Raw genomic sequence first — 57,069 nt, forward strand, 5'->3', positions numbered from 1 at the left:
AAGTTCTGACCGATGCCCTCGACCGTATAGCTGCCGTCCGGCCCCGGCACGCCCTCATTGACGATGCCGGCCAGGGTCGATCCGACCGGATCGGCCAGGACGATCTGAGCCTTGGAGCCGACGCTCTTCAGATAGCGCGCCACGCCGGTGATGGTGCCGCCCGAGCCGATGCCGGCGACGAAGGCGTCCATGTCGCCGCCCGTCTGCTCCCAGATCTCCGGTCCCGTCGTCTTCACATGGGCGTCGGCGTTCGACTGGTTGGCGAACTGGTTGACGTAATAGGCGCCGGGAATGGCCTGCGACAGGCGCTCGGCCATGTCGGTGTAATATTCCGGATGCCCGTGCGGCACGTCCGAACGGGTCAGGCGAACATCGGCGCCCATGGCCCGCAGATGCTGGATCTTTTCCTTCGACATCTTGTCCGGGATGACCAGCAGCACCTTATATCCACGCGCCCGCCCGACCAGAGTCAGGGCCAGGCCCGTATTGCCCGCCGTCGCCTCGACGATCGTGCCCCCTTCCTTCAACCAGCCTTCCTTCTCAGCCGCATCCAGCATCTCGACCGCGATCCGATCCTTGATCGAACCGCCGGGGTTCTGGGACTCCAGTTTCAGCAGCAGCCGGCACTTGCCGGTGTCGATCTTCGTCACCTCCACCATCGGCGTCTTGCCGATCAGATCCAGCGGCGACTTCACGGTCGCGCTCAGGGCGGGGGCGTTCAGGGACATCGAAGACTCCGGTTCAGGACGCAGAGAGGCTGAGGCCTCACATTCACATGGTCAACTCACGCAAGATTTGACCCAAGGGCGCGGTTCCGCGCTACGAAAGACGCAATGACCAATTCATCCAAAAGGCCGCCCGCCGGCCTTCCCGACAAAGACACCCTCCTCGCCTTCCTGCGCGAGGCCGGATCGGCCGAGAAGACCGATATCGCCCGCCACTTCGGCCTGAAGGGCGGCGACCGCCGCGCCCTGCGCGAAATGATCCGCGAACTCGAAGAAGAAGGAAAACTGGGCAAGCGCGGCCGCAAGGGCTTCTCCGAAGCCGGCGCCCTGCCCCCTGTCGGCGTCGCCGACGTGATCGAACGCGACGGCGACGGCGAACTTTACGTCCGTCTGGTCGAGGCCGGCGCCGACGCTCCGCGCGCCATACTGATGCCCGACAAGGGCAAGCCCGGCCCCGCGCCCGGACTGGGCGACCGCCTGCTGGTCAAGTTCCAGCGCGGCGGCGACGGCTGGGAAGCCCGGCTGATCAAGAAGCTGGACGTCGGCACGAACCGCGTCCTGGGCGTGATCCGCAAGTCGGCGCGCGAGACCCGCGTCGAGCCGGTCGACCGCCGCTCCAAGGACGTGCTGCTGGTGCCCCAGGCCCAGTCGGGTGATTTGCGCGACGGCGACCTGGTCCTGGCCGCCATCGAAAAGGGCGAGCAGAGGTTCGGTCCCAAGCGCGGCAAGATCCTGGAGCATATCGGCAAGGAGGACGATCCCCGCGCCGCCTCCCTGATCGCCATCTACGCCCATGGCGTCCCGACCGGCTTCTCCGAGGCCGTCGAGCGTGAGGCCGAGGATCAGGCCCTGCCGACGCTGAAGGGCCGCGAGGACCTGCGCGAGGTCCCCTTCATCACCATCGACCCCGCCGATGCGCGTGACCACGACGACGCCGTCTACGCCGCCCGCGACGAGGATCCCAAGAACCCGAACGGCTGGATCGTCTGGGTCGCTATCGCCGACGTCGCCGCCTATGTGCGGCCCGGAACCCATCTGGACCGCGAGGCGCGGGACAAGGGCAACTCGACCTATTTCCCCGACCGCGTCGAGCCGATGCTGCCCGAGGTGCTGTCGAACGGCCTGTGCAGCCTGAAGGAAGGCGAAAACCGCGCCTGCCTGGCGGTACGGATGGTGTTCGACAAGGACGGCCGAAAGACCGGCCACAAGTTCGTGCGCGGCCTGATGCGGTCGCACGCCAAACTGTCCTACGAACAGGCCCAGGCGGCCATCGACGGGCAACCGGACGACGCCACCGGCCCGATCATGGAGGCCATCCTCTATCCGCTGTGGAACGCCTATCACGCCATGCTCAAGGGCCGGCTGAAGCGCAGCCCGCTGCAGATCGAATCGGCCGAGCGCCGCATCCGCATGGCTCCAGACGGCGGCATCGCCTCAATCGAAAAGCGCGCCTCTCTCGAGGCGCACCGGCTGATCGAGGAGATGATGATCCAGGCCAATGTCTGCGCCGCCGAGACGTTGGAGCAGAAGAAGACGCCCCTGATCTACCGCGTCCACGACGCGCCCAGCCAGGAGAAGATCTTCAACCTGGCCGACTTCCTCTCGACCATCGGCAAGCCGTGGAACAAGGGCGAGCCGGGCACCACCAAACGGTTCAACAAGCTGCTGGACGAGACCCGCGACGGCGAATACGCCGATGTGGTCAACGAAGTGGTTCTGCGCACCCAGATGCAGGCCATCTATTCGCCCGACAACGTCGGCCACTTCGGCCTGAACCTGGATCGCTACGCCCACTTCACCTCGCCGATCCGGCGCTATTCCGACCTGATCGTCCACCGCGGCCTGATCCGGGCGCTGGGCTTCGGCAAGGACGGGCTGACGGATCGCGAGATCGCCGAACTGCCCGCCATAGCCGAGGGCGTGACCATGACCGAGCGCCGGTCGATGGCCGCCGAACGCGACGCCATGGACCGCTATATCGCCGCCTTCCTGGAGGACCGCGTCGGGGCCACCTTCACCGGGCGGATCACCGGCGTCACCCGCTTCGGCCTGTTCATCCGCCTGGACGAGACGGGCGCCGACGGCCTGGTCCCCGTCTCGACCCTGGGCAGCGAATATTTCGCCCACGACGACCGCGCCCACGCCCTGGTCGGCGAACGCACCGGCAAGCGGTTCACCCTGGGCCGCAAGGTCGAGGTCAAGCTGATGGAAGCCACCCCCGTCACCGGCGGCCTGGTGTTCGAGATGCTCAGCGAGCCGGAACCCCGCGACCCCAATGCTCCCGCCCCGCGCTACGGCATCCGAGGACGGGGCGGCGACGGCCCACCGATGCGCGGAAAGGGCCGGCCGGGCGGTCCCAAACCTCGCAACGGCTCCAAGCCGGCGGGCGGACTGAAGGGCGTCAGGAAGGGCAAGCGGAGGTGACCCCCTTCGACGCCGCACAGGACCTGACCGACGCCCCGCGCATCGGCGGCGCCCAGCGGCCCAAGGACGCGGCGACCCTGATCCTGACGCGGGGCGGGTCGCGGCCCGAGGTGCTGATGGGAAGACGGGCGCCAGGGCATGTCTTCATGGCGTCGAAGTGGGTGTTTCCCGGCGGGCGGATCGACCGGGCGGATTTCACCGCCGCCGCAACGGGCGATCTGACCTCCGACGTCGCCCGCAGGCTGGAGGCCGAGGTTCCCGCCCGCCGCGCGCGCGCCCTGGCCCTGACGGCGGTGCGCGAGACATTCGAGGAGACCGGCTTGATCCTGGGCCGCCCCGCGCCGCCCGCCAACACAGCGGGGCCGTGGCGCGAATATCGACAGGCGGGCGCCCTGCCCGACCTGTCGGTCCTGTCCTACATCGCGCGGGCCGTCACACCGCCCGGCCGCACACGCCGGTTCGACGCCCGTTTCTTCATGGCGCCGTCCGAGGCGCTTATGACGCCGGAACCCACCGCCGGATCGGGCGAACTGGACGAGATCGCCTGGCTGCCGCTGGAAGACGCCCGCGCCCTGGACCTGCCCGCCATCACCCGCTTCGTGCTGGGCGAACTGGCCGAGCGCCTGGCCCAGGACCGCGCCAATCCTGACCGCCCCCTGCCCTTCGTCCGCATGGTGCGCGGCCGCCACGTCGTCGATCACAGGGACTGACCATGCCCAGCGCCATAACCCTGCGCCTGACCACAGCCGACCCGGTCCCAGGCGTCGCCTACAGCCTGCAGGACAAGGCCAACGCGCCGGTCGATCCCCGTATCGCTGACGATGGTCCGATCAGTTTCGACGTCCCCGTCACCCTGTCCGACGACGGGCGGCTGACGGGCCCCTTCGTGCGACGCGAAGGACCGTCGCGACGCTTCGTCTATATCGCCATCGGCACATCGGCGGGACAGCACGGCGAATGGAGCCGGCGCGCCAAGATCGACGTCCACGACATTCCCGCCGACCTTCTGGCCCTGGCGCGCGACGGGCGCGTGCTGGAAGTCATCCTGCCCGGCCGGGCCCGCGACCGCGGCCCGGCTTGCGCCACCGTGCGGCGGCTCCAGCCCTGGCGCGCCGTCTGACCTATTCGGCGACCGGCTTCGTCAGGTCGAACTCGACGCGGAAATGCCGGTTCGGACGCCGCAGCTCATAGGCGAACATCCGGTCCGGATGGACCTCCATCGCCCAGACATTGGTGGTCGAGACCGCCGCGTCGTTGGCGTTGAACAGGGCGATCGATTCGGCGTCGACGGGGAATTCCTGCCGCTCGGCCGTGCCCGCCTCCGTCGTATCCCCGCCGTACCAGTGCAGCACGTCGGCCGCGCCGTCCTCATGCCGGTGATCGTGTTTCAGCCGCAGGCCCGTGTCCGTCTTCGTCACCACCCAGGTCCGCGGCCGATCCTCGCCCACGGCGAAGGGAATACGCACCTCTTCCGCCGAACAGTCGCGGACATGCATGATCAACCGTTGGCTGGCGAAGGCGGCGTCGGCTGCGTCGGTCGTGACGACCCGTCCTTCGAATCTCTGGCCGCACAGGGCGTTGAACCGCGCCAGGAAGGCGTCCTGCTCTGGCGTGGAAAAGGCGGACGCCGCGCCTGCGAAAGGCGCGGAAACAACAGCCAGGGCGGCGATGAAGGATGCGATTTTCATGCGACGACATTATATGTGCGCCGCGTCGCATCAACGTGGCATCGCGCCCGTTGACTTTGGGGCGCGGCTGAGTATGTTCCGCGCCTCTTATTTTAAGCGGCTTTCGCCGTCGCAGAGGTAATTCCGATGGCCAAACCGGCTTCCATCAAGATCCGCCTGAACTCCACGGCCGACACCGGCTTCTTCTACGTCACCAAGAAGAACGCCCGCACCATGACCGAAAAAATGGTCGTCAAGAAGTACGACCCGGTCGTGCGCAAGCACGTCGACTTCAAGGAAGGCAAGATCAAGTAAGGGCTCAAGGCCCGGCGACCCTCGCACGATCCGAGGGCGCCTTGATCTGAGACTGAAAATGAAACGCCCGGCGGGTCATCCGCCGGGCGTTTTCAGTTGCTTGTCGTTCTTCTCGACATCGTCTGACAACGGAGACAAGCGACGTCAGGCCGCCTTGGCGATGACCTTGTTCCGGCCGCCCGCCTTGGCCTCATACACCCCTTCGTCGGCGCGTTTCAGCAGGGCTTCGGGCGTATCGCCGGCGCCGGTCGTGGCGGCGACCCCGATCGAGATGGTGATAGTCAGCAGTTCCTTGCCGCCCATGACCCGGAAGGGCGCGGAGGCGATGTCCCGGCGAATCCGTTCCGCAACGATCCGCGCGTCTTCCAGACTGGCGCCCGGCATGACCACCACGAATTCTTCGCCGCCCATCCGGCACGGCACGTCCACGGCGCGGACATTGGTGGCCAGTCGCACGGCGAACTCGGCCAGAACCTCGTCGCCGGCGTCATGACCGAAGCCGTCGTTGACGGATTTGAAGTGGTCGATGTCCAGCACCAGCACCGCCACCGTCGCGCCCCCATGCGCGGCCCGCCCGACCAGGGCCCGCAACTGCCCGGTCATGTAGCGACGGTTATGCAGACCGGTCAGGGCGTCGGTGACGGCCATCTCCAGGCTGCTGTCCAGTTTCTGACGCAGGAAATCGGTGTAGCGTTTGCGGCGGATCTGGGTTCGCGCACGCGCCGAAAGCTCCTCGGGATCGATCGGGCGCGGCAGGATGTCGGTGGCGCCCAGTTCCAGCGCCTTGACCATGCGCGGCCGTTCCTTCGGCTCGACAATGGCCAGGATCGGAGCGCGACGCGCATCGCCCGACTTGGCCAGGGCCACGACCCGCAGCCCGTCGAAGCTTTCGGCGGAGACATTGACGATGATCAGGTCCAGCGGACCCTTGGCGGTCGCCAAGGCGGCCTCCGGATCGGACTCTATGGAGACGCGGTGCTCGCGTCCCAGTTCGGCGGCGATCGTCTGGGCCTGGCTCGCATCGTCGTCGATGATCAGGACCCGGCCGCCCTCGCTGCGCAACCGCGCGGCCCCCTCGCCGTCCACGCCCATGCGCCGGCTGCTTTCCTCGCGCTCGCGCAGTTCGTCCATCACCTGCTTCAGCCGCGTCAGCGACTTGACGCGCGCGAACAGGACCACGTCGTCGATCGGCTTGGTCAGGAAGTCGTCGGCCCCCGCCTCAAGCCCTCGGATACGATCCTCGCGTCCGTCCAGCGCGGTCACCAGCACCACCGGTATGTGCCGCGTCTCGGCCCGCGCCTTCAGCCGCCGACAGGTCTCGAACCCGTCCATGCCGGGCATCATCACATCCAGCAGGATCATGTCCGGCTGATGCTCCGTCGCCAGATCCAGCGCGGTCGCCCCGTCGTTGCAGGTCAGGACGTCGTAATATTCGATGGTGAGCTTGGCCTCGAGCAGACGGACGTTCACGTCCACGTCGTCGACCACCAGAATCCGCGCGCTCATCCCAGATGCTGCCGGATGGTTTCGAGGAAATGCATGACGGAGATCGGCTTGGAGATATAGGCCTCGCACCCGCCCTGGCGGATGCGTTCCTCGTCGCCCTTCATGGCGAAGGCCGTAACGGCGATCACCGGGATATGGTTCAACTCCTCGTCGTCCTTCAGCCATTTGGTGACTTCGAGACCGGAGATTTCAGGCAGCTGAATATCCATCAGGATCAGGTCCGGATGATGCGCGCGCGCGAGAGCCAGAGCCTGCAGTCCCTCACGGGTCTGCAGGGTCTCGTAGCCCTGGGAATCGAGCAGATCATGAAAAAGCTTCATGTTCAGCTCGTTATCCTCGACGATGAGGACTTTCTTGGACATCATCACCTGACCTGCGGGGCCCCTCACAACGGGGCGCCTCGTGCGGTGGAATAGTGGGCGCCCAGTCTTAAGTTGGGGTGAAGCCAAGGTTACGGAGACCTTAAGCGTGGCCATGAAGGCCGTCTGCCGCGACTGCCTGTGGACCGGCGCCGACCCCGCCGGACCGCCGGACCGACGCTGCCCGTCGTGCGGCTCCCGTCGCCTCGTCGCCGATCCGGAACTGAACCAGTTGTCCATCGCCCACATGGACTGCGACGCCTTCTACGCCTCGGTGGAGAAGCGTGATCGGCCCGAACTGCGCGACAAGCCGGTCATCGTCGGCGGGGGCAAGCGCGGCGTGGTGTCCACCGCCTGCTATGTCGCGCGCCAGTACGGCGTCGGCAGCGCCATGCCGATGTTCAAGGCGCTGAAGGCCTGTCCAGAGGCCGTGGTGATCAAGCCGAACTTCGCCAAATACGTCTTCGAATCGGAACGCATCCTCGGCGCCCTGGGCCGGCTGACGCCCCTGATCCAGCCGCTGTCGCTGGACGAGGCCTGGGTGGACCTTTCGGGGACCGAGCGGCTGAACGGCGGTCCGCCCGCCTTCCAGCTGATTCGCTTCCAGAAACAGATCGAGGAAGAAACCGGCCTGACGGTCTCCATCGGCTTGGCCCCCAACCGCTTCCTGGCGAAGATGGCGTCGGAGATGGACAAGCCGCGGGGCTTCTCCGTCGTCGGCGCCGCCAACGCCCAGGCTCTTCTGGCGCCGCGCCCCGTCACCGCCCTGCCCGGCGTCGGCCCGGTGTTCGGCAAGGCGCTGCGCAGCGACGGCTACGCCACCATCGGCGACCTGGCGAAGGCGGACCTCCGTGACCTGGTCAAGCGCTACGGCGAATCGGGCCTACGCCTGCATGATCTGGCCCACGCCCGCGACGCCCGCGCCGTGAACCCCGAGCGCGACCGCAAGGGCATGAGCGCCGAAACGACCTTCAACGAAGACCTGAGCTCTCAGGAGGCGCTGGAGGCCGAGCTCTGGCCCCTGTGCGAGAAACTGGCGTCCAAGGCCCGGCGCGACGGCGTCGCCAGCCGCGTTCTGGTGCTGAAACTGCGGCGCAGCGATTTCAAGATCATCACCCGCCGCGTCAGCCTGGCCGACCCGATCCAGACCGCCCGCGCCCTGTTCGCCGCCGGCCGCGACCTGCTGAAGCCGGAACTGGGTCCGCCCTACCGGCTGATCGGCATCGGCATGGCCGACATCCAGGACGCCGACGACGCCCCCGCCGGCCTGTTCCAGACCCCCGAGACCCGCGCCCTGAAAACGGAACGCGCCATCGACGCCCTGCGCGAAAAATTCGGCAAGGACGCCGTGGTGGCGGGGCGGGCGTTGAAGCCCTAGGAAGCGGCATGGATCTCGCCAAACGCGCCTACGACCACGGCTTCCGCCTGGACCCCATCGTCCGCAGCCTGCTGGACACCGACTTCTACAAGCTGCTGATGCTGCAGATGATCTGGCGCGAGCATCGCGACACGCCGGTCGTCTTCCAGGTCATAAACCGCACCCGGTCCGTCCGCCTGGCCGACGAAATCGACATTGGCGCCCTGCGCGAACAACTGGATCACGCCCGCACCCTGGGCTTCACCAACAAGGAACTGGTCTGGCTGGCGGGCAACAGCTTCTATGGCGTGAAGCAAATCTTCTCGCCCGACTTCATCGGCTGGCTGACCGACTATCGCCTGCCCGACTACGACCTGTCGGTTCAGGACGGCCAGTATGTCCTGACCTTCGCGGGCGCTTGGGCCGAGGTGACGCTGTGGGAGATTCCGGCCCTGGCGATCCTGAACGAACTGCGCTGCCGCGTTGGTCTGCGGCGGCTGGGCCGGTTCGAGATGGACGTCCTCTACTCCCGCGCCAAGACCCGGCTCTGGTCCAAGGTCGAGCGGTTGCGGCGCTTGCCCGATCTGGCCCTGTCCGACTTCGGCACCCGCCGTCGCCACGGTTTCCTGTGGCAGCGCTGGTGCATACAGGCGCTCAAGGAGGGGCTGGGCCAGGCCTTCATCGGCACCTCCAATGTGCTTCACGCCATGGAGAACGATCTTGAGGCCATCGGCACGAACGGCCACGAACTGCCGATGGTCCTGGCCGCCCTGGCGCCCGACGACGCGGCCCTGGCCCGGACCCCCTATGCGGTGCTGGACGAGTGGCGCAGACATTACGGCGGCAATCTGCTGGTCGTCCTGCCCGACGCCTTCGGCACCGAGGCCTTTCTGGACCAGGCGCCCGACTGGGTCGCCGACTGGACCGGCTTCCGTCCCGATTCAGCCCCGCCCATCGCCGCGGGCGAACGGCTGATCGACTGGTGGCGCGCCCACGGCCGCGATCCGAAGGAGAAGCTGCTGATCTTCTCGGACGGCATGGACATCGACGGCATCGAAGCCGCCCACGCCCATTTCCACGGCCGCGTCCGCCTCAGCTTCGGCTGGGGCACCAATCTGACCAATGACTTCCGCGACTGTTCGCCGGCCTTCGCGCCCGAGCTGGAGCCCATCTCCCTGGTCTGCAAGGTGGCGGAGGCCGGCGGCCGGCCGGCGGTCAAACTGTCGGACAACCCGGAAAAGGCCGTCGGCGATCCGGCCGAGATCGAACGCTATCGCCGCGTCTTCGGCGTGCGCGGCCTGACGGCCCAGCCCGTCGTCGTCTGAAACCCGGCCTTAAGCCCCTTTCGGCCATAAGGGCGGGATGAACGCCTTCATCGACAAGATGCGCCGCCGCGCCGGCCGTTACCTCGACGTCCGCGCGGAGATGATCCAGCCCGCGCGCGGCGTCCTCAGCCTGTCGTTCGACGACATCCCCGCCTCGGCCTGGCTCGAGGCCGGGCCGATCCTGGCCGAGCATGGCGTCAAGGCCACCTATTATGTCTGCGGCGGCCTGTCGGGCGGTCGCAATCTGGACCTGCCGCAGTTCGAGACCGAACACCTCCAGGCCCTGCACGAGGCCGGGCACGAGGTCGGCTGCCATACCTATGAACACGTCTCGACCCTGACCCTGTCGCCCGCCGAACTGGACGCCAGCCTGGCCCGAAACGCCGCCTGGGTGTCGGAACGTCTGGACGACTATCAGATGCTCAGCTTCGCCTATCCGTTCGGCGATTGCGCCCTTGGGGCCAAGCCGGTGATCGACCGCCGCTTCCTTTGCGGCCGCGGCGTGCGCGACGGGATCAACGCCGGCCGCGTGGACCGCAATCTGTTGCAGGCTGTCGGGCTGGAGAGCCGCCGCCTGCCCGGCTATGATCTGGAACAGATGGTCGCAGACACGGCGGCGTCTAGGGGCTGGCTGATCGCCTACGGCCATGACGTCAGCGACGCTCCCACCCCCTACGGCTGCCGCCCTGAGGATATCGACCGGTTGATCCGCCTGGCCAAAGCGGCCGGTCTGGACATACAGCCGGTCGCGGCGGCGTGGGCGATGGCGGCCTATTAGCCACCGCCGTCACTTGCGCCTACGCTTGATGAGAAGCGGCCTCTTCCATCTTCCGCCGATCCGCCCAGGCGATCAGCTCCTTCCTCGGCCAGACCATCAGCCACGACCGCGCGGTGTATTCACCGCTGTCGATCAAGGCCTTACGCGACGCCGAGGCCGTTCCGGCCCGCTCCGTATGGATCTCGCCCGGCCCCTGGTGAACCATGAAGGCGCCGCCCTTCAGCGGGTTGAGCCGCAGGTGCGCCAGGCGCGGGCTGATCTCGGTCAGGGGCGGATCATAGAACCAGCTGGAGCCGATCATCCCCGCCAGCTCCGGCCGCGTCCGGCAGATTTCCGCCGCCGTGGCCCAGGCCTCGTTCCAGCCGTCCTCGTTGAAGCCGCGCAGCCAGCGGCTCTCGGTATGGACCTCCAGCCAGGGCTCGCGTTTCGCCCCCGCCGCCAGATAGCGGAACAGCGGGCCGAAGCCCCAGCCCTCGCGGACATGTTTGATGATCTGTCCCGGACCGACCGGTGAACTGAGGTCGATCACCTGGCTCTTGGCCCCCGGCACGCTGAGCGCCAGGGAAAAGCGCACATCCTTGGACCAGTGATCGAAGTCGTAATCCCCCTCGGCCTTGCTCAGAAAGGCGGCGAGCTGGTCGATCCAATAAGGGTAGAGCGCCAGGACCTCGGCCGGCAGGGCCATGGCCTTCACCCGGTCCGGCAGACCCAGGGCCCAGGCCGCGACCAGGCCGCGTCGCACGTCGTCCGACACGCTCGGCCCCAGCAGGCCGTCCACCGCCTTGGCCGGCATTTCGAAGTCCCAGTGGGGCGCAGCCTCGGCGGCTCTGACCGCCGCCGGCTCCAGAGCCGCGTCCACGCGCGCCCGATCCTCGGGCGACAGCCGCGCCAGAACGGCCTGGAAGGCGGAGACGTCGGGAGTCAGGTGCAGATCCATGGGCCACACCATGACACGGCCCGGTTGGCGAAGCTTTAAAGCCACGCGACCGGTGACGCCGCCCTTGCGCCGCGCTAAACCGCCAACCAGATCAAGGAGCCCCCATGAGCATCGAAGCCCGCATCGCCGAACTCGGCATCACCCTGCCGGAACCCGCCAAGGCGGTGGCCAACTATGTGCCCTTTGTCCAGACGGGCGCCATGGTCCATGTGTCGGGCCAGCTGTCGAACGACGCCTCGGGCGGGGTCAAGGGCACGGTCGGCGTGGACGTGACGCCGGACCAGGCCAACGCCGCCGCCCGCCTGTGCGGGATCAACCTGCTGGCCCAGATCAAGGCCGCCTGCGACGGCGACCTGAACCGGGTGGTGCGGATCGTGAAACTGGGCGGCTTCGTCCAGGCCGGTCCGGAGTTCGAGGCCATTCCCGCCGTCATCAACGGCTGCTCGGACCTGATGGTCGAGGTGTTCGGCGACGCCGGCCGCCACGCCCGCTCGGCCGTGGGCGTCTACAAGTTGCCTCTCGGATTCGCGGTCGAGGTCGACGCCATCGTGGAGATCCGTTGACCTTCACCCTCACGGTCCACGAGGGGATCGCCGACATCGGCCGCGAGGCCTGGGACGCCTGCGCGCGTCCCACCGGCGATCCCTTCGTCTCCTACGACTTTCTGCACGCCTGCGAGGCCTCCGGCAGCGCGGCCCCGCCGGAAGGCTGGGCGGCGCGCCACCTAGCCCTGCGTGACGAGGACAACGCCGTCCTCGGCGTCATGCCCCTCTATCTGAAGGGCCACAGCCAGGGCGAATACGTCTTCGACCACAGTTGGGCCGACGCCTATGAGCGCGCCGGCGGCCGCTATTATCCCAAGCTGCTCGGCGCCGTGCCCTTCACCCCGGCGACCGGGCCGCGTTTCCTCAATCATCCCGACACAGACGCCGCGACGGTGCGGCAGGCCCTGCTCCAGGGCGCCCTGACCCTGGTGGAGCGGATGGGGGTGTCGTCCCTGCACGTCAATTTTCCGACCGAGGTCGAGTGGACGGACATGGCCCAGGCCGGCCTGCTGCCGCGCCAGGACATCCAGTTCATCTGGCGCAACGACGGCTATCAGACCTTCGACGACTTCCTGGCCGCCCTGTCGGCCAACCGGCGCAAGACCATCCGCCGCGAACGCCGCGACGCCCAGGCCGATCTCGACATCCGCGTCCTGACCGGCGCCGAAATCACCGAGGCCCATTGGGACGCCTTCTTCGCCTTCTACATGGACACGGGCGACCGCAAATGGGGCCGGCCTTATCTGACGCGGGACTTCTTCACCCGGGTCGGTGAGACGATGGCGGACCGCATCGCCCTGGTCATGGCCTTCCGCGACGAAACGCCCATCGCCGGCGCCCTGAACTTCATCGGCCGCAACGCCCTGTACGGCCGCCAGTGGGGCACGCTGGAAGAGGTGCCCTTCCTGCATTTCGAGCTCTGCTATTATCAGGCCATCGAGTTCGCCATTGCGCGCGGCCTGTCCCGCGTCGAGGCCGGCGCCCAGGGTGAGCACAAGATCGCGCGCGGCTATCTGCCCTCGCCGGTCTATTCCGCCCACTTCATCGCCGACCCCGCGCTGCGCGGTCCGGTGGCCGACTATCTCCGGCGTGAAGGTCCTGCCGTCGAGGCGCAAAGGCTGGAGATGACCGCGGAACTGTCGCCGTTCAAAGGAAATGGCTGATTCCCGCCCCCTGCGCGGATTCGACGCCCCGGCGTCGGAACTCAGTCCAATCGCGCCAGCACCGGGTCGAGCGAAGCGAGAAAATGCGCCCATCCTGTCTTTGCGCCCTGATAGAATTGGTCTTGGCCGTCCTGAAAGCCCGAATGCTCCATTCGCAAACTCGCGCCCGTAGCCGAAGGCGCAAGCGTCCAGGTCACCACGCTTTCAAGGCCATGGGCGGACCAGCTGTAGGTCAGGGTTCTGTTCGGTTCGATTTCCAGAACCTTGCAGGATACCGCCCCCCAATCTCCGCGAAACTCGAAGGCGTGGCCGAGCTCGGCCTGAAAATCGTTCTTCATCAGCCACTCTGCGATCAGGTGGGGCTGCGTCAGTGCGCGCCAGATCTTCTCCGGCGGATAGGGAAACTCCCTCTCGATGACGACAGAGCGAATTTGGGTTGCAACCTCGGTCATTGGTCCATCCTCTGGAGTAGATTATCGAGCTCGTCGAACCGACCTCGCCAGAAGTCGGTCATTCTCCCTGTCCAGTCGTTCAGCGGCGCAAGGGCGTCGGCGCGCGCGCTGTAATGGGTTTCTCGTCCTTGGCGACGATCGCGCACCAGGCCTGCCTGCTTGAGGACGCCGAGGTGTTTTGAGACTGCAGGTTGGGAAACGCCGGACTGTGCAGTAAGCGCGTGCACCGTCTGCTCTCCCTCACGACACAGGCTTTCGAAAAGTCCGCGTCTGGTCGGATCAGCCAAGGTCGTGAAAAGCAGTTCGTGCGAGGCAGACATGAAACCCATAACGCGACAGTGATGAGTTAACCGATAACTTCAAGGTTATGGTTTGTCAATGCGCGCCGCCTGCCTGGGCCCAGACTTGGTACATGCCATGGAAAAGAGTGGGGCGTCGCGCCTCGAGCGTGTCCCACAAGCTCAGATCCAGAGGGTCGGCCGCCCCAAACGCCGAGTTGAAGGCAGCCCTCGCCTCAGGTGAAGCTTCGAAACCCACCAACCGCAGCCCTGCCCCAGCGATCAGCCTGCCCAGTTCCGGCGGCGTGTAGCGATGCTCCTGAACATGGAAGACCAGGTCGCGACAGCCGCTGAGGCTGTAGAAGTCGGCGCTCTCCTTCAGCGCGGCCAAGGGCTCCCCGTCGGGCAGGGCCAGAACATGGGCGCGAAACGCCCGGATGTCCGCCTCGACCGGCGTCCAGCCCCGCGCCCGGATCAGCTGATGTGCCGCCCGCACCACCGCCCGCGCCCGCTCGCTGTAGAGGCCCAGCCGCACCACGCCACCGGGCCGCAAGACGCCCGCCAGCCGCGCCAGCCCGTCCTCGGGCCGCGCCATATGGTGGAGTACGCCCGTGCTGGTGACGACGTCGAACCGCGCTCGCACCTTGTCCAACGCCAGGATGTCGCCCTGGACGAACTGAACCCGCGTCAGCCCGAGGTCTTCCGCCACCCGCATGCCGTGGGCCAGGCTGGCGCGGCTCAGGTCCATGGCGGTGATCGCCAGCGAAGGGTCCATCCGCGCCATGTCGATAGGCTCGAACCCTGTGCCGCACCCCGCGACCAGCACTGTCTCCGCACGACCGGCGAAGGCCTTGCCATCAAGCCCCGGCAGGGCCGCGATCGCATCTGAGAGTCTTCGCGGCGTGGGCGCGGGGGGCGCTGACCAGCGCGGATAGGGGTTGGCCTCGTACTGATCCTTGACCGCTTCGGAAATGGCGTCGGCGCCGTCGGGCGTCAAGGCTGGCACGGACTGGGCCAGAGTACGCTCCCGCGCGGGCTCGTCGATGGCGCGGCGGATCAGTTGCGCCTTGAGTTCGCCCTCCCCCAAGGCCGTCGCTTCTGACAGGGTGGGCGACCGGGACAGCATGGCGACCGCGCCATCAGTTGCCCGTACCTGTGCAACATATTCGGATGCGAAGCCGCTGATCCCCAGGGCGGCGACCAGGTCTCCGATGGGAGTATCGCGTGCGTCCCCCGCCCCTGTTCCCGCCTCGACCACCGCCGTCCGCACCGCATTGAGCCGCATCTCCATGGCGGCGCTGACGTTCACACAGCGCGACAGGAAGGCTAGCCACAAGGGGTCGCGCCCCATGGCATCCAGCGTCGCCGCCGTTCCGTCGAACCGGGCCTGTTTCAACAACAGGGTCTCCGCCGTGACGCGCGCCAGGGTCTGCGGATCTACGGTGGGCGAGCACAGACAAACGAGCAGATCGCGGTCCAGCGCCGGATCCCAGGCGCTGGGCTTTAGCCCTTCCAGCAGGCGCGCGAACGCCGGCGCGACCCGCAACCGCACCGCCGCATCCCCCTCCGCCATCGCCTGGCTCAACAGTTGGGCCGCCGTTCCGGGATCGCCGTGCTCGGCCAGGAACAGACCCATGCCCGCAAGTCCGGGCGCAAAATTGGGCGCCGCCTTCAGGCACGCCTTGTAGGCCGCAAAGGCGCCGTGCAGGTCCCCGTCCGCCAGCCGCCCCTCCGCCTGGGCGAGCAAAGCCCCCGCCTCTTCAATCTGTTCAACCTGCCCCATCGGCCCAGTATGCCGCCGCCGTGCGCTCCGCGCATGAAAAAAGGCCCGGGCGTCTCCGCCCGGACCTCCCATTCGTCGTCGATCAGGCCCGATCAGGCCGTCTCTTCTTCCTCCGACTTCACCGCCACGCCGCCGGCGCTCTTGATGTCGAAGTCGATCTTGCCGTCCTTCAACTGGACCTTGACGTGCCCGCCGCGCGTCAGACGCCCGAACAGGATGTCGTCGGCCAGCGGCTTCTTGATCGAGTCCTGGATGACCCGCGCCAGCGGACGCGCGCCGTACAGTTCGTCGAAGCCGTTCTTGGCCAGCCAGTCGGCCGCCTCGTCGGTCAGTTCGATGGTGATGTTCCGGTCCGCCAGCTGGGCTTCCAGCTGAAGGATGAACTTGGTCACCACCGAGCGGATCGTGTCGGCCTGCAGCGGCTTGAAGGCCACGATGGCGTCCAGGCGGTTCCTGAACTCCGGCGCGAACAGGCGCTGGATGGCCTTGTCGTCCTCGCCCTCGACCTTGCCGCGGCCGAAGCCGATCGAGGCCCGTGCGTTGTCGGCGGCGCCGGCGTTGGTGGTCATGATCAGGATGACGTTCCTGAAATCGACCTTCTTGCCGACCGCATCGGTCAGCATGCCGTTGTCCATCACCTGCAACAGGATGTTGTAGACATCCGGGTGCGCCTTCTCGATCTCGTCCAGCAGCACCACCGAATGCGGATGCTGATCGACGGCGTCGGTCAGCAGACCGCCCTGGTCATGGCCGACATAACCGGGAGGCGCCCCGATCAGACGGCTGACCGTATGGCGCTCCATGTACTCCGACATGTCGAACCTCTGCATCTCGATGCCCAGGGTCGAAGCCAGCTGTTTGGCCACCTCGGTCTTGCCGACGCCGGTCGGACCGCTGAACAGGAAGCTGCCGATCGGCTTGTTCGGGTCGCGCAGACCCGCCCGCGCCAGCTTCATCGCCGCCGAAACCTGTTCGATGGCCTGTTCCTGACCGAAGACGGCCCGTTTCAGATCGACCTCCAGTTCGCGCAGGCTTTCGGTGTCGGATTTGGACACCGACTTGGCCGGGATCCGGGCCATCTTGGCGATGACGGCCTCGATCTCCTTTTGACCGATGACCTTCTTGCGCTTGGATTCGACCACCAGCATCTGCGACGCCCCGGCCTCATCGATCACGTCGATCGCCTTGTCCGGCAGCTTGCGGTCGGTCATGTAGCGGGCCGACAGATCCACCGCGGTGCGGATGGCGCTGTCGGTGTAGCGGACCTTGTGGTGCTGCTCGTAATAGGTCTTCAGACCCTTCAGGATCTTCACCGTGTCCTCGACCGTCGGCTCGTTGACGTCGATCTTCTGGAAGCGACGCACCAGGGCGCGGTCCTTCTCGAAGTGCTGGCGATATTCCTTGTAGGTCGTCGACCCCATGCACCGCAGCGACCCCGAGGCCAGGGCCGGCTTCAGCAGGTTGGAGGCGTCCATGGCCCCGCCCGACGTCGCGCCGGCGCCGATCACCGTGTGGATCTCGTCGATGAAGAGCACGGCGTTGTCGTGGCTTTCCAGCTCCTTGACCACCTGCTTCAGCCGCTCCTCGAAGTCGCCGCGATAGCGAGTGCCGGCCAGCAGGGCGCCCATGTCCAGCGAATAGATGGTGGCGTCCTTCAGGACGTCAGGCACCTCGCCGTTGACGATCTTGCGGGCCAGGCCTTCGGCGATGGCGGTCTTGCCGACGCCGGGGTCGCCGACCAGCAGCGGGTTGTTCTTGGTGCGGCGGCACAGGATCTGGATCGAGCGTTCGACCTCGGCCTGGCGCCCGATCAGCGGATCGACCTTGCCCTGGCGCGACTTCTCGTTGAGGTCGACGCAATAGGCCTGCAGCGCCTCGCCGCCGGATTTGACGGCCGACTGGTCCTCCGCCTCTTCGGGTGAAGAGCCCTTGGCCGGACGGGTCTCGCTGGCGCCCGCCTTCTTGGCGATGCCGTGGGCGATGAAGTTGACCGCGTCATACCGCGTCATGTCCTGCTCCTGCAGGAAATAGGCGGCGTGGCTCTCGCGCTCGGAGAAGATGGCGACCAGCACGTTTGCGCCGGACACTTCCTCGCGCCCGGACGACTGGACGTGAATCACGGCGCGCTGGATCACGCGCTGGAAACCGGCGGTCGGCTTGGCTTCCTCCCCATCGGACGTGGCGAGGGCGGCGAGATCATTATCGACATAGAGCGTCAGCGCGGCCTTGAGCGCGGTCAGATCGACATTGCAGGCGCTCATGACCGCGGTCGCGTCGGGATCGTCGATCAGCGCGAGCAGCAGGTGCTCGAGCGTCGCATACTCGTGCCTGCGCGCATTGGCGTAGCCGACTGCGCGATGCAGGGTTTCTTCGAGAGGACGGGAAAATGAAGGCATAGGGAGGCTCCTCTCAGTCCTTTTCCATCGTGCATTGCAGAGGGTGCTGGTGGCGGCGCGCGGTCTCGATGACCTGCGCGACCTTGGTCTCGGCGACCTCGTAGGTGAAGACGCCGCAAACGCCCACGCCATGCTGATGCACATGCAGCATGATGCGGGTGGCTTCTTCCCGGCTCTTCTGGAAGAACCGCTCCAGCACATAGACGACGAATTCCATCGGCGAATAATCGTCGTTCAGGATCAGCACTCGATAGAGCGAGGGCTTCTGAAGCTTCGGCTTTGTTTCGGTGACGGTGGCGGCGCCTGCGCCTCCCCCGTTTTCACCGGGCCTTTGTATGGGCATTCGTGTTCCGTAATCGGGGAGTCGTCTTCTCTATCAGATAGGGAATGATGGCCTGAATTGAAGCGGCGTCCAGTCACAGGTTTCGTGAAGCGCAAACCACGGTCCCAGAACGAAAAAACCCCGGGGCGAACCCCGGGGCCTTTCGAATCCGTTCAGGATCGCCGCGAAATCAGCGGGCGGCCTGGAAGGTCTCGACCGAGGCGGTGACGCGCTCGTTGATCGGCTTGAGGCTGTCCTTGACCGTTGCGGTGACGATCTCGTTCGTCCGGGTCATTTCAGACATGTAGCGTTCCATGGACTTCTTGGCCCAGTTGGTCTGAAGCTCGAAGAACTCCTGCACCGAACGGGCGGTCGACAGTTCCTTGCTGGCGGCGACGCCGTCTTCCCAGGCGGACTTGGCGAAGCCGAGCGCCTGTTGCGACAGGGCTTCGGCGCCCTTCTGGGCCACCGTGGCCGACTCGACCATGGCGTCGAGGTTCTTCTTGCTGTGAGCGTTCAGTTCGCCCAGCGAAGCCACCGACTTCTCGATGCCTTCACGGAAGGCGTTGGCGCCGGCGGCCTGGAACTCGGCGGCCTGGGCCTTCGCCTTGGCGGCGGTTTGTTCGACGGTCTTCTTCACGGTTTCGGCGCTGTCAGCCATGATCGTGTCTCCAGAGGAAGGAAGAGGGGGAAATAGGCACGGCGAAATCGGGGCGTCGGATGAACTGGCCCGCGACCGTTATGCTGCAAGTGCGAAGGCGATTCAAGATTTTTGTGCAACGCAGCATATGAACGGCGATAACCTGGTTCGACACTTCAAATTCGCGTTGACGGCCGGTTAACCACCATGAAACCCCCAGTTCCTATGCTAGTCCTTTAATCGCGTCGGCCGGGGGGCCTGTCGCACCCTGCTCACCGAGGGTCGTAACCGCCCATGATCGCCTTTCTCCGTCGTGGCCTTTTCGCCGTTCTCGCGCTTTCGCTCGTCCTTGGGGCGAACGTCAGGCCTATCGAGGCCCAGTCGCAGGAAAACAGTCGCTACGCCGCCATCGTCATCGACGCCGCGTCGGGCGAGGTGCTGTTCTCGCGCCACGCCGACAGCCGCCGATATCCGGCGTCCCTGACCAAGATGATGACGCTGTACCTGACGTTCGAGGCCCTGTCTCAGGGCAAGGTCCATGCCGACGACGTCCTCACGGTCTCGCAGCAAGCAGCGGCGCAACCCCCGTCGAAACTCGGGCTGGGCGCAGGCCAGACCATCACCCTGGACGACGCCATGCGGGCCACTGCGGTGCGTTCGGCCAACGATATGGCCGTGGCCATCGCCGAGCATATCGGCGGCTCGGAATCGCGCTTCGCCACCCTGATGACCGCAAAGGCGCAACAGCTGGGCATGACCCAGACGCGCTATTTCACCGCCAACGGCCTGCCCGACGCACGCCAGACGACCTCGGCCCGCGACCAGGCGATCCTGGCTCGCGCCATCATGCGTGATTTCCCACAGTATTATAAATACTTCGGGCTGCACGACTGGGCCTACAACGGTCGCAGCTATCGCAACACCAACGGCCTGCTGCCGACCGGAAACGGCTACGACGGCATGAAGACCGGCTACACCAACGCCTCGGGCTATAATCTGGCCGCCTCGGCGGTGCGCGACGGCCGTCGGCTGATCACCGTCGTCCTGGGCGGCCGCTCCAGCGCCAGCCGCAACGCCCACGTCGCCGAACTGATGGACACCGGCTTCGAGGTCGAGCGTCGTCGCAGCCAGGGCGAAAACATCCAGATCGCCCAGGCCTTCTTCGAACAACGCGGCTTCGGCGTCGGCGGCGAGTCCCTGTCGCCCAGCGCGCCCGTCGCCTATGCCTCCATCGGCAATGACGAAGACGGCATCGGGGCCGAGTCGAGCGCCGTCGCCTACACGGCGGCTCCGGCGCCCGCCGCTCTGCCGACCCGGATCACGCCCTCGCCATCGGAACGCAGCGCCGCCGCCAGTCAGCGCGCCGCCGCCCAGGCCCAGGCTCAAGCCCAGCCGACCGTCCCGACCCGTCGCGCGCCCGCCAATGTCACCGCCGCCCTGAACGGCGCGCCGTCCGGGGCCGCCGTCGCGCCCTCGACCACGCCGCGCCGCGCCGCGCCCCCGCCCGCCCGCGAACCGGCTCGCGCCGCCGCTCGCCCGTCCGGCCGCTGGGCGGTGCAGGTCGGCGCCTTCCGCGACGAGAAGGTCGCGACCGACTGGCTGGCCGAGGTCAACCGCCGTTTCCGCGCCCAGTTCGCCAGCGCCGAGCGTAATGTTCAGACGGCCGGCGACTGGTACCGTTCACGCTTCACAGGCCTGACCGAAGACACCGCCAAGGCCGCGTGCGACGCCCTGTCGGAACGGCGCGTCACCTGCATGGTCATCCGTCCCGACTGAAATGCGACGAGATCGCCGTCTGCGCTGGTCTTTCCGGCGAGGTTCCAATACCCTGAACTGTCTTAGAACGACGTTCATTCTTCTTATCTGAGCGAATCTCGCGGGTCATACCTCCGCGCACGACCCCGTTCAGTTTCCGACCATCGAGGACATGGCCGACACGACCAACAAGCTGGGGCACAAGATCGGCGCGCGGGGCGGTCGCACGCGCCAGGCGATCCTCGACGCGACCCGCGCCCTGCTGAACGAGCGGCACTATGGCGAAATCCGCGTGGCGGACCTCGCCTCGGCCGCCGGGGTGTCCCCGTCCAACTTCTACACCTATTTCAAGACGGTCGAAGAGCCGGTCCTGGCCCTGTGCGAGGCGGCGGCGACGGATTTCCAGGGCCTGGCCGCCTATTTCCAGGCGGATTGGCCGGGCGAAAAGGCCTTCGCCATCGGCCGGGCCTTCATACTGGACGTCATGGCCATCTGGCGCGATCACGGTCAGGTGCTGCGGGTCGAGCACATGCTGGCCGACAACGGCGAGGCCGCCTTCGTCGAGAGCCGGGTGCGTCGCCTGCGCCGCCTGCACCTGGCGATCGAACGCCGCGTCGCCCAGGCCCATGCCGCAGGCTTGCATCCCAAGGATTACAGCCCGCGCCTGGCCTCGTACCAGATCGCCTCCATCGCCGAATCGACCGCCGCCAGCTTCGACCTGCTGCGCCGGGCCGATACGCCTGAGGCCATTCTGGACACGGCGGCCATCATCATCGTCAAGCTGACGACCGGGCGCTAGAACCCGAGCGGCCCGTACAGCCAGGTCAGCCAGATCCCGACGGCCAGGAAGACGCCGAACGGCAGTTTCTGCGTTGCGCTGACCGAACGGCGCACCACCAGCATGCCGAACACCAGGCTGAGACCGACGGCCGAGGCCCACAGCAGCACGCTGGGCAGGCCCAACCAACCGATCCAGGCGCCCGCGCCCGCGAACAGGAAGGGGTCGCCGCCGCCCAGGCCGTCGCGCTTGCGGACCGCCTTGTACAGCCAGCCGACCAGCCAAAGACCGCCAAACCCGACCGCCGCCCCGATCAGGTGCGTCAGGACCGAATCCCGGTCGATCAGGGCCGCGGCGATCAGGCCTGTGGCCGCCAACGGCCAGGTCAGGACATCGGGCAGCCAGAAATTCTCGGCGTCGATAATGGCGATCAACAGCAGTTGCCAGCCCAGGACGGCGGTCGCGGCGACCATCAGCCACGACGACCCGCTGAAGCCCGCCCAGACGCCGATCCCGGCGGCCCCCAGCTCGATCAGCGGATAGCGCGGCGAGATGGCCGCGTCGCACCGCGCGCACCGCCCACGCAGTACAAGCCAGCTGAACAGGGGAACCAGTTCCCACGGCCGCAGGGTCTGGTCACAGCCCATGCAGCGCGACCGCGCGGCCACGATATCCTCGTCACGCGGAAGGCGCACGCTGACCGCCGCCAGGAAGCTGCCGATGATCAGGCCCAGCAGGCCCAGGACGACGGCGGCGACGGCAGGGCTCATCTCGGGGTCCAGTCGGTTAGGAACCGCCCCCGCTTAGCCGCCCCCGAGCGCCACCGCCACATGATAGGTCACGAAGGACGCCAGATAGGCCAGACCGAACATGTAGCCGATCATGATCCAGGTCCATTTCAGCGAATTGGTCTCGCGCTTCACCACGCCCAGGGTCGCCACGCACTGGGGCGCGAAGATGTACCAGGCCAGGAAGGACAGGGCCGTCGCCAGCGACCATTGCGACGACAGGGTCGAGGCCAGAAGCCCGGTCGCATTCTCGGCGTCGGCGATGGCGTAGGTCGTGCCCAGGGCCGCCACCGCCACCTCGCGCGCCGCCATGCCGGGGATCAGGGCCACGACCATCTGCCAGTTGAAGCCGATGGGCGCGAAGATCGGCTCCAGCGCCCGCCCGATCATGCCGGCGAACGAATAGTCGATGTCCGGCATGGTCGCGTTCTCGGGCGGATAGGGGAAGGTCGCCAGAACCCACAGGATGATCACCAGCGGCAGGATGATCCGGCCGGCGCGGTTGACGAAGATCTTGGCGCGAATCCAAAGGTTGAAGACGACGCTCTTGAAATCCGGAACCTTGTAGGTGGGCAGCTCCATCATGAAGGGCTCCACAGCCCCGCGCCAGAAGACCTTGCGGATCACCAGCGACACCAGCAGGGCGCTGACGATGCCCGCGGCGTAGAGGCCGAACATCACCAGGCCTTGCAGATTGACGAAGCCCCAGACGGTCTCGTTGGGAATGAAGGCCGCGATGATCAGGGTATAGACCGGAATCCGCGCCGAACAGGTCATCAGCGGCGCGACCAGTATGGTGGTCAGGCGGTCGCGCTTCGAATCGATCACCCGCGCCGCCATGATGCCGGGAATGGCGCAGGCGAAGCTGGACAACAGCGGGATGAAGGCCCGGCCGTGCAGCCCCGCCCCGCCCATGATCTTGTCCATCAGGAAGGCGGCGCGCGCCATATAGCCGAAGTCTTCCAGGGCGATGATGAACAGGAACAGGATCAGGATCTGCGGCAGGAAGACCAGCACGCTGCCGACCCCCGAGATGATCCCGTCGACAATCAGACTTTGCAGCAGGCCGTCGGGAATGAGCGCGGCCACGCCGGCGCCCAGCCATCCGACGATCCCCTCGATCCCGTCCATCAGGGGCGCGGCCCAGCTGAACACGGCCTGGAACATGGCGAACAGGATGATCATCAGAATGATCATGCCGCCCAGCGGATGCAGCAGGACGCTGTCGATCCGCCCTGTGAGAGTGTCCGGCCGCTCGGGCGGGCGCACGCAGGCCTTCATGATCCGTTCCGCCTCGCGGGCGGCGGTGCGCAGCTCGGTCGCGTCGGGACTGCGCCACTGGTTCTCGCTGGCGGCGGCGACATCGACCTGGGTCTCGACGGCGGCGATCAGATCGTCGATGCCGCGCTTGCGCGTCGCGACCGTGGTGATGATCGGCACGCCCAGTTCGGCGCCCAGTTTTTCCAGATCAATCCGCAGGCCCTGACGCTGGGCGATGTCGTACATGTTCAAGGCCAGGACCATGGGCCGGCCGACGGCCTTCAGCTCCAGGACCAGGCGCAGGATCAGGCGCAGATTGGTGGCGTCGGCCACGCAGACCACCACATCCGGCGGGGTTTCACCGGCCAGGCGGCCCAGGACCGCGTCGCGGGTGACTTCCTCGTCGGGACTGCGGGCGCGCAGCGAATAGGTGCCGGGCAGGTCCAGCACCGACATGGTCCGGCCGGAGGCGGCGCGGATCAGCCCCTCCTTCCGCTCCACCGTGACCCCGGCGTAGTTGGCGACCTTCTGGTGGGCGCCGGTCAGGGCGTTGAACAGGGCCGTCTTGCCGCTGTTGGGATTGCCGACCAGGGCGACGCGGGCGGTCTTCAGGGCCATGTCCATCAGGCGGCGTCCAGCCTGATCGTCAGACTGGCGGCCTCGTGGCGGCGCAGGGCCACGCGCATGTCATCCACCTTGATCGCGATGGGATCGCGACCGAACAGGCCTTCGTGCAGCAGTTCGACGTGCGCGCCCTCGACGAAGCCCAGTTCAAGCAGGCGGCGTTCCAGTTCAACCGCCTCGCCCTGGTGGTGACAATGGGCGCCCACCTGGGTGATCACGCCCTGATCGCCGCGGCGGGCCTGGCTCAGCTTTATGGTATCGGTCAAATCTAGACTCGCACGGGCGGACGCCGCCCCCCGGCGACTCCGCGTTTCTTTGACACTGATTATCAGGTGCGCGCCCCATCCGTCCAGCAGGACAGCTTGACCAATTGCCGCGTCCGGAGTTTTCCCTATGTCGCGCAAAAACTGGAGCCCTTGATGAGCCGTCTCACCCCCCTCGCCGTTCCCTTGATTCTGGCGCTTGCCGCCTGCGGCCCGGGCGATCAGCCCAGCAAGACGGGCGAGGAGGGCCGACCGGCCGCCAAGCCGGCGCGCGTCGCCACGGATGCCGAAAAGGCCAGTCTTCTGGCCGCCCTGCCCGCACCGTATAACGCCGGAGACCTGGCCAATGGTCGTCGCGTCTTCGCCCGCTGCCGCTCATGCCACACCGTCGGGCAGGACGGGCCGGATCTGGCGGGACCGAACCTGCACGGCGTGTTCGGGCGCAAGGCGGGGGATCGCCCGCGTTTCAACTATTCCAACGTCATGCGCACGGCTGAATTCACCTGGGACGCCGAAAAGCTGGACCACTGGCTGCAGAATCCGAAGACCTTCCTGCCGGGCAACAAGATGAACTATCCCGGTCTGCCCGATGCAACGGACCGCCGCGACGTCATCGCCTTCCTGAAGGTGGAGACGGGCTATAAGCCCCCGAGCCCGGCGGCGCCCGCCTCCTGATCCTTCAGCCCTCTTCGATGGGTTTGGGGCCGCCCTCGCGCATTTCCTGGGCCTCCCACTCCGCGATCTTGCGGGCGGTCCATTCCGGCGACTTGGTGAAGCGCGCCAGCACGCCATAGATCACCGGCACGACGAACAGGGTCAGGACGGTGGCGAAGATGGCGCCGGTGAAGATCACCACGCCGATGGTCTGACGGCTGCCGGCGCCCGCGCCCTGCCACAGCACCAGCGGCAGGGCGCCGAAGGCGGTGGCGATGGAGGTCATGATGATCGGCCGCAGGCGAAGCGACGCCGACTCGATGATCGCCTCGCGGATCGACCGGCCCTGGTCGCGCAGCTGGTTGGCGAATTCGACGATCAGGATGCCGTTCTTGGCCGCCACCCCGATCAGGATGATCAGGCCGATCTGGCTGTAGATGTTCAGGCTGGACCCCGCCATCAGCAGGCCGAACAGGCCGCCCGCCGCCGCCAGCGGCACCGTCAGCATGATGACCGCCGGAGTGATCCAGCTCTCGAACTGGGCCGCCAGCACCAGGAAGACCAGCAACAGCGCCAGGCCGAAGGCCGCCAGCACAGCGCCGCCCGCCTCCTGCTGATCGCGTGCGGCGCCGCCCCACTGGGTGATCACCCCGCCCGTCGGCTGTTTGGCCGCCTCGGCGCTGAGGAACTGGATCGCATCGTCGATGGTCATGCCGGGGTTCAGATCGGCCTGAAGCGAGATGGCCCGCTGGCGATCCAGACGCCGGCGATCCGGCGTGTCGCCCGAGGTCTTGGTCGTCACCACCGCCGACAGAGGCACCAGCTGGCCCGCACCGGTCGCGACATAGAGCGCTTCCAGATCCGCCACTTCGCGGCGGTTGTCCCGGTCGGTCTGCAGGATGACGTCATACTCCTGACCGCCCTTGATATAGGTGGTGGCGGTGCGCGACCCGAACATGGTCTCCAGCGTCCGCCCGATGGACTGGGACGAGACGCCCAGCGCCGCGGCCTTCTGCGGATCGACATCGACCAGCAGACGCGGCGAATTGGGTTCGTAATTCAGGCGCGGACGCGAGAAACCGGGGTTGGCCTGGGCCGCCGCCAGCAGGGGCTGAAGCCAGTTGTAGATCTGCTGGTAGTCGGTCCCGGTGGCGATCAGTTCGACCGAGTTGGAGTTGCCGCCCCCCCGCTGGAAGGCGCCGGGGGTTGAGGCGTTGACCTGGGCGTCTGTCTGGCCGCGCAGCTTGCCGTTCAGTTCCTGGGCGATCTCGGCGGCGGTGCGGTCGCGCTTGGACCAGTCGGACAGGACCAGGACGCCATTACCCGTGTTGAAACTGCCGCCGCCGAAGCCGGGCGCCGACACCAGATAGGAATCCGCCTCGCCACTGTTCTTGTATTCGGCCAGCAGGGGTTCCAGCCCCATCATGATCTTGCGGGTATAGTCGAAGCCTGCGCCCTCCGGTCCGGCGACACGCACCGAGACCCTGCCTCGATCTTCATCCGGCACCAGCTCATTGGGCAGGACCAGGAAGATGCCCCCGGCTCCGGCCGCCACCAGGACGATCAGGGCGCCGACGCCGATGACGGCGATCCGCTTGCCCAGCAGCATGTCCAGCGACCGGCCATAGGAGGTCTTCAGTCGGTCCATGCCCCAATCGACCCGGCGCGCGACCCAGCCGCCGCCATGCGCCGGCTTCAGGATCTTGGACGCCAGCATCGGCGACAGGCTCAGCGCCAGGAAGGCCGAGAAGGCCACCGCCGCCGCGATGGCGGCTGCAAGCTCGACGAACAGCCGTCCGACATAGCCCGGCAGGAACAGCAGGGGCGCGAACACCGACAACAGGACGATGGTCGTGGCCACGACGGCGAAGAAGACCTGGCGCGCGCCCCGTTCGGCCGCGACCAGCGGCGGCTCGCCATGGTCCAGACGACGCTGGATGTTCTCGACCACCACGATGGCGTCATCGACGACCAGGCCGATGGCCAGAACCAGGGCCAGCAGGGTCAGCAGGTTCAACGAGAAGCCCAGGGGCGCCAGGACGATGAAGGTCGCCAGCAGACAGATGGGCGCCACGATGGACGGGATCAGGGCGGCGCGCAGGCTGCCCAGGAAGATGAAGTTGACCAGGGCCACCAGGGCCATGGAGATGCCGATGGTGATCCAGACCTCGTCGATGGCGTGTGAGGTGAAGACGGAGTTGTCCGACCCGATCTCCAGCGTCACGCCCGGCGGCAGGCTGGGCCGGATCTCGTCGATCATCTTGTGGACGCCGTCCGAGATGGCCAGGTCGTTCGACTGGGCCTGGCGGGTCACCGCCAGACCGATCTGGTCCATGCTGTTGCCGCGGAAGAGACGACGCGGCTCCTCGGGCGCCTCCTCGACCCGGGCGATGTCGCCCAGGCGGGTCACATAGGTCGGCTGACCCTGGATGATGGCGGAAGAGCCGCTGCCCGCGCCGGTCGCCACGGCGGCCGAGGCGGAGGCGGACCCCCGCGTGCCGATGGGCAGTTGGCGGAAATCGTCAGGCCGGGCGTAGGTGCGGGCCACCCGGACGGTGTAGTCCTTGTCGGTCGATTCCAGCGAGCCGGCGGGCAGTTCGACGTTCTGGCTGGTCAGGGCCGTCTCGACGTCGTTGACCGTCAGACCGCGCGCGGCCATGGCGGCGGAATCCAGCCAGATGCGCATCGAATAGCGTTGCTCGCCATAGATGTTGACCTGGGCCACGCCCGGCACCGTCGCCATCCGATCCACCAGATAGCGGTCGGCGTAGTCGGTCAGCTGCAGCCGGTTCATCGTCGTCGAGCGCAGGAAGACGATGATGATGGGCTGGCTGTCGGAATCCGCCTTGGCCACTTCCGGCGGGTCGGCCTGATCCGGCAGGCGGCCCACGACGCGGCTGACCCGGTCGCGCACGTCATTGGCGGCGTCGTCGATATTGCGGTCCAGCGAGAACTCGATGTTCACGTTCGACCGGCCGTCGCGGCTGGTCGAGTTGATGCGTTCGACGCCCTGGATGCCGGCGATCTGCTGCTCGATCGGCTCGGTGATCCGGCTTTCGATCACCTCGGCCGAGGCGCCGGCGTAGCTGGTGTTGACCGAGACGATGGGCGGATCGACGTCCGGCAGTTCGCGCACGGGCAGGAAGAAGAAGGCGGCGGCCCCGATCACGCACAGGACGATGGCGGCGACCGCCGCGAAGACCGGACGCCGGACCGAGACATCGGAAAGCATCATCGGGCGGCGGCCCGCTGGCCTTGGGCGCGGGGAACGCTGACGGGCGCCCCCGGCTGAATCCGGTTCAGGCCCGAACCGACGATCCGGTCGCCGACGTCCACGCCCGAAAGGATCTCGACGAAGCCGTTCTCGACTGCGCCGGCCACGATCTCGACCCGCTGAGCGGTCGAGCCCTCGGCCCCGGCGGCGATGCGATAGACGAAGGCGCCCGCCCCTTCGTACTGGACGGCGGATTCGGGCGCGGCCGGCGCCTGGCGCTGGCCCTGCTGGACCACGACGCGCAGCAGCATGCCGGGGCGGATACGACCGCCGGGATTGGGAAACTCGGCGCGGGCCGTGGCGGCGCGGGTGGTCTCGTTCACGCGCGTGTCGATCAGGGCGATCCGCCCCTGGAACGGCGTTTCGCCATAGGCGTCGGCCGTCGCCGTGATCGGCGCTCCGGCTTTCAGCACATCCAGATACCGCTCAGGCAGAGGGAAGTCGACGCGGATGGTCGATGTGTCGTCCAGGGTCGCGATGACGGCGCCCGGATTGATCAGCGTGCCCGGCGTCACCGTGGTCAGGCCCAGGGTCCCGGCGAAGGGCGCGCGAATGACCCGGTCGCCGCGACGCGCCTGCGCCGCCTGCAACGAGGCGCGCGCCGTCTCCAGCGCCGTCTCAGCCTGTTCAAGCAGCACCTGAGGGGCGACCCCCCGATCCGCCAGGGCCTTGTAGCGGTCATACTCGCGTTGGGCCTGGGCGACGTTGGCGCGGGCCTCGATGATGTCCGCATCCTCTTCACGGGCCTGCAGTTCGACCAGGGGCGCGCCCGCCGACACCGTCTGGCCGTCGGTGAACAGGACGCGGGTGATCAGCTCCGTGGTGGACGAGGTGATGTTGACCGATCTCTGTCCCCGCGCCACGCCCAGGACGCGGATCTGATCCGAGAACGACCGCTGGGACACCGTGGCTTCGGACACCTGCTGGCCTCCGCGCCGTCCCCCGCCTGGCGGGCCGCCCGCATCATCGTCTGCGAAAGCGACTTTCAGCACAGCGGCAAGCACCATCAGCCCCAGCAGAACCGCTGCGGCGATCAGGAAGAAGTGGCGTTTTATCACGCAACGGTCTTTCAATTCAGAGGACGCGCACGCTTAGCGGCTTCTCTCCGCCATGCGCAACATTACCTATTGGTAACGTCGCCTACGCTGAATTCCGTCGCCGGGATTACATTCAAAACCTGCGCCAGATCGCCACAACCGGTCCATGGGCGATGGCCGTCTCCCGACCCGCGACCGTCTGGCGCCAACCGGCCTGGACGCTCCAGCCGCCCATGTCGCGCACCACGGACGCCTCGAGCGACAACCAACGTGCGCCGCCGTCCGCCGCGCCGCCGAAAGCCTGGCCCATCACCAGCCACTGGCCCCCGATACGCCCGCCCAGCGTAGCGTCCACACGGGTTTCATCGGGCAGACCGTCGCGCAGCCGGCGGGCGACCTGCAGTTCGACGAAGGACTGATCCATGCCCCACCGGGCTCCGGCCCCGCCGAACGATCGACCCGCTGAAGCCCGCGCCTCCCAGTCGTATTCGCCGACGCCCGGCGAGGCGTAGCCTGCGTTGCGCCCCTCGCCTGCTTGAGCGTATCCGCCATAGAGACTGACGGCATTGTGATCGTCGCGCCAGACCTGCCAGGTCGCCCCGATCTCGACCGGCCCGCGCCCTTCATAGTCGACGAAGGCGTCTTCCCCCTGCTGCCAATCGGCCTTCAGTTGAAGGGTCAGACGATCTGTCAGCCCGTATTCGGCGAACAGACCCAGCGTCGTGTCGGTGCGGTCGGCCCCCAGCGGCTGCTCTTCGCCTGAGGGATCGAAGCCCGTTTCGGCGCGCATGTCCTCGTATTTGACGATCGCCTGTCCCCGGCCCCTGGGCTGGGTCCAGGCCCCGGCGAAGGCCTCCTCGGCCAGAAGACCTCCGCATAGGCCGACGACGGCCGCCAGGGCGCCGAACGCCCCGCCGGACTTCAGGCGTCGTAGCCGGGCGACTTCCGATCCAGCTGACGCAGGGCGCCCGGCCAGGCCAGGGACGAAACGAAGCTGATGCCCCGCCCCTGTTCCCTGGTTTCGGACTGGGCTTGATCCGGCGCGATCAGCACGTGTTCGCGGCCGCCCGACAGGGCGGCCACCTGCTGTGCGCAGGCCCTCTCGAGGAAGAATATCCCGATCCATGCCTGCGCCGCCGTTTCCCCGACCGCCAAAGTGCCGTGATTTCTCAGCAGCATCAGTGACTTGTCCCCCAGGTCGGCCACCAGACGTTCGCGTTCGTCAAGATTCAGGGCCAGTCCCTCATACCCATGATACGCAACCTGATGCTGCAGTAAACACGCGTTCTGACTGATGGGCAGCAATCCATGCTGCTGGGCGGCCACTCCAACCCCGTTGACCGTATGCAGGTGGATGACGAATTTCGCATCCTCGCGCGCCGCATGGACCGCCGAATGGATGGTGAAGCCGGCCGGATTGATGAAGTCGGTCGTCTCCTGAACGACGTTCCCCTCCAGATCGACCTTCACCAGCGAGGAGGCGGTGATCTCGTCGAAATAATAGCCGTAGGGATTGATCAGGAAATGATGCTCGGGGCCGGGCACGCGGGCCGAGATGTGGGTGAAGATCATGTCGTCCCACCCGTTCAGCGCCACGAGGCGATAAAGGGCGGCCAGATTCACACGCACCTGCCATTCGGCCTCGGACACGCGGGATTTCAATGCGGGATGGGCGCCGTCGGCCATGGTTTCCTCCTGTATGGCAGGGCCTCTGCTGGGCTTTGCTTCAGCGTCTCCCTCCGTCGTCGATCCGTCAAGCGGCTGCAGGCCCAGTCCGCAGGGGGTTAACCGTCACGTTTCAGATTCCGTTAACCGCGTCTTCACGCCGCAGCCCCATGATGATCGCGAGAGTTTGCTGCGTCCGGGAGTCGCCGTGTCCGCTGTCGTCCAACTGAGGACCTCGTCCAGAACGGCCAGAGATCTGTCGCCGCAGGACCTTGTCGATCTAGCCCGCAGCAAGGCTCCAGACGATCGTCACCGCCTGTTGATGGGCGTCATCGCCCTGTGTGAAAGCGCCGCGCCGGCCACGCCCCTGCCGACCGCGCTCGGCGAGATCTTCCTGACCCTGGCCGCCCAGGCCGAGCACGAGATCCGCAGGCAGCTGTCCGAACGCCTGGCTCACGCCGACTGGGCCCCGCCGGCGCTGATCGACATGCTGGCGCTGGACGAAATCGACATCGCCGCCCCGGTCATCGCCGCCAGCCCCCTGCTGAAGGACGCCGCCCTGATCCGCGTCCTGGTCGAGACCACGCTGGAGCACCAGATCGCCGTGGCCCGCCGCCCCAATCTGTCGGGCGGCGTCGTGGACGCCATTCTGGACCGCGCGGATCCCGTCACCATGACCGCCCTGGCCTCCAACCGCAGCGCCGAGATCGGCGAGGCCGCCATGCACCGCCTGGTCGAACATTCCCGCCGTATCGCCGGACTGCGCGCGCCCCTGGCGCGCCATCCCAGGCTCAGCGAGTCCCTGGCGCAGGAACTGTACCAATGGGTCGGCCAGGCCCTGCGCCAGTCGATCGGCGAACGTTTCCAGATCGACGACCGGCTGTTGAACGCCGCCGTGCGGGAAGCGTCCGCAAAGGCGTCACGCATCCCGGTCTGGCGCCCCCTGCCGAACGGCCGCAACGCCGAGGATCGCGAACGCCAGGAAATGGAACGTCGCCTGGTCGACAAGCTGCAGGCGGCCGGCCAACTGCGTCCCGGCATCCTCATCCGCGCCCTGCGCGAGCAGCGATACGGTTTGTTCGAACGGGCTCTGGGCCACCTGGGCGGGTTCAGCCCCGCCCAGGTCCGGGCCGCGATTCACTCATCGACAGCAGAACCCCTTTATCTGGCGTGCACCGCCGTGGGCCTGGACAAGGCGGGTTTCGCCTCCGTCCTGGCCGAACTGCGCAAGCTGACCGACGGCCTGCCCGGCGACGGCGGCTGGTCCGCCACGCCGATGAACAGTCATTCCGCAGCCCGCGCCTTCCGCCAGATGATGGAAAGATTCGCGACAGTTTGACTTCGGCGCCAAGCTGAGGCTCACGTTCGCGCGTGAACCAAACTCCGCCCGTCCCCGCCCTGGCCTTCACCGCCAGCGACCGCCCCGAGGCCCAGGCGGCGCGCCAGGGTCTGATCGCGCGCTATGGCGCCGTTCCGGAAGAAGAGGCCGACGTCATCGTCGCCCTGGGCGGCGACGGGCAGATGCTGGAGACCCTGCACGCCAACCTGCGTCGTCGCACCCCGGTGTACGGCATGAACCGCGGTTCGGTCGGGTTTCTGATGAACGACTATGACGAGGACGATCTGATCGCCCGCGTGGTCGCCGCTGAACGCACTGTGATCCATCCGCTGCAGATGGACGCCTGGACCGAGAGCGGCGAGGTCCATACGGGTCTGGCCATCAACGAGGTCTCCCTGCTTCGCCAGACCCGCCAGAGCGCCAAGCTGAAGATCACGGTCGACGACCGGGTGCGGCTGGAAGAGCTGTCGTGCGACGGCTGCCTGGTGGCGACCCCGGCCGGATCCACCGCCTATAATCTGTCGGCCCACGGCCCGATCATTCCTCTGGACGCCCGTATTCTGGCCCTGACCCCGATCAGCGCCTTCCGTCCCCGTCGCTGGCGCGGCGCCCTGCTGTCCCACGGCGCCAAGGTGCGGTTCGACGTGCTGGAGCCGGACAAGCGGCCGGTCTCCGCCACGGCCGACAATTTCGAAGTTCGGCGCGTGGCGCGGGTCGAGGTGCGTGAACGCCGCGACGTCGCCCTGACCATGCTGTTTGACGCAGGCCGGTCGTTCGACGAGCGGGTGATGGCCGAGCAGTTCGCCAACTGACGACCGCCCCTATACCCCTTCTTAAGGGCGCGCGGATAAGCTTCGCCGAAATTTCTATGGAGTCTCCCATGAGCGACCCGGCGCACGTCATTCGCCCCACGCCCCCCCTTCGCACGAAGGTCGGCGGCGGTTTCGGCATCAACGCCGACGCCATCGCACGGGCGGAGGAAGCTCTGAAGGCCATGTCCGCCCAGTTCGGACAGTGGCTGAACGACGAGATCGTCAAGCTGGACAAGGCCCAGGCCGACGTCCGTGAACAGGGCTTGAACGCAGAGACCGCCGAGGCCCTGTACTTCCGCGCCCATGACCTGAAGGGGCTGGGAACGACGTATGAATACCCGCTGGTGACCCGTATCGCCGGTTCGCTTTGCCGCCTGCTGGACGACGCCGGCGCCCGCCAGAACGCGCCCCTGATCATTATCGACGCCCATATCGACGCCATCCGCGCCGTGGTTCGCGACCAGGTGAAGACCGACGAAAACCCGACCGGCCGCATCCTGGCCGAATCCCTGGAAGCCAAGGTCGCCGAACACAAGGCGCGCTGAGCTTCAGCCCCCTCCAAAATGAAAAGGCCCGCCGTCAGGCGGGCCTTTTCTTTGCTGTGCCCCAGGACTCAAGCGGCGGTGGCGGCGATCCTTGCGGGGCGGACGGGCGCCTGGTCCAGCCGCTCCATCAGATAGGCCAGGTCGTCGCGGAGGACGTTCGGCCGCTGGGTCAGGAACCGTTCCAACATGCGCTGGCGGAAGACCTCGCTCGCCGTATCCACCCCTTCGGCCGACAGGGCGCGCCAGGTGTCGACCCCCGCGCGGAAGGCCTGGAACAGCCGTGGCGGCAGGCCGGCCCGGTCATAGATCGCCTTTAGCCCGAGAGGTCCTGCATCATGGATCATCAGCCAGGCCCGGTGATGCGGCGTATTGGCCAACTCGGCCAGACCATGCTCGAACATCGCCATCTGTCCCCGCGCCAGGCCGCGCAGCAACAGCGAGGCGTTCAAGGCCTTGCGCAGATTCAACTGCGCCATGAAGGCGCCCAGGTCCGCGCTGCTCGCGGCCTGATCCACCAGATCGACCGTGGCGCGCTCGCGTGCATACTGAGCCAGGCGAATGGCGGTCTCGGGCGCCATCGCATGCCGCGAGACCAGATGTTCGCGCACCGTCTCGCTGGCCAGCTCGATCAGACGCTCGGTGATATGCAGCGGCAGCACCTGGCGATAGGCGACGGATGTCACCACCTCGGCCGAGTCCGGGAAACGATCGACGATCGCCCCCAGGGCGCGTTCCGACAGGTCTGCGTTGTCATTGGCCGCCAGGGCTCTGACCGCTTGTTCACAGCCTTCGTCCGCCAGCGCCTGGGCCACGTCGCGCGACACGCGCGGTCGACCGGCGACGGCGACCTGACGCAAGGCCGCGCCCCCGCGCACGATCTCGATCAGGTCTTCGTCGCTGAAGGCCGGCGAAGCGCCGATGATCGGCAGGGCGATGCTGTCCACGTCCGCCGCCAACCGGCGGGCGACGTCATTGGGGATCAGGTCCGATGCCTTCAGCGTCACGGCCATAGCCCGACGCACCAGTTCGGCCGCGTCATTGGCCAACAGCCGCACGATCTTCTGCGCCGCCTGCCGGTCCCGGTCATCCAGATCGGCGCGATCCATGTTGCGGCACAGCTTGTGCGCCGCCTCCGCGCGTTCATCGTCATCGGCCGCCTTCACCAGGCGCTGGATGTCCATTTCGGTCAGTCGGGCGCGGTGGGCGGTCATGGACGGCTCGTCAGGGAATCGGGCGTGTCCGATATCATGAGACTGCCATGCTTAACGGTCGGTTTACTATGGAGAGACCGGACGGCGGTCAGGTCGATTCCCCGCCGTTCGGCGAAAAGGCGCCGCCGAAGCCGCTTCCGCTCGATCCGTCCTGGCCCAGAAGCAGGGCCAGGATGCCCTGATCCTGCTTCAGCCGATCCATCCGCGCCGCCAGAACCTGATCGCGATCGCTCAATTCCGGCATTGGGAACCGCGTATCCCCCGCCCCGGCCGCCGGCGCGCCGTCGCCCGCCGAGCGTTGCAGATTGGCATGGACCTCGGAAACCGTGGCCGCCCGCCCGTTCTTGTAGAAGATGCTGCGGTTGGCCCGGGCCGCATCGGGGAACAGGGCGACGGCGCTGGCGCCCGGGTTGCGGTCCAGGGCGTTCATCAGACTGGCCGCGCCCGCCGGCCCCAGGAAATGGGCGGCGTACAGATCGCCGGCGCCGGGCTCCTTGCCGGTGCGCCCGCGCAGATAGGCGGCGTTGGACGCCGTCAACTCCGCCGCCATCACCGAGGCGGCGTGCGGATCAAATCTCAGGTCCAGCACCACATTTCGCGCCGATCCCTCCACGCGCCAGCGTCCGTCGGTCCCCCGGTGGATCAGATCGGCGTACTGGCCGTAGCCGTGCTGGGCGCCATGCTGTTTGACCGTCCCCAGCCAGGTCTGTTCAATGAACTGGAACAGGCCTGCCGCCGATGAGGTGGGCGCCTTGGCCGACGGGTTCATGGCGCTCTCGCGCCGCGCCGTCTTGACCAGGAAGTCGTAATCGACTCCCACGGCGGTCGAGGCGCGCTGGATGGCCGCCTCTACCCCGCCGGAAGATGGAATCGCTCTGATGCCCATGACAAGCGGAGGGTCGTCGAACGTGGTTAATCAACCGTTAATCGTTAACGACAGCGTTAACAGCCGAGCCATGATCGACGTTTGTCGAACCGCGTATCTTCGCCGCAAAGCCGCCACAACCTGAGCGCTCACTTTCTGTTACGGGCGCTGCGGGGGCGGTGAACGAGGGAGTGCAGTCATGATGATCCGTGCCGCCGGGGGTCCCGGCGCCGTCAGCCCCATCGACTTCGGGGAACGCAAGAAACCACTGCCGCGCTGGATGTGGGCGGCCATCGGCCTGTCGGTCCTGGCCCATGTCGGCGCCGGCGTGGTGCTCTATAACCAGCGGTTCCAGTTGAAGGCGCCCGACGTCGCTCCGCCGGCGCCGCCGCCGACCATCGTCACCCTGGACCTGCCGCGTCCGAAACCCCTGCCGAAGGTCGAGGCTAAGGCGCCGCCCGCGCCGCAAAATCCGACCCACAAGCCGCCGGTGGTCTTCCCGACGACGGAGCCCTCGCCCTTCGCCGCGCCGGACGTCCCTGTCGTCGACGCGACCCCGGGTCTGGTCGTCAGCACGGCCCCGACCGGCGTCCAAGGCGGCACGGCGACGACGGAAACGCCGATCCGCGCCGTCTCGGTCATCAACAACCCGACCTGGGCCAGCCGTCCGTCGGCGGCGCAGATGGCGCGGGCCTATCCGACGCGCGCGGCCGAGAATGGCCTGTCGGGCTCCGCGAGCCTCTCTTGCGTCGTGCGCATCGACGGCGGCCTGACCGCCTGCCGCGTCGCTGGCGAAACCCCGAACGGCCAGGGTTTCGGTCGGGCGGCCATGAGCCTGACGCGGGACTTCCGCATGAACCCCCGCACGGTCGATGGCCGCGCGGTGGACGGGGCGACGGTCAACTTCACCGTCCGTTTCGCGATGGCGGACTAGAACCGTCGAGGATCGAGGGCGCGGGCTGCGGGTGACGGCGCCCGCCCCTCGATCGCATCGGCCACGACGGCCCCGACCATCGGCGCCAGCAGCCAGCCGTTGCGACGCGGCGCCAGGGCCAGAAACAGACCTGCGCCGTCCGGCGCCGGGCCCGCCATCGGCAACCCGTCCGGCGAGGCCCCGCGCACCCCGGCGCGCCATTCGATGTCCAGCGGTTCGGGCGAGCGCCCCAGCACCCGCCAGGCCGCCTCAAGCAGCCGTTCGCCCACCGCCGGGTCGGGCGCTGTGTCGCGTCGGCCTGGCTCCATCGTCGCCCCGACCACCGCCCCGCCGGTCATCGGCGCCACATAGGCGCCCGGCCCGCGCACGACATGGGACGCCAGATCCGCCTTGGCCACCCCGATCTGCCCCCGGATCGGCTGGACGTTCTCGACCAAGGTCCGCGTCGCCTCCGGCGAACCCGGAATCGCGTCGCCGGCTCCTGTCGCCAGCACGACCGCCGAGGCCGTCAGCGTCCGATCGTCCAGTTCGATGGTCCAGCCGTCGGACTGGGCGGTCAGCCGGACCACGCGGCCCTGGATGATCCCGTCGCCGAGCGCGGCGTACAGGGCCGCCATCGCCTGTTCCGGCTGGATCTGACCGTCCTCGTCCGTGATCACCCGATCGCCGTCGCGGCGGGCTTCGAAACCCAGGGCCTTCAGCCGCGCCGCCATGCCGTCCACGTCTCCGCCGCGCCATTCGGCCGGACGCCGCGCGAAGGCCACGCCGGACGCCTGGGCGAAGGCGGGCCACAGATCGCGTCCCGCACGCAGAAGCGCCGCCCGGTCCGGCGAGACATCGTCGATCGCCGCCTCCATGGCCGGCGCCACCATGCCCGCCGCCACCCGCGAGGCGTTGGGTCCGCCGGGGTCGACCACAGTCACCCTATGGCCGCGTCGCGTCAGCTCGAAGGCCGTACTCAGGCCCAGCACGCCGGCGCCGATGATCACTATGGCAGGGGAAGACATCACCATGTCCAGATCGACCCGCGCGGCCCGGAATGCAAGCCGCCCCGCCCGGACCTTTCGTCCTAGCTGTGGCGCTTCGCCCGCATTGTTTCAGACTGCGCCCAGCACGCGGTTCACATGGGCCATCTTGCGGCCGGGACGGGCCTTGGCCTTGCCGTACAGGTGCAGGCGTTCGTCCGACTTGCCGGCCAGGGCGCGCCACTGCTCGACCTCATCGCCCAGCAGGTTCTTCATCTCGACGCGGGCGTGAGCCGACGTCGGCCCCAGAGGCCATCCGGCCACCGCGCGGATATGTTGTTCGAACTGGTCGCAGACGCAGCCGTCCTGGGTCCAGTGGCCGGTGTTGTGGACGCGCGGCGCGATCTCGTTGACCAGCAGGACGTCGTCGCCGCCCGGAACCGGAATATCGAAAAGCTCGACCCCCAGGACCCCGACATAGTCCAGCCCGTCCAGGATGGCTTCGGCGATGGCGCGGGCGCGAACCTGGGTCTTATCGTCCACCGTGGCCGGCGCCAGCGTGGTGCGCAGCACCCCGCCCTCGTGCCGGTTCTCGCCCAGCGGATAGACCGCCATATGGCCGTCCCAGTCGCGGGCGGCGATCACCGACAGTTCGCGAACGAAGCTCGCCCTGGCCTCCAGAATGGCCGGGCGGCCGCCCAGGCTTTCCAGCGCGGCGGGGGCCTCCTCCAGAGTGCGGATCCAGACCTGGCCCTTGCCGTCATAGCCTTCGCGGCGAGTCTTCAGCAGGGCGGGCAGACCCAGGGTCGTCAGGCCGAGGACCAGATCGTCCAGCGTATCGACCACGGCGAACTCGACCGTCGGGGCGCCGACGGCGTTCAGGAAGGTCTTTTCCTCCACCCGGTCCTGCGACACGCGCAGGGCGGTCGGTCCGGGCGCGACCAGGGCGCCGGCCTCGGCCAGCCGTTCGATGGAGGCGGCGGGCACGTTCTCGAACTCGAAGGTCACGACGTCGGCGGCCCGGCCCAGGGCCGTCAGGGCCTCGGGGTCGTCATAGGCGGCGACGATCTGGGCGGTGGAGACCCGACCGGCCGGGCTGTCGGGCTCCGGGTCCAGGATGACGACGTCAAAGCCCAGGCGTGCAGCCGCCTGGCTCAGCATCCGGCCCAGTTGGCCGCCGCCGAGAATGCCGAGGGTCGAACCGGGGGGGAGTGGAAGCGTGGGCACTCAGTCCTCGACGGTTTCGGCGACGGAATCCGTCAGGGCGGCGCGGAAGGCGGCCAGACGCGCCGCCAGGGCTTCGTCCGACAAGGCCAGGATCTGGGCGGCCAGTATGCCGGCGTTGGCGGCGCCCGCCTCGCCGATGGCCAGGGTCGCGACGGGAACCCCGGCCGGCATCTGCACGATGGACAACAGACTATCCATGCCCTTCAGGGCCTTGGACTGGACCGGCACGCCCAGCACCGGCAGTTCGGTCATCGAGGCGGCCATGCCCGGCAGGTGGGCGGCGCCCCCGGCCCCGGCGATGATGACCTTGAAACCGGCCGCCTTGGCGCCGGTCGAAAACTCGACCAGCCGCTGGGGGGTGCGGTGCGCGCTGACGACCTTGGCCGTCCAGGCGACGCCCAACTGATCCAGTTTGTCGGCGGCCAGCTTCATCGTCGGCCAGTCGGACCGACTGCCCATGATGATCGCCACCGGCGTTGCGGAAGTCGCCATATCTTCAAGGCCCCTCGCGGAAAGGCCGCCCGTTACAGCACGCGGCGGACGCCCGCAACCGATACAGACCGTGTTTACGGCGGGTTTCGCTACGGCCCCGCCTTCAATCTCGGCCGTTCAGCCTCTAACATCCGCTTATCGCGCGTCCGGTTGAGTCGCGCCGCCGGAGCCAGCCTGCGCCGTGACCGACGTGGCCGAACACGACCTGACCGCCGAGATCGCGCGCCTGCGCGCCGAGCTGGACGCCTGGAAACAGCGCGCTGCTGCGGCCGAGGCGGCGGCCGACCACGACGTCCTGACCCCGGCCCTGAACCGCCGCGGCTTCGTCGCCGCCCTGCAGCGGACCATGGCCTATTGCCAGCGCCACGGCGTGCCGGCGGTGCTGCTTTATCTGGATATGGACGGGTTCAAGGGGGTCAACGACCGGCTGGGCCATGCCGCGGGCGACGCGGCCCTGGTGGCGGTGGCGCGGATGCTGCTGGGCCATCTGCGCGAATCGGACGCCGTAGGCCGCCTGGGCGGCGACGAATTCGCCTTGCTGATGCTGAACGCCGGCGTCGATGAAGGCCAGGCCAAGGCGCGCCAGCTGGCCGAGGCGCTGAAGACCGAGGGCTTCGTCTGGAACGGCCAGCAGACGCCGCTGGGTGGCTCGTTCGGCGTGCGCGCCTGGGACGGCCACACCGACCCCGAAATCTGGCTGACCGAGGCCGACGCCGCCATGTGGGTGCGCAAGAAGGGGCGCTGAGGCCCCTTCCCCGCCTTCCCTCTTACAGCGGCAGCCGCAACTGAACGCCGCCCATATGGCTGTCGGCGTGTTCGCCGTACCGGCCGCGATAGGCGATCGTCACCTTGACGGGCCCCAGCGACCCTTCGACCCCGGCCGAGGCCAGGAACTGGCCGCCGAACGGATCCTCGACCTCCCGCTCCAGCACCTGCGCCGGGTTGTTGTAGAGGCCGACGCGCACCGGGTCGGAACTGTCGTCCAGGGCGTCGCGATAACCGCCCTCGGCGAACAGGCCGAACCCGCCCATCTCCGCCTCGGCCCGCAGCGCCACCTCGCCGCTGATCGCCTTCATCTCGCGATCCTCATATTCGTACTGGGCGGCGACGCCCTGCTCCCAATAGCCGTCGACGTCGCTGGTGGCCCAAGTCACGGCGGCGCGGGGCGACAGGGCCACACCACCCATGTCGAACCACATCCCGCCCTGCAGCCGAGCGCCCGTGCTGAAGGCGCGGGTCTCGGCCGTGTGGACGATGGGCGCCAGGCTGGTGACGCGCTCGATGTCGTCGATATTGTCGCGCGCCACCCCGACCGCCGCATTGACGAACAGGTCGCCCGAGCGCCAGCCGCCATACAGATCCAGGCCGAAGCTCTCGACGTTGAAGGTCAGGGCCTGGCTTTCGACATCGGTCTTGCGCGCCGTGCCGGCCATGCCGAACCGCCAGTTCGCCGACGGTCCCGCCTCAAGCGCGATCCGACCGCCCCAGCCGTCGCTGGACGACTCGGTGACCGAATGGCGCGCGTCCGTGTCCACGCTGTCGACCATGGCCGAGGCGGTGACCGCCACGCCGGCCTCCCAGGCTTCACGACCCGACAGGGCCTCGCTGGCTGCATCCAGGGCGTCCTCGCGGTGCCGGAATGTGGTCTCGCCCTGCAGGGCCGCCTGGGACCCGATGTCGCCATAGTAGAGGTAGTCGGTCGCCAGACGGGCGATGATCTGGTGCCCGGCTGCGGTGGGATGGACCCCGTCGAAGTAGAAATAGCTGCTCGGGTTCGAACAGACCGTCACCCCGTTGAAACAGGCCTGGGTCACGTTGGTGATGCCGAACTGACCCGGATCGGCGGCCAGTGTGTCGCCGATCTTGAACAGGTCCATCAGGATGATGTTGCTGCCCGAGCGTGCGGCGGCCGTGGTGTTCAACCCCGTCAGCAGGCTCGAATTGAAGGTCGTCACCGCATAGTCAGCGAGGGGCGCGGCCGTCGTGCCACGGAACTGCGGCGTCAGGCTGAGCTTGGGCAGATTGGTGACCAGTATGGTCCCAGCCCCCGCGCCGGCGACGCTGTTGACCAGGCTGTTGATGTTGGCGGCGGCCGACGTCGCGACCGGAGTGATGGCTCCCACCGGGCTTGCCGAGGCGCCGGCGGCGGGCAGGCCCTGGAAGATGTCGTTGGCGCCGCCCAGGACGCTGACCAGGTCATTGGACCCGAAGGTCCCGCCCCGGCTGGTGTAGGCGGCCAGCTGGGTCAACATGCCCGGCGGAGGGCCGGCCGAGGCGTCGGTGCGGGCGCCGCCGAAGGCGTAGTTGATGCTGCCGCTGACGGAGCCGGTGAAATTGACGGCGTTGAAGCCCAGCAGTTCGGTGAAGACCGGACCGGTGGAGAATCGTCCCTGGTAATAGGGCGGGCTGGGCGGCTGCGTCCCGCCCGAAGCCAGATACAGGTTGCCGTTGTCGCTCAGGCTGTCGCCGAAAACGACCAGTCGGTTGTAGGTCTGGGCCGAGGCCGAGCCCGCAAAGGCGCAGGCGGCGACGACCAGGGCGGCGACGGCGCCGCCGGTGAGATAGCGTGACATTTATTTCCTCCCACAGCCGTCGTGTATCGCGGCCGTTACCCGGGAGGATGCGCCACTCTGCGGCGAGCGCAAGATGCCGTTACGTCAGTCTTCGGAAGATAACGGGTCGTTCCGTCAATGCAGGGTGCGGAACTTCAGCGTTCCCGGCACGGTCTTCAACGTTCGGAGGGCCTCGGGATCATAGTCCCGGTCCACGTCGGTGATGACATAGCCGGTGCGCTCATCGGTCTTCAGATGCTGACCCAGGATGTTCAGCCCCGCCGCAGCCAGGGCGCGGTTCAACTCGGCCAGGACGCCGGGCTGGTTCTTGTGGATGTGCAGGATCCGGTGCGCGCCCGACACCTCGGCCAGTTGCACGTTCGGCAGGTTGACGCTGAAGGTCGTGTCGCCCCGGTTCAGATAGCCCAGCAGACGCTCCGCCGCGAACTCGGCGATGGCTTCCTGGGCTTCCTCGGTCGAGCCGCCGATGTGCGGCGTCAGGATCATGTTCTTCATCCCCTGCAGCGGGCTCTCGAACGGGTCCGAATTGGTGCGCGGCTCCTCGGGGAAGACGTCCACGGCGGCGCCCGCGACCCGGCCCGACCCCATGGCCTGGGCCAGGGCGCCGACGTCGACCACATGGCCCCGCGACAGGTTCAGGAACAGCGCCCCCTCCTTCATCCGGGCGAACTGGGCCGCGCCGAAGATGTTGGAATTCTCGCGACGCCCATCGACGTGCAGGGTCACGACGTCGCTCTCGGCCAGCAGGGCGTCCAGCGAGCGCATGCGCCGGGCGTTGCCCAGGGCCAACCGCTCCGACAAATCATAGAACAGCACCCGCATCCCCAGATTCTCGGCCAGGACCGACAACTGGCTGCCGATGGCGCCATAGCCGACGATGCCCAGGGTCTTGCCGCGCAGTTCCTTCGACCCCGTCGCCGACTTGTTCCACTGGCCCACGTGCATGGCGGCCGACTTGTCCACCACGTCGCGCATCAGAACGATCATCAGGCCGATGGCCAGTTCCACCACCGAACGGGTGTTGGAATAGGGGGCGTTGAACACCGCGACCCCATGGTCCGAGGCGGCGTCCAGGTCGATCTGGTTGGTGCCGATGCAGAAGGCGGCGACCGCCATCAGCCGGTCGGCCTCTTCCAGCACCCGGCGGCTGACCGTGGTCTTGGAGCGGATGCCCAGCACGTGCACGCCCTTGATGGCGGCGATCAGGTCGTCCTCATCCAGGGCGCCCTTGACCGTTTCCACCGAATAACCGGCCTCCTCCAGCCGTTCGACGGCGGCGGGGTGGATGTTCTCGAGCAGCAGCATCTTCATCCGGCTGCGCGGGAAGGACCAGCGGCCGACCAGGCCTTCGGCGTGCAGCACCTCGTCCAGCGATGCGGCCTCGGCGTCGGCGACCTCGACCACCGACGGACGGCGCGCGACCTCGGTGAAGGCGTAGAAGACGTCGGCGGCCCCGGCCAGCTTGACCTCGGCGTCGTTCCAGCCGTCGCCGACCATGACGACCCGACCCGACAGCTTCAGGGCGTGGATGACGGCCGGCTTGCCGTCAGCCTGGGACAGGGGATTGGCGTCATCGACACCCGTCACCCGGTCGTCGGTGTCATAGACCAGGTCGTTACACAGCACCCGGTCAGGCGAGACGCCCAGCATCTCGGCCACCGGCGCGATCACCTCGCGGAAGCCGCCGGACAGGATGACCACCTTGCCCTTGTGCTGCTGGAAGAAGTTCAGGTTGCGCCGCACCGAGGCGGTCAGGTGATCCGGCGCCGTCTCGGCCAGGGTCGCGATATGGGCGCGGGTCAGGGGCAGCAGGGCCAGACGGCGGCGCAGCGCCTCGCCGAATGCGATCTCACCGGACATGGCTTTGTCTGTCAGATCTGCGATCTGAGCCCGGACCTGATCGGCCTCGGGCGATCCCGCCAGGGCGATATCGGCCAGGGCTTCCAGGGTCTCGAACCCGACCAGGGTCGAATCGAAGTCGAAGATCAGTGTGGGGCGCGCGCTCATGGGCGGGGTCTTAGCCGCCTTCGCCCTCGCAGCAAAGCCGAGCCTTGCTGATGAACAGGCTCAGTTTCGCTTAAACCTTGCCGTCCGCCGCGAAATTCGTCGCAGCGGACGGCAAGAAATATCAGAAGCGCGCGATACGGCGCACGTGGCTGTCGGGGCGACGGCTTTCCAGCACGGCCGCGCCCACAGCGGCGGCGATGGTGGCCACCGCCAGCAAGGCCCCGCCTTCACGGGCATGATCACGGGCATAGGCGCCGGCGTCGTCGGCATAACGGCGGGCCGCCTTGCCATGCTTCTTCAGCGCCTTCCTGGAGCCTTTACGAGTGGAGCGGAACCATTCGTCCGCCCGGTCCCGCGCATCATGCGCCGCATCAGCCGCGCGATGGCGCGCCTCGCGGGAGAAGTCTCCGGCGCGCTCGCCCGCGTCTTCGGCCCGATGACGGAAGGCGTCGACGGCGTCGTGGAAACGGTCGCGCAGGTCTTCCGTGTCCACCCATCCGCGCGGATCAATACGGGTCTTGATGCGCTGATAGCGCGTCGGTCCGCTGCGCTGGGTCAGATACAGGACCACGGCGGCGCCGGCCGCAAGGGCGACGAGGCTGCTGGCGGTGACGCCCGGATGTTTGCGGACTTCGGCCAAGGCGCTAAAATTACGGACCATGGGATAGTGAACCTCTTCATCGAGGCCGTCCTCGGTCGGGTCATAGAGCCCGTCGTCATACGGCCGATAGGCGGAACGGCGGTCCCGCATCAAAGATGGAGCGAACCGCGCCAGAAGAGGTTCCGCAATCCCCGGCAAAGCTGAGTAGAAAGACGCGATGACGCGCCCTCCCCCGCCGACCGTGATCTCGCGGATCGGATGGGCGGCGCAATACAGGATGGTGTCGGCGACCACATGGGTCGCATAGACCGGCTGGGGATTATGCACCGCCTGGCCGGTCAGGTTGCGGGCGTGACGGCTGTAGGGGGTATCGATCGCGCCGGGCTTGACCAGGCTGACGGTTACGGGCGCCTGTTCGCGCAACAGTTCGATCCGCAGGGCGTTGGTGAACCCCTTCACCGCATGTTTGGACGCCGCATAGACGCCCTGCACCGGCAGCGGCAGGTCCGACAGGATCGAGCCGACATTGATGATCGCCCCGCCGCCCGGCCGCGTCCGCAGATGCTCCGCCGCCGCCAGAGACCCATTGACCACGCCCCAATAGTTGGTCTCGAACAGGCGGCGCTGATCCTCCAGCCTCGTCTCGCGGATCGACCCGAACATCCCGACCCCGGCGTTGTTGACCCAGGTGTCGAAGCCGCCGAACAGCCGCACGCATTTCTCGACCGCCGCCTTCAACGCCTCGGGATCGGCCGCGTCGGCAACGGCCCAGGCCACGCGCGCCCCTTGGGCCTGCAACTCCTCGCACAAGGCCCGCAAGTCCCGTTCGCCCCGCGCGATCAGAAACACCCGGGCGCCGGCCCGCGCCGCCCGCCGCACCGTCGCCAGCCCCACGCCCGAGGTCGCGCCGGTGACGACGATGGACTGCTCGCCCAGGGGCTTCAGCACAGGTTTCGCGCTCATCGACCGTTCCTCGCTTCCAGACCTCGACAATTTCTCGAGGTTTTTCCGGATTTGTCGAGGCGGATTCTACAGGTTTTTCGAGGCCTGCGCGCGGGTTTGCGGGCCGCCGCGTCGGCGCGCAAATTCGTCCCCGATCATCGTCCCCCTTATCAAGGCGGCTCAGGGCGCCTAAATAGCCGCGATCCCGAAATGACGCCGTTCAAGGACCTTGCCGTGACCGATCACGCGCCTCAATCCGCCGTTTCCGACGATCTGGCCGCCGCCTTCCAGATCGAGGGCTGGCCTGTGCGCGGCCGTCTGGTCCGGCTGGGCGCGACCATCGACAAGATCCTGGCCGCCCACGCCTATCCCGAGCCAGTCGCCGCCCTGCTGGGCGAGGCCTGCGCGCTTGCCGCCCTGATCGGCTCCAGCCTGAAGTTCGAGGGCCGGCTGATGGTCCAGGCCCAGGGCGACGGCCCGGTGCGCTATGTCGTCGCCGACTATGGCACCGACGGCACGCTGCGCGGCTACTGCCGCTATGACGAGGCCGAGGTGGCCGAGGCGTCCCAGGGCTTCGCTCGTCCCGGCGCCCAGACGCTTCTGGGCCAGGGGGTCTTCGTCATGACCCTGGATCGCGGCCCCGATTTCGAACGCACCCAGGGGATCACGCCCATAGAGGGCGAAAGCCTGTCGCTGTGCGCCGAACACTATTTCCAGCAGTCCGAACAGGTTCCGACCAAGGTGCGCCTGGCCGTCGGCGAGGTCCTGACCGAGGCGGGCTCGCAGTGGCGCGCCGGCGGGGCGATGATCCAGATCATCGCCGGCGACGAGGCGCGAGGCTCCACCGAAGAGATCTGGGACCGCACCCGCGCCCTGTTCGGCACTCTGGGCGACGACGAGCTGATCGACCCGACCATCTCGCCTGAGACCCTGCTGTTCCGCCTGTTTCACGAAGACGGCGTGCGGCTGGAAGGCGCACGGGCGCTGACGGCCGTCTGTCGTTGCTCCAGGGAGCGCATCGCCTCGGTCCTGGCCTCTTTCGACCCCGCCGAACGCGCCGACATGGTCGAGGACGACGGCAAGATCCGCGTCACCTGCGAATATTGCGCCACCGTCTACGCCCTGGAGCCGGACGAGGTCGTCGCCGAACAGATCTGAATGGAAAAGGGGCGGCCGATCCGGCCGCCCCTTTTTATCTAGCCTTCCAGATCCAGCGAATAGCCAGCCGAGCGCACGGTGCGGATCGGGTTCGCGCTGTCGTCGCCGATGGACAGGGCCTTGCGCAGCCGGCCGACGTGGACGTCCACCGTGCGGGCCTCGACATAGACGTCTGAGCCCCAGACGGCGTCCAGCAACTGTTCGCGGCTGAACACCCGGCCCGGATGCTGCATGAAATGATCCAGCAGTCGGAACTCGGTCGGGCCCAGATGCACTTCCTGGCCCGAGCGCTTCACCCGGTGCGAGACGCGGTCGATGATGATGTCGCCGTGGTTCAGACGATCGTCGGCCAAGCCCGGCCGGATGCGGCGCAGCACGGCGCGGATGCGGGCGATCAGTTCGACCATCGAGAAGGGTTTGGTCAGATAGTCGTCGGCCCCGGTGTCCAGGCCGCGAACCCGATCGCTTTCCTCGCCCCGCGCCGTCAGCATGATGACCGGCAGGTTGCGCGTCTCGGCCTTGCCCCGAATACGGCGGCAGACCTCGATGCCGGACAGCTTGGGCAGCATCCAGTCCAGCAGGACCAGATCGGGCTGACGCTCATCGATCTGCAGCATGCCCTCTTCACCGTCGGAAGCGACGGCGACGTCGTAACCTTCCTTCTCGAGATTGTACTGAAGCAGGGTCGCCAGCGCGTCCTCGTCTTCCATCACAAGGATATAGGGCTGCACTTCGGGTCTCCGGTCTCGGCTTAGTGCGAGTTGGTCGTCAGGTTGGGGGTCGAGGTCTCGTCTTCCGCTCCCGGCAGGGCGCGCGGTCGCTCGCCCACCATGTCGTCGCCGGTGATCTCGTAGTGAACGGTCTCGGCGATATTGGTCGCGTGGTCGCCGATCCGTTCCAGATTCTTGGCCATGAACAACAGATGGGTGCAGGCCCCGATCGTGCGCGGGTCGCCCATCATGTAGGTCAGCAGTTCGCGGAACAGGGCGTTGTAATGCTCGTCCACCTCGTCGTCCGTCTGCCATACGGCCACGGCGCGATCGAGCTCGGAAGCGGTGTAGGCGTCCAGAACGTCGCGCAGACGGGTCGAAACCAGGCGGCCCATCCGCTCGATCGAACGCGTCAGGGGCTGCATCGGCTCGGCTTCCGCCAGGATCAGCGCCCGCTTGGCGATGTTCTTGGCCAGGTCGCCTGTGCGTTCCAGGTCTGACGCCATCTTCATGGCGCCCAGGGTCCGACGCAGGTCGCTGGCGACCGGCTGGCGCAGGGCGATCAGACGGATGGCCTTCCGCTCGATATCCCGTTGCAGGGCGTCGAGCTTCAGGTCGCGATCCACGACGGCGCGCGCCAAGGCCACGTCCCGCCGGGCGACGGAATCGATGGCGTCCGAGACCTGGGCCTCGGCCAGGCCGCCCATGCGGGCGACCTCGGCCGTGATCTGGTTCAGCTCGTCGCCGTAAGCCTTGACCGTGTGCTGGTTCATCAGCCGAAGCGTCCCGTGATGTAGTCCAGGGTGCGCCGCTCACGCGGGTTCTGGAAGATGTCTTCCGTGTCGCCGGTCTCGACCAGACGACCCATGTGGAAGAAGGCGGTGCGCTGCGAAACCCGTGCCGCCTGGGCCATCGAGTGGGTGACGATGACGATGCAGAACCGCTCACGCAGTTCGTCGATCAGTTCCTCGATCCGCGCGGTGGCGATGGGGTCCAGGGCCGAGCAGGGCTCGTCCATCAGGATGACTTCGGGGTTCACCGCGATGGCGCGGGCGATGACCAGACGCTGCTGCTGACCACCCGACAGCCCCATGGCCGACGACTGCAGGCGGTCGGCGACCTCTTCCCACAGGCCGGCGCGCTTCAGGGCGCTTTCGACCACGCCGTCCATCTCGGACTTGGCGCTGACCAGCCCATGGATCTTGGGGCCGTAGGCGACGTTTTCGTAGATGGATTTCGGGAAGGGGTTCGGGCGCTGGAACACCATGCCGACACGGGCGCGCAACAGGACCGGGTCGATGGACCGATCGTTGATGTCCTCGTCGTCCATCGCGATGCGGCCGGTGACCTTGCAGCCCGCAATCGTGTCGTTCATGCGGTTCATGGTCCGCAGGAAGGTCGACTTGCCGCAGCCCGAAGGGCCGATCAGGGCCGTGACCGTCTTGTCCGGAATATCCAGCGAGACGTCGTAAAGCGCCTGCTTGCCGTCATAGAAGACGGAGACGTCACGCGCCGCGATCTTGATCGGACCGGTCGGCGGAGTGGCGACCACGGTCGGGCCGCTCACAGGCGTGGCGTCTTCAAGCCGGGCTTCCACGGCGGAGGCGGCTTTAGGGGACGTGGCTTCGGGCAAGACCTGGCCGCCCATGCGAACGGATTCGGTCGGATCGGCAGCGCCGACGCCGGCGCCGGTCTGGTCTTCGGCAGAACGGAAGATACGAAATTTCATTCTCTTACCACCGACGCTCGAAGCGCCGCCTCAGGATGATGGCCGCCGTGTTCATGATGATCATGAAGACCAGAAGAACGATGATCGCAGCAGCGGTGCGTTCGTGGAACGCCCGCTCGGAGGCGTTCTCCCAGATGTAGATCAGCGAAGGCAGGGCGCCGACCGGCTGGTCGATCGCATGCGGCACGCCGGGAACGAAGCTGACCATGCCGATCAGGAGCAGCGGCGCAGTCTCGCCCAGAGCGTGCGCCATGGAGATGATGGCGCCGGTCATCACGCCGGGCATGGCCAGAGGCAGGACGTGGCTGAACACCGTCTGGGTCTTGGAGGCGCCCATGGCCAGGGCGGCCTCGCGAATGGACGGAGGGACGGCCTTCAGCGCCGAGCGGGTGGCGATCACCAGGGTCGGCAGGGCCATCAGGGCCAGGACCAGACCACCGACGATCGGACTGGCGCGCGGCAGGTGCATCCAGTTGATGAACAGGGCCAGACCCAGCAGGCCGTAGACGATCGACGGCACGGCGGCGAGGTTGTTGATATTGACCTCGATGATGTCGGTCAGCTTGTTCTTCGGGGCGAACTCTTCCAGCCAGACGGCGGCGCCGACGCCCAGCGGAATGGCGATCAGGGCCGTGACCATCAGCATCAGGGCCGAACCGACCACGGCGCCCAGAACGCCCGCCAGTTCCGGCTGGGTCGAGTCGCCATTGGTGAACAGCGCGGTGTTGAAGTGCGAACCGACGACGCCTTCGGCCTGCATCCGGTCCAGCCAGGCGAGCTGCTGGTCGGTCAGACGGCGCTGGTCTTCCGGCGTCTCCTTCGAGATTTCGCCCTTCAGATACAGGTCCGCCTCGTCCGACAGAGGCACGGCCAAGGGCACGGTCTCGCCGATGACGTCCGACCGCTTGGCGACCAGGTCGGCGGCGACGAACTTCAGCTCGGAAGAAAACAGGGCCTTCATCTGGCGAGAGGCGTCGCCCGCCGCGTCGTCCTGAATGCCCCAGCGCTTCAGCTGCTGTTCGGCCGCCATCTGTTCGAAGTTCGAGCCTTGCGGATAGGCCCGGTCCACACGCGCAGGGTCCATATAGACCGGCACGGTCACGGTGTGGGTGTAGAAGGCGGTGTGGCCCTGGGCGACGATACGCACCATCAGGATCGCCAGGAAGATCATGGCGGCCGCGATGGCCAGACGGCCGTACCACTTGAACCGAGTCTCTTTCGCGTGACGGCGCTTGAGGCCGGCGCGCAGACGATCCAGCCGCCCTTTTGCGGCCGCGCCGTCGATCTGATCGGGGGTCGCGTCAGTCATATTGTTCCCGATAGGTCTGGACGATCCGGTGAGCGATGATGTTCAGCACCAGAGTGACCATGAACAGGGTCAGGCCCAGGCCGAAGGCCGACAGGGTCTTGGCGCTGTTGAACTCCTGGTCGCCCGTCAGCAGGGTCACGATCTGCACCGTGACGGTGGTCACCGTATCCAGCGGATTGAAGGTCAGGTTGGCGGCGAGGCCGGCGGCCATGGTGACGATCATGGTCTCGCCGATGGCGCGCGACACGGCCAGCAACAGGGCGCCGGCGATGCCCGGCAGGGCGGCGGGCAACAGAACCCGCTTGACCGTCTCGGACTTGGTCGCCCCCATGGCGAACGAGCCGTCGCGCAGGGACTGCGGCACCGCGTTCAGAATGTCGTCGGACAGGGACGAGACGAAGGGGATCAACATGATGCCCATCACAGCGCCGGCCGTCAGGGCCATCTGGTTCTGAACCAGAGCGAGATACTGACCCAGCCCGTCCAGCGGTCCGCCCATCAGGAACAGGCCGATCTCATTGAAGAAGACCCGCAGGATGGGCCCCACCGTCAGGGCGGCGAAGAAGCCATAGACCACGGTCGGCACGCCGGCGAGAATCTCGAGCAGCGGCTTGATGACGGCCCGTGTGGTTCGGCTGGCGTATTCCGAAAGATAGATGGCGGACAGCAGCCCGATCGGCGCCGCCACACACATGGCGATCGACATGATCAGCATGGTGCCGACGAACAGGGGCACGGCCCCGAAGGCGCCGGTGGATCCCACCTGGTCGGCCCGGATGGCGATCTGCGGGCTCCATTGGGTGCCGAACAGGAAGTCGAAGATCGGCACCTTCTGGAAGAAGCGGAAGGAGTCGAAGGCCAGCGAGGCGATGATGCCCAGGGTCGTCAGCACGGCGATGGCGGAACAGATGAACAGGGCGCCGTAAATCCAGCCTTCGACCCGGTTGCGCGCGCGGGTCTGGGGCTTGATCTGGGTCAGGGCGAACAGGCCGCCGAGAATAGCAGCCAGGATAGCGGCGACCCCGCCGCCCCATTGCAGGGTGCGTTCGATACGCACCATGCGGCGAGCTTCGACCGGTAGCTGTTCGGCCAGAGGCCGTTCCCAGATCTGAAGGGCCGGCTCGCCCCGACCGACCCGGTGGGCGTCGGCGAAGAAGGCGTCGCGGCGGAAATGCTCAAGCTCGGCCACCACGTCGGGCGTGCCGGCGGCGGTCAACTGACGCTCCATCGGCGCCGCGAAGACGCTGAGAAGGATAAGAACCAGCAGAGCGGGCGCAGCGACCCAGATCAGCGCGTAGGCGCCGTGCTGCCCCGGACGCGAGTGGGGATGCGCGCCAACGGCGCGACGACGCGCCAGCTCGCGTCCGCCAAAAAAGGCGGCGGCGCTGAGCGCGGTGAGGATCAGCAAATAAATCCAGATCATTCCGGGTCCGAAGCGGGCAGGCGCGAATCGAATGGCGACCGGGAATCCGGCTTCGACGCGGCGCGACTACTGCCTGCGAATGGTCAGCGGAATAAGACACGTTGATGACAGTTCGGTAACAGCGGCGGCCTCCAGCGCCATCAGGCGGCCGTCCGGACGTCACGACGCTCGACCACCATGGGGAACCAGGCCGTGAACGCCGCCCCGAGCCCGGGGGCGCTCTCCACCACCAGTCCGCCCTGGTGGCGGTTTATGATATGCTTGACGATGGCCAGACCCAGTCCCGTCCCCTGACGTTCGCCGCTCTTCTGGCCCTCGACCCGATAGAAGCGTTCCGTCAGCCGCGGCAGATGTTCCCGCGCCATGCCCGGTCCGTGATCGCGAACCGTGACAGCCGCATAGAGGACGCCGACCGCCCGATCGGGCGTCACCAGGGGCAGTCGCGTCGCGCCGGGCATCCGCGAAGCCCAGGCCTCGTCGAACGACAGATCGGACCGCACCGAAATTTCCACCGTTCCGCCCTTGGCCGAATATTTGACGGCGTTGTCGAGCAGGTTCTGCACCACCTGCAATATCTCGTCCCTGTCGCCGCTGATCGAGGCCCTCGCCTCGCCCTGATCGACCACGACATTGATCTGCTTCTCTTGCGTCAACACGCTGACGGCGTCGACGACGTCGGACGCCGCGCGATCCAGATCGACTCGCCCGGACGGCGGAATATGCTCATTCAGCTCGATCCGGCTGAGCGACAACAGGTCCGCGACCAGCCGCCCCATCCGATCCGCCTGGGCCGACATGATGTCCAGGAAGCGATCGCGGGCCGCGACATCGTCGCGCGCATGTCCCTTGAGCGTCTCGATGAAGCCGCTCAGGGACGCCAGCGGCGTGCGCAGTTCATGGCTGGCGTTGGCCAGAAAATCGACGCGCATCATCTCGGTGCGCCGCGCGTCGGTTTCGTCACGAAGAATGACCAGGGCGAGAGAGCCCTGCCCTTTTCCTTCTCCGTCGCCTAAGGGGCGTGTCCAGGCGCGCCAGCGCCGGTCGCGCTGCCCTCCGGTGGCGTAGTCCGTGGTTCGAGAGACGCCGCCGAACAGGGCCTCGTCCACGGCTTCCAGCACGCCGGGCTCCCGGATCACCTGAACCAGCAAGGCGCCCTGACTCTGGATGCGGAGCAGGTCTCGCGCCGCCTTGTTGGCCATGACGACCCGGCGGCCCGCGATGTCGTCGGGCTCGCCCCCGCTGATGATCAGCACAGGGTCGTCCAGGGCTTCGAACACACGGTCCAGCAGCTCCGCAGTCTTTGGATCCGCCGACCGTTCGATCGGGGCGCCCGATGTTTCAGGCAAGGTCGCGACCGAAGGCGGCTGCACGTTCAGAATCCAGGCCGAAGCCGCGACGACCACCGCTCCACCGATCAGCCAATTCGCGATCTCGGGATGGATGAAGGCGAGCCCCACCATCACAACCAGGGCGATTGCGATGCTGATGCCCACCGTCCAGAAACGGGAGGTCGAGATCGGCGCCACCGGCGAAGGCGAGGATTCATAAGGCATATGCGGCGCCAGACTCGTGTGAGCAGCCTAAGGAATCCAATCCTTGCACGGATTCTGTGACGGCGCGCCGACAGACGACATTGATTTTTCCAAGCGTGGCCGCACCGTTTGTTTAGGAGTTTGGCCCAGCATGGCGCTGAAGGGGACGCCGTGGACCGGATACTTTATTGCATCGTACGTGATCACGACTGGCGGGTGAGCCTGCTGGCAGTCATCGTCTGCCTCGTCGGCATGGGTTCAGCCTCCCGCTTCATGGAGCGCGCCCGCATCACCGATGGAGCACGCCGCCGCCGCCTCGCAATCTCGGCGGGATTGATCGGCTCGATCACGATCTGGACCACCCATTTCATCGCCATGCAGGGCTATGTCGGCGTGGGCGCCCTAACCTACGATGTGGCGATGACCCTGGCCTCCACGCTGGTGATCCTGGCCGCGATAGGCGTGGCCATCTTCACCATCTTGAGCGGCGACGACCGCTGGCGCCGCGTCATGGGCGCCCTTGTCGCCGTCTCGGGCTTGGCCGCCATGCATTATCTGGGGATGGCGGCGCTTCAGGCGCCCGTGCATCTCAGTTGGCGGCCCGAACTCGTGATCGTGTCCATCATCGGCGGCATGGTGATCGGTGGAACCACCGCCTTCTTCTACAAGCGTGGAGGACTGACACGATTGGCGACGACGGTCCTCGGAGCCTCTGTGTGCATCCTGTTCCTGCATTTCGTCGGCATGGCCGCCATAACCGTGACGCCGGACCCAACCTTGAGTTCGCAGTCCGGCCTTTCGCCCGACGCCATGCGAACCCTGGTGTTCCTCATCGCCCTCTCCATCCTCAGTATCGGCAGCGCCCTGGTTTTCATGGCCTATATGGCGCGGGCCAACGCGCTCGGTCATATCCGCGAAGCGGTCGAGGCCATGTCGGACGGACTGGGCTTCTACGACGCCGATGACCGCCTGCTGCTGTGGAATGCGCGCTACGCTGAGGTGAATCCGGAACTTGCGCCCTTCCTCAAAGTCGGAATTACTTTTCGTGAAGTCCTTCAGATCGGCATCAATGAAGGCCGATATGACGAAGCCATTGGCCGCGAGGACGAATGGATCACCGAACGCATCCGTGTGCGCCGCCAGGGCGAATCGACGATCGAGCAGCGGGTGGCCGGCGACCGATGGCTGCAAATTCAGGATCGACGCACCGCCGAGGGCGGTACGGTCACAGTCTGCAACGACATCACGGCCCTGAAGCGCGACGCCCAAGCCCTGAGAGAGGCGAGAGACGCGGCCGAGGCGGCCAATGTCGCCAAGAGCCAGTTCCTTGCGAACATGAGCCACGAGATCCGCACGCCTTTGAATGGCGTGATCGGTCTGTCGCAGGCCCTGTCCAAGACCGACCTCACGGCGGAGCAGCATGAGATGCTGGACCTGATGCAGGCCTCGGGACGCACGCTTCAGACCTTGCTCAGCGACATCCTGGATCTGGCGCGGGTCGAATCGGGCAAGCTTGAACTGACCAACGACGCCTTCGAACTGGAAAGAGCTGTGCGCGAAGCCGCGCAACTCTATGCCGAAAACGCGCGTGAGAAACACCTGGGCTTCCACATTGATATCGACGTGGACGCGGGTCTCTGGATCCGCGGCGACGTGGTGCGGCTGAAGCAGATCCTGACCAATCTGATCTCGAACTCGGTCAAGTTCACCAGCCAGGGCTTCGTCGGCCTGACCGTCCAGCGCGGCCCGGAGAAGGAGGGCGCGCCCACCCTGCGCTTCATGGTCGAGGACACGGGAATTGGCTTCGACGCCGCCACCCGCGAGCGCCTCTTCAGCCGTTTCGAACAGGCCGACGGCGGCATCACCCGCCAATTCGGCGGCTCCGGACTGGGCCTGTCGATCTGCCGTCAGCTGGCCGAAATGATGGGGGGCGACCTGGATTGCGAAAGCGAACCGGGTGGCGGATCCGCCTTCATCCTGACCCTCCCCCTGATCACCTGCGAAGCGCCGGTCCAGTTGGAGGCGAAGGCTTCGCCCGCCATAGATGGCGATCGGCGTCCCGTCCGGGTGCTGGTGGCCGACGACCACCCGACAAACCGTCGCGTCCTGGAACTGATACTGAGCCAGATCTCCTCGGTGATCTCCATGGCGGAGAACGGGGCGGAGGCGCTGGAGGCGTTCCGCGCCGGCGACTTCGATCTGGTGCTGATGGACATGCAGATGCCGATCATGGACGGGCTGACGGCGACTCAGGAGATTCGCCTGCACGAAGCGACTGCAGGCGGCCGCCGGACCCCCATCGTCATGCTGACGGCCAACGCCATGCCCGAACACGTCGCCGCCGGACGGGCCGCCGGGGCCGATCACCATCTGGCCAAGCCCTTCAACACGACAGAACTGCTTGCAATCGTCGCCGATCCGGACGCTCTGCTCAAAGACGCCGCAAAGGCGGCCTGATCGAAAGAGCCGCCAAGACCGTCCTGCCGTTCCATTTACCGTCAGGGCGGTTGCACATCCATCATGATGCGTGTAATAGCCCGCGCTCTTGAATTCGAGGGTTCATGACCCCCGCCGCGCGGGCCCAGGGTTGGCGCGGTGTTTCCGTTGTTGTTGAGGCGAGCCAGATGGCCGAGATCATTCTGAACGTGGACGTCCGCGATGGCGTCGGCACCGGCAGCGCACGCGCTGCCCGTCGCGCCGGTTTCGTGCCGGGCGTCCTGTACGGCGGCGACAAGGCCCCCGTCGCCGTGGCGGTGAACGAGAAGGACTTCCGCAAGTCGCTCTACACCGGCAAGCTGCTGGGCCACCTGGTCACGCTGAAGTACGGCGAAGAGACCCAGCCGGTCATCGCCAAGGACATCCAGTTCGACCCGGTGTCGGACCGCCCGATGCACTTCGACCTGATGCGCGTCGATCAACACGCCCCGATCAAGATCGAGGTTCCGGTTTACTTCAAGAACGCCGATGACGCGCCGTTCGTCCGTCAGGGCGGCTCGCTGGAAGTCGTCCGCCACGCGGTCGAAATCATGGTCAAGGCCGACAGCATTCCGGAAGAACTGGTCGTCGACCTGATCAAGTCGCAGATGGGCGACACCATCCGCTTCTCGGACATCGAACTGCCCAAGGGCGTCGAGCCGACCATCACCGACCGCGATTTCGTGATCGCCACCATCAAGGTCTCGTCCGCCGCCATGTCGGCCGCCGCCGATGAAGCCGCCGAGGCCGAAGCCGCTCCGACCGAGAAGACCGAAGGTTAAGCCTTCGTCGCATCGACAAGATCAGGCCCCGCCCGGTTCGCCGCGGCGGGGCTTTTCTTTGGGCGACGCACGCGGCATGAGGACGCCATGATCATCATCGCCGGGCTCGGCAATCCGGGCGCAAAATACGAGAAGAACCGCCACAACATCGGCTTCATGGCCGCCGACGAGATCGCGCGGCGCTGGCGCTTCGGGCCCGAGCGGGCCAAGTTTCAGTCGATCGTCAGCGAGGGCCTGGTCGATACGGCGGACGGACCGGTCAAGGTCCTGCTGATGAAGCCCCAGACCTATATGAACGAGAGCGGGCGGGCCGTGGGCGAGGCCGCGCGCTTCTACAAGATCAAGCCGTCCGAGATCATCGTCTTCCA

The 57,069-nt window shown here is 67.1% G+C and carries 53 protein-coding genes (2 of these 53 cut by a window edge); 21 read left to right on the forward strand and 32 right to left on the reverse strand.

All coding sequences use genetic code 11. The features are described from left to right. A protein-coding gene (locus tag GYM46_RS01405) for a pyridoxal-phosphate dependent enzyme (RefSeq protein ID WP_008259011.1) crosses the window boundary here: on the reverse strand, positions 1-728 show its 5' portion. The gene continues 673 nt to the left of window position 1, outside the view; the window shows 728 of its 1,401 coding nt (coding positions 1-728); its start codon is at positions 726-728; its stop codon lies off the left edge, out of view. A gap of 105 nt (positions 729-833) precedes the next feature. Between GYM46_RS01405 and rnr the strand changes: the two genes are divergently transcribed. Genes rnr through GYM46_RS01420 form a run of 3 tightly spaced genes read left to right on the forward strand, consistent with a single transcriptional unit; the run spans position 834 to position 4,269 of the window. Further along, positions 834-3,149 carry a ribonuclease R gene (rnr, locus tag GYM46_RS01410; protein WP_008263213.1) on the forward strand — a complete coding sequence of 772 codons (2,316 nt, stop codon included), beginning with the start codon at positions 834-836 and terminating at the stop codon, positions 3,147-3,149. After that, the gene (locus GYM46_RS01415; protein ID WP_008262107.1) at positions 3,146-3,859 is read left to right on the forward strand and encodes an NUDIX hydrolase; all 714 of its coding nucleotides are present in this window, start codon (positions 3,146-3,148) and stop codon (positions 3,857-3,859) included. The genes rnr and GYM46_RS01415 overlap by 4 nt, the downstream gene beginning before the upstream one ends. A gap of 2 nt (positions 3,860-3,861) precedes the next feature. Next, entirely contained in the window at positions 3,862-4,269 is a 408-nt protein-coding gene (locus GYM46_RS01420; RefSeq protein WP_008261411.1) for a DUF5990 family protein, read from the forward strand. A gap of 1 nt (position 4,270) precedes the next feature. Here GYM46_RS01420 and GYM46_RS01425 read toward each other — a convergent pair whose 3' ends face one another. After that, positions 4,271-4,837 carry a hypothetical protein gene (locus tag GYM46_RS01425; protein WP_008263059.1) on the reverse strand — a complete coding sequence of 189 codons (567 nt, stop codon included), beginning with the start codon at positions 4,835-4,837 and terminating at the stop codon, positions 4,271-4,273. A 126-nt stretch (positions 4,838-4,963) separates the two neighbouring features. Between GYM46_RS01425 and rpmG the strand changes: the two genes are divergently transcribed. Beyond that, positions 4,964-5,131, forward strand: coding sequence for a 50S ribosomal protein L33 (gene rpmG, locus GYM46_RS01430; protein ID WP_008262536.1), 168 nt, complete (start codon positions 4,964-4,966; stop codon positions 5,129-5,131). Between the two features lie 144 nt (positions 5,132-5,275). Here rpmG and GYM46_RS01435 read toward each other — a convergent pair whose 3' ends face one another. Further along, entirely contained in the window at positions 5,276-6,637 is a 1,362-nt protein-coding gene (locus GYM46_RS01435) for a PleD family two-component system response regulator (protein ID WP_008259257.1), read from the reverse strand. Further along, positions 6,634-6,999, reverse strand: coding sequence for a response regulator (locus GYM46_RS01440; RefSeq protein ID WP_164952723.1), 366 nt, complete (start codon positions 6,997-6,999; stop codon positions 6,634-6,636). Before GYM46_RS01440 ends, GYM46_RS01435 begins: the two co-directional genes overlap by 4 nt. Before the next feature lie 112 nt (positions 7,000-7,111). Between GYM46_RS01440 and GYM46_RS01445 the strand changes: the two genes are divergently transcribed. The 3 genes from GYM46_RS01445 to GYM46_RS01455 are packed head-to-tail and all read left to right on the forward strand — an operon-like array spanning position 7,112 to position 10,456. Continuing rightward, positions 7,112-8,374, forward strand: coding sequence for a DNA polymerase IV (locus GYM46_RS01445; RefSeq protein WP_040349402.1), 1,263 nt, complete (start codon positions 7,112-7,114; stop codon positions 8,372-8,374). A gap of 8 nt (positions 8,375-8,382) precedes the next feature. Next, complete coding sequence (locus GYM46_RS01450; protein WP_008262434.1) at positions 8,383-9,678, forward strand: nicotinate phosphoribosyltransferase; 1,296 nt, start codon at positions 8,383-8,385, stop codon at positions 9,676-9,678. 37 nt (positions 9,679-9,715) lie between these two features. After that, positions 9,716-10,456: a polysaccharide deacetylase family protein gene (locus GYM46_RS01455; protein WP_008260473.1), complete on the forward strand. Its 741-nt coding sequence runs from the start codon at positions 9,716-9,718 to the stop codon at positions 10,454-10,456. A gap of 19 nt (positions 10,457-10,475) precedes the next feature. Here the strand turns inward: GYM46_RS01455 and GYM46_RS01460 are convergent, their stop codons facing one another. Further along, the gene (locus GYM46_RS01460; protein ID WP_008260238.1) at positions 10,476-11,393 is read right to left on the reverse strand and encodes a hypothetical protein; all 918 of its coding nucleotides are present in this window, start codon (positions 11,391-11,393) and stop codon (positions 10,476-10,478) included. A gap of 104 nt (positions 11,394-11,497) precedes the next feature. Here GYM46_RS01460 and GYM46_RS01465 point away from each other — a divergent pair, with 104 nt between their 5' ends. Both GYM46_RS01465 and GYM46_RS01470 read left to right on the forward strand, forming a co-directional pair. Continuing rightward, positions 11,498-11,956: a RidA family protein gene (locus GYM46_RS01465; RefSeq protein ID WP_008260605.1), complete on the forward strand. Its 459-nt coding sequence runs from the start codon at positions 11,498-11,500 to the stop codon at positions 11,954-11,956. Continuing rightward, positions 11,953-13,101 (forward strand): GNAT family N-acetyltransferase, encoded by a 1,149-nt coding sequence (locus GYM46_RS01470; RefSeq protein WP_008263329.1) that lies wholly within the window; start codon positions 11,953-11,955, stop codon positions 13,099-13,101. The genes GYM46_RS01465 and GYM46_RS01470 overlap by 4 nt, the downstream gene beginning before the upstream one ends. Before the next feature lie 41 nt (positions 13,102-13,142). Here GYM46_RS01470 and GYM46_RS01475 read toward each other — a convergent pair whose 3' ends face one another. The 6 genes from GYM46_RS01475 to GYM46_RS01500 all read right to left on the reverse strand — a co-directional run bounded on the left by GYM46_RS01475 (position 13,143) and on the right by GYM46_RS01500 (position 18,993). Further along, positions 13,143-13,553 (reverse strand): SRPBCC family protein, encoded by a 411-nt coding sequence (locus GYM46_RS01475; RefSeq protein WP_008261182.1) that lies wholly within the window; start codon positions 13,551-13,553, stop codon positions 13,143-13,145. Further along, positions 13,550-13,873: an ArsR/SmtB family transcription factor gene (locus GYM46_RS01480; RefSeq protein ID WP_040349992.1), complete on the reverse strand. Its 324-nt coding sequence runs from the start codon at positions 13,871-13,873 to the stop codon at positions 13,550-13,552. Before GYM46_RS01480 ends, GYM46_RS01475 begins: the two co-directional genes overlap by 4 nt. A 55-nt stretch (positions 13,874-13,928) precedes the next feature. Beyond that, entirely contained in the window at positions 13,929-15,614 is a 1,686-nt protein-coding gene (locus GYM46_RS01485; RefSeq protein WP_008262082.1) for a class I SAM-dependent methyltransferase, read from the reverse strand. Between the two features lie 92 nt (positions 15,615-15,706). Next, positions 15,707-18,010: an ATP-dependent Clp protease ATP-binding subunit ClpA gene (gene clpA / locus GYM46_RS01490; protein ID WP_008264041.1), complete on the reverse strand. Its 2,304-nt coding sequence runs from the start codon at positions 18,008-18,010 to the stop codon at positions 15,707-15,709. Between the two features lie 13 nt (positions 18,011-18,023). Further along, positions 18,024-18,353 carry an ATP-dependent Clp protease adapter ClpS gene (gene clpS / locus GYM46_RS01495; RefSeq protein WP_035309618.1) on the reverse strand — a complete coding sequence of 110 codons (330 nt, stop codon included), beginning with the start codon at positions 18,351-18,353 and terminating at the stop codon, positions 18,024-18,026. A gap of 169 nt (positions 18,354-18,522) precedes the next feature. Further along, complete coding sequence (locus GYM46_RS01500) at positions 18,523-18,993, reverse strand: phasin family protein (protein ID WP_008261352.1); 471 nt, start codon at positions 18,991-18,993, stop codon at positions 18,523-18,525. A gap of 273 nt (positions 18,994-19,266) precedes the next feature. Between GYM46_RS01500 and GYM46_RS01505 the strand changes: the two genes are divergently transcribed. Together GYM46_RS01505 and GYM46_RS01510 are read left to right on the forward strand one after the other, a co-directional pair. Next, positions 19,267-20,748: a D-alanyl-D-alanine carboxypeptidase gene (locus GYM46_RS01505; RefSeq protein ID WP_008260554.1), complete on the forward strand. Its 1,482-nt coding sequence runs from the start codon at positions 19,267-19,269 to the stop codon at positions 20,746-20,748. Positions 20,749-20,899: 151 nt separating this feature from the next. Continuing rightward, complete coding sequence (locus GYM46_RS01510; protein ID WP_008260018.1) at positions 20,900-21,526, forward strand: TetR/AcrR family transcriptional regulator; 627 nt, start codon at positions 20,900-20,902, stop codon at positions 21,524-21,526. On the opposite strand, the gene GYM46_RS01515 is transcribed toward GYM46_RS01510, so the two are convergent. The 3 genes from GYM46_RS01515 to GYM46_RS01525 are packed head-to-tail and all read right to left on the reverse strand — an operon-like array spanning position 21,523 to position 24,443. Further along, complete coding sequence (locus GYM46_RS01515; RefSeq protein ID WP_008259076.1) at positions 21,523-22,275, reverse strand: prepilin peptidase; 753 nt, start codon at positions 22,273-22,275, stop codon at positions 21,523-21,525. The two genes, GYM46_RS01510 and GYM46_RS01515, sit on opposite strands and share 4 nt — an antisense overlap. Positions 22,276-22,308: 33 nt before the next feature. Continuing rightward, positions 22,309-24,177: a ferrous iron transporter B gene (gene feoB, locus GYM46_RS01520; protein ID WP_008259671.1), complete on the reverse strand. Its 1,869-nt coding sequence runs from the start codon at positions 24,175-24,177 to the stop codon at positions 22,309-22,311. Then, positions 24,177-24,443, reverse strand: a complete 267-nt coding sequence (locus tag GYM46_RS01525) for a FeoA family protein (protein ID WP_008258842.1) — start codon at positions 24,441-24,443, stop codon at positions 24,177-24,179. The genes feoB and GYM46_RS01525 overlap by 1 nt, the downstream gene beginning before the upstream one ends. Positions 24,444-24,596: 153 nt before the next feature. On the opposite strand from GYM46_RS01525, the gene GYM46_RS01530 reads away from it, so the two are divergent. Further along, on the forward strand, positions 24,597-25,115 hold the full coding sequence (locus GYM46_RS01530) for a c-type cytochrome (protein WP_040349398.1): 519 nt from the start codon (positions 24,597-24,599) through the stop codon (positions 25,113-25,115). Between the two features lie 4 nt (positions 25,116-25,119). Here GYM46_RS01530 and GYM46_RS01535 read toward each other — a convergent pair whose 3' ends face one another. From GYM46_RS01535 to GYM46_RS01550, 4 genes are all read right to left on the reverse strand, one after another. Further along, positions 25,120-28,326, reverse strand: a complete 3,207-nt coding sequence (locus GYM46_RS01535; RefSeq protein ID WP_040349991.1) for an efflux RND transporter permease subunit — start codon at positions 28,324-28,326, stop codon at positions 25,120-25,122. Beyond that, a complete protein-coding gene (locus GYM46_RS01540) occupies positions 28,326-29,426 on the reverse strand; it encodes an efflux RND transporter periplasmic adaptor subunit (RefSeq protein WP_008260424.1) in 1,101 nt (366 codons plus the stop codon). The genes GYM46_RS01535 and GYM46_RS01540 overlap by 1 nt, the downstream gene beginning before the upstream one ends. 112 nt (positions 29,427-29,538) lie before the next feature. Continuing rightward, entirely contained in the window at positions 29,539-30,195 is a 657-nt protein-coding gene (locus GYM46_RS01545; RefSeq protein WP_008261419.1) for a hypothetical protein, read from the reverse strand. 131 nt (positions 30,196-30,326) lie between these two features. Next, entirely contained in the window at positions 30,327-31,091 is a 765-nt protein-coding gene (locus tag GYM46_RS01550; RefSeq protein ID WP_008264051.1) for a class II aldolase/adducin family protein, read from the reverse strand. Positions 31,092-31,278: 187 nt separating this feature from the next. Here GYM46_RS01550 and GYM46_RS01555 point away from each other — a divergent pair, with 187 nt between their 5' ends. From GYM46_RS01555 to GYM46_RS01565, 3 genes are all read left to right on the forward strand, one after another. Beyond that, positions 31,279-32,409, forward strand: coding sequence for a DUF2336 domain-containing protein (locus tag GYM46_RS01555; protein WP_244304270.1), 1,131 nt, complete (start codon positions 31,279-31,281; stop codon positions 32,407-32,409). 32 nt (positions 32,410-32,441) lie between these two features. After that, entirely contained in the window at positions 32,442-33,221 is a 780-nt protein-coding gene (locus GYM46_RS01560) for an NAD kinase (protein ID WP_008260576.1), read from the forward strand. 68 nt (positions 33,222-33,289) lie between these two features. Next, on the forward strand, positions 33,290-33,766 hold the full coding sequence (locus GYM46_RS01565) for a hypothetical protein (protein WP_008264077.1): 477 nt from the start codon (positions 33,290-33,292) through the stop codon (positions 33,764-33,766). Positions 33,767-33,834: 68 nt separating this feature from the next. Here GYM46_RS01565 and GYM46_RS01570 read toward each other — a convergent pair whose 3' ends face one another. Further along, complete coding sequence (locus GYM46_RS01570; protein ID WP_008261489.1) at positions 33,835-34,977, reverse strand: DUF2336 domain-containing protein; 1,143 nt, start codon at positions 34,975-34,977, stop codon at positions 33,835-33,837. A gap of 88 nt (positions 34,978-35,065) precedes the next feature. After that, on the reverse strand, positions 35,066-35,863 hold the full coding sequence (locus GYM46_RS01575; protein WP_008258820.1) for a transglycosylase SLT domain-containing protein: 798 nt from the start codon (positions 35,861-35,863) through the stop codon (positions 35,066-35,068). Positions 35,864-36,041: 178 nt separating this feature from the next. On the opposite strand from GYM46_RS01575, the gene GYM46_RS01580 reads away from it, so the two are divergent. After that, entirely contained in the window at positions 36,042-36,776 is a 735-nt protein-coding gene (locus GYM46_RS01580) for a TonB family protein (RefSeq protein WP_040349396.1), read from the forward strand. Here the strand turns inward: GYM46_RS01580 and GYM46_RS01585 are convergent. The 3 genes from GYM46_RS01585 to purE form a co-directional block, all read right to left on the reverse strand. Next, on the reverse strand, positions 36,773-37,783 hold the full coding sequence (locus GYM46_RS01585; protein WP_232216219.1) for an NAD(P)/FAD-dependent oxidoreductase: 1,011 nt from the start codon (positions 37,781-37,783) through the stop codon (positions 36,773-36,775). The two genes, GYM46_RS01580 and GYM46_RS01585, sit on opposite strands and share 4 nt — an antisense overlap. Positions 37,784-37,873: 90 nt before the next feature. Next, entirely contained in the window at positions 37,874-38,968 is a 1,095-nt protein-coding gene (locus GYM46_RS01590) for a 5-(carboxyamino)imidazole ribonucleotide synthase (protein ID WP_040349394.1), read from the reverse strand. Further along, entirely contained in the window at positions 38,969-39,460 is a 492-nt protein-coding gene (gene purE, locus GYM46_RS01595; protein ID WP_008263824.1) for a 5-(carboxyamino)imidazole ribonucleotide mutase, read from the reverse strand. 181 nt (positions 39,461-39,641) lie between these two features. Here purE and GYM46_RS01600 point away from each other — a divergent pair, with 181 nt between their 5' ends. Then, a complete protein-coding gene (locus tag GYM46_RS01600; protein WP_008261097.1) occupies positions 39,642-40,205 on the forward strand; it encodes a GGDEF domain-containing protein in 564 nt (187 codons plus the stop codon). Between the two features lie 22 nt (positions 40,206-40,227). On the opposite strand, the gene GYM46_RS01605 is transcribed toward GYM46_RS01600, so the two are convergent. The 3 genes from GYM46_RS01605 to GYM46_RS01615 all read right to left on the reverse strand — a co-directional run bounded on the left by GYM46_RS01605 (position 40,228) and on the right by GYM46_RS01615 (position 45,604). Next, entirely contained in the window at positions 40,228-42,033 is a 1,806-nt protein-coding gene (locus tag GYM46_RS01605; RefSeq protein WP_008262968.1) for an autotransporter domain-containing esterase, read from the reverse strand. A gap of 114 nt (positions 42,034-42,147) precedes the next feature. After that, entirely contained in the window at positions 42,148-44,040 is a 1,893-nt protein-coding gene (serA, locus tag GYM46_RS16995; RefSeq protein WP_008259072.1) for a phosphoglycerate dehydrogenase, read from the reverse strand. Positions 44,041-44,161: 121 nt separating this feature from the next. Next, entirely contained in the window at positions 44,162-45,604 is a 1,443-nt protein-coding gene (locus GYM46_RS01615) for an SDR family oxidoreductase (protein ID WP_008261586.1), read from the reverse strand. A 213-nt stretch (positions 45,605-45,817) separates the two neighbouring features. Between GYM46_RS01615 and GYM46_RS01620 the strand changes: the two genes are divergently transcribed. Continuing rightward, on the forward strand, positions 45,818-46,741 hold the full coding sequence (locus GYM46_RS01620) for an Hsp33 family molecular chaperone (protein ID WP_040349988.1): 924 nt from the start codon (positions 45,818-45,820) through the stop codon (positions 46,739-46,741). A gap of 38 nt (positions 46,742-46,779) precedes the next feature. On the opposite strand, the gene phoB is transcribed toward GYM46_RS01620, so the two are convergent. The 6 genes from phoB to GYM46_RS01650 all read right to left on the reverse strand — a co-directional run bounded on the left by phoB (position 46,780) and on the right by GYM46_RS01650 (position 53,465). Beyond that, the gene (gene phoB / locus GYM46_RS01625) at positions 46,780-47,472 is read right to left on the reverse strand and encodes a phosphate regulon transcriptional regulator PhoB (RefSeq protein ID WP_035307610.1); all 693 of its coding nucleotides are present in this window, start codon (positions 47,470-47,472) and stop codon (positions 46,780-46,782) included. 20 nt (positions 47,473-47,492) lie between these two features. Next, positions 47,493-48,224, reverse strand: coding sequence for a phosphate signaling complex protein PhoU (gene phoU / locus GYM46_RS01630; protein ID WP_008262987.1), 732 nt, complete (start codon positions 48,222-48,224; stop codon positions 47,493-47,495). Continuing rightward, positions 48,224-49,180 carry a phosphate ABC transporter ATP-binding protein PstB gene (gene pstB, locus GYM46_RS01635; protein WP_008259023.1) on the reverse strand — a complete coding sequence of 319 codons (957 nt, stop codon included), beginning with the start codon at positions 49,178-49,180 and terminating at the stop codon, positions 48,224-48,226. The genes phoU and pstB overlap by 1 nt, the downstream gene beginning before the upstream one ends. A 4-nt stretch (positions 49,181-49,184) precedes the next feature. Then, positions 49,185-50,489: a phosphate ABC transporter permease PstA gene (gene pstA, locus GYM46_RS01640; RefSeq protein ID WP_008262606.1), complete on the reverse strand. Its 1,305-nt coding sequence runs from the start codon at positions 50,487-50,489 to the stop codon at positions 49,185-49,187. Beyond that, positions 50,482-51,912: a phosphate ABC transporter permease subunit PstC gene (gene pstC, locus GYM46_RS01645; RefSeq protein ID WP_008264055.1), complete on the reverse strand. Its 1,431-nt coding sequence runs from the start codon at positions 51,910-51,912 to the stop codon at positions 50,482-50,484. Before pstC ends, pstA begins: the two co-directional genes overlap by 8 nt. A 140-nt stretch (positions 51,913-52,052) precedes the next feature. Next, positions 52,053-53,465 (reverse strand): sensor histidine kinase, encoded by a 1,413-nt coding sequence (locus GYM46_RS01650; RefSeq protein WP_008262189.1) that lies wholly within the window; start codon positions 53,463-53,465, stop codon positions 52,053-52,055. Positions 53,466-53,615: 150 nt separating this feature from the next. Between GYM46_RS01650 and GYM46_RS01655 the strand changes: the two genes are divergently transcribed. The 3 genes from GYM46_RS01655 to pth all read left to right on the forward strand — a co-directional run. After that, positions 53,616-55,901 carry an ATP-binding protein gene (locus GYM46_RS01655; RefSeq protein WP_040349390.1) on the forward strand — a complete coding sequence of 762 codons (2,286 nt, stop codon included), beginning with the start codon at positions 53,616-53,618 and terminating at the stop codon, positions 55,899-55,901. 167 nt (positions 55,902-56,068) lie between these two features. Beyond that, positions 56,069-56,701 (forward strand): 50S ribosomal protein L25/general stress protein Ctc, encoded by a 633-nt coding sequence (locus GYM46_RS01660; RefSeq protein ID WP_035307605.1) that lies wholly within the window; start codon positions 56,069-56,071, stop codon positions 56,699-56,701. 87 nt (positions 56,702-56,788) lie between these two features. Next, positions 56,789-57,069, forward strand: the 5' end (the start) of a protein-coding gene (pth, locus tag GYM46_RS01665; protein ID WP_008261498.1) for an aminoacyl-tRNA hydrolase. It continues 340 nt past the right edge of the window; the window shows 281 of its 621 coding nt (coding positions 1-281); its start codon is at positions 56,789-56,791; its stop codon lies off the right edge, out of view.

The organism is Brevundimonas mediterranea, from assembly GCF_011064825.1.
GTDB classification, from domain to species: domain Bacteria; phylum Pseudomonadota; class Alphaproteobacteria; order Caulobacterales; family Caulobacteraceae; genus Brevundimonas; species Brevundimonas mediterranea_A.

Coding starts and splice junctions, on each gene's coding strand:
- rnr (WP_008263213.1), top strand. CDS start 834: ATGACCAATTCATCCAAAAGGCCGCCCGCCGGCCTTCCCGACAAAGAC.
- GYM46_RS01420 (WP_008261411.1), top strand. CDS start 3,862: ATGCCCAGCGCCATAACCCTGCGCCTGACCACAGCCGACCCGGTCCCA.
- GYM46_RS01425 (WP_008263059.1), bottom strand. CDS start 4,837: ATGAAAATCGCATCCTTCATCGCCGCCCTGGCTGTTGTTTCCGCGCCT.
- rpmG (WP_008262536.1), top strand. CDS start 4,964: ATGGCCAAACCGGCTTCCATCAAGATCCGCCTGAACTCCACGGCCGAC.
- GYM46_RS01435 (WP_008259257.1), bottom strand. CDS start 6,637: ATGAGCGCGCGGATTCTGGTGGTCGACGACGTGGACGTGAACGTCCGT.
- GYM46_RS01440 (WP_164952723.1), bottom strand. CDS start 6,999: ATGTCCAAGAAAGTCCTCATCGTCGAGGATAACGAGCTGAACATGAAG.
- GYM46_RS01445 (WP_040349402.1), top strand. CDS start 7,112: ATGAAGGCCGTCTGCCGCGACTGCCTGTGGACCGGCGCCGACCCCGCC.
- GYM46_RS01450 (WP_008262434.1), top strand. CDS start 8,383: ATGGATCTCGCCAAACGCGCCTACGACCACGGCTTCCGCCTGGACCCC.
- GYM46_RS01455 (WP_008260473.1), top strand. CDS start 9,716: ATGAACGCCTTCATCGACAAGATGCGCCGCCGCGCCGGCCGTTACCTC.
- GYM46_RS01460 (WP_008260238.1), bottom strand. CDS start 11,393: ATGGATCTGCACCTGACTCCCGACGTCTCCGCCTTCCAGGCCGTTCTG.
- GYM46_RS01465 (WP_008260605.1), top strand. CDS start 11,498: ATGAGCATCGAAGCCCGCATCGCCGAACTCGGCATCACCCTGCCGGAA.
- GYM46_RS01475 (WP_008261182.1), bottom strand. CDS start 13,553: ATGACCGAGGTTGCAACCCAAATTCGCTCTGTCGTCATCGAGAGGGAG.
- GYM46_RS01480 (WP_040349992.1), bottom strand. CDS start 13,873: ATGTCTGCCTCGCACGAACTGCTTTTCACGACCTTGGCTGATCCGACC.
- GYM46_RS01485 (WP_008262082.1), bottom strand. CDS start 15,614: ATGGGGCAGGTTGAACAGATTGAAGAGGCGGGGGCTTTGCTCGCCCAG.
- clpA (WP_008264041.1), bottom strand. CDS start 18,010: ATGCCTTCATTTTCCCGTCCTCTCGAAGAAACCCTGCATCGCGCAGTC.
- clpS (WP_035309618.1), bottom strand. CDS start 18,353: ATGCCCATACAAAGGCCCGGTGAAAACGGGGGAGGCGCAGGCGCCGCC.
- GYM46_RS01500 (WP_008261352.1), bottom strand. CDS start 18,993: ATGGCTGACAGCGCCGAAACCGTGAAGAAGACCGTCGAACAAACCGCC.
- GYM46_RS01505 (WP_008260554.1), top strand. CDS start 19,267: ATGATCGCCTTTCTCCGTCGTGGCCTTTTCGCCGTTCTCGCGCTTTCG.
- GYM46_RS01510 (WP_008260018.1), top strand. CDS start 20,900: ATGGCCGACACGACCAACAAGCTGGGGCACAAGATCGGCGCGCGGGGC.
- GYM46_RS01515 (WP_008259076.1), bottom strand. CDS start 22,275: ATGAGCCCTGCCGTCGCCGCCGTCGTCCTGGGCCTGCTGGGCCTGATC.
- feoB (WP_008259671.1), bottom strand. CDS start 24,177: ATGGACATGGCCCTGAAGACCGCCCGCGTCGCCCTGGTCGGCAATCCC.
- GYM46_RS01530 (WP_040349398.1), top strand. CDS start 24,597: ATGAGCCGTCTCACCCCCCTCGCCGTTCCCTTGATTCTGGCGCTTGCC.
- GYM46_RS01535 (WP_040349991.1), bottom strand. CDS start 28,326: ATGCTTTCCGATGTCTCGGTCCGGCGTCCGGTCTTCGCGGCGGTCGCC.
- GYM46_RS01545 (WP_008261419.1), bottom strand. CDS start 30,195: ATGCGCGCCGAAACGGGCTTCGATCCCTCAGGCGAAGAGCAGCCGCTG.
- GYM46_RS01550 (WP_008264051.1), bottom strand. CDS start 31,091: ATGGCCGACGGCGCCCATCCCGCATTGAAATCCCGCGTGTCCGAGGCC.
- GYM46_RS01565 (WP_008264077.1), top strand. CDS start 33,290: ATGAGCGACCCGGCGCACGTCATTCGCCCCACGCCCCCCCTTCGCACG.
- GYM46_RS01570 (WP_008261489.1), bottom strand. CDS start 34,977: ATGACCGCCCACCGCGCCCGACTGACCGAAATGGACATCCAGCGCCTG.
- GYM46_RS01575 (WP_008258820.1), bottom strand. CDS start 35,863: ATGGGCATCAGAGCGATTCCATCTTCCGGCGGGGTAGAGGCGGCCATC.
- GYM46_RS01580 (WP_040349396.1), top strand. CDS start 36,042: ATGATGATCCGTGCCGCCGGGGGTCCCGGCGCCGTCAGCCCCATCGAC.
- GYM46_RS01585 (WP_232216219.1), bottom strand. CDS start 37,783: ATGTCTTCCCCTGCCATAGTGATCATCGGCGCCGGCGTGCTGGGCCTG.
- purE (WP_008263824.1), bottom strand. CDS start 39,460: ATGGCGACTTCCGCAACGCCGGTGGCGATCATCATGGGCAGTCGGTCC.
- GYM46_RS01605 (WP_008262968.1), bottom strand. CDS start 42,033: ATGTCACGCTATCTCACCGGCGGCGCCGTCGCCGCCCTGGTCGTCGCC.
- serA (WP_008259072.1), bottom strand. CDS start 44,040: ATGAGCGCGCGCCCCACACTGATCTTCGACTTCGATTCGACCCTGGTC.
- GYM46_RS01615 (WP_008261586.1), bottom strand. CDS start 45,604: ATGAGCGCGAAACCTGTGCTGAAGCCCCTGGGCGAGCAGTCCATCGTC.
- phoU (WP_008262987.1), bottom strand. CDS start 48,224: ATGAACCAGCACACGGTCAAGGCTTACGGCGACGAGCTGAACCAGATC.
- pstB (WP_008259023.1), bottom strand. CDS start 49,180: ATGAAATTTCGTATCTTCCGTTCTGCCGAAGACCAGACCGGCGCCGGC.
- pstA (WP_008262606.1), bottom strand. CDS start 50,489: ATGACTGACGCGACCCCCGATCAGATCGACGGCGCGGCCGCAAAAGGG.
- pstC (WP_008264055.1), bottom strand. CDS start 51,912: ATGATCTGGATTTATTTGCTGATCCTCACCGCGCTCAGCGCCGCCGCC.
- GYM46_RS01650 (WP_008262189.1), bottom strand. CDS start 53,465: ATGCCTTATGAATCCTCGCCTTCGCCGGTGGCGCCGATCTCGACCTCC.
- GYM46_RS01660 (WP_035307605.1), top strand. CDS start 56,069: ATGGCCGAGATCATTCTGAACGTGGACGTCCGCGATGGCGTCGGCACC.